This window comes from Salinicola sp. JS01 (genome assembly GCF_030284585.1).
Classification (GTDB): Bacteria; Pseudomonadota; Gammaproteobacteria; order Pseudomonadales; family Halomonadaceae; genus Salinicola.
This window is the reverse complement of record NZ_CP127244.1, coordinates 4,289,665-4,344,945: the sequence shown is the minus strand read 5'-3', so window position 1 is coordinate 4,344,945 and position 55,281 is coordinate 4,289,665. Positions and strand designations below refer to the sequence as shown.

The window sequence follows — 55,281 nt, the reverse complement described above, 5'->3', positions numbered from 1 at the left end:
GCGCTCAAGGCGCTAGACTCCTTCGGCGTCAAGAGCCAGATCCAGCAGGCGGTGGCCAAGATGCGCTCGTATCAGCTGATGGGCGTGCCCGACCTGATCGTCGATAACCACTATGTGGTGACCCCGGACTCCGCCGGCTCGCTCGAGAACATGCCGAAAATCGCCAGCGCGCTGATCGAGAAGGTGCGCGAGGAGCGCCAGGAGGCCAAGTGACACCATGTCCGTAGCCGCCTCGACGCCCGCCAGCGAGATCGCGCCGACACTGAAGCTGCTGACCTGCAATCTGCAGGTCGGCATTCACACCTCGGCCTACCACCACTATGTGACCCGCAGCTGGCAGCACCTGCTGCCGCACCCCAAGCGCAGTTCGCGCCTGGACCGGGTCGCCGGCGCGCTGGCCGGTTTCGATATCGTCGGCCTGCAAGAGGTCGACGGCGGCAGCTTCCGCTCCAGCCACGTCAATCAGGTCGAGTATCTGGCCCGGCGCTCGGCCTTCGAGTACCACTTCCAGCAGCTCAACCGCAATCTGGGGCGAGTGGCCCAGCACAGCAACGGCCTGCTCTCGCGCCTTTCGCCCACGCATATCGACGAACACCGCCTGCCCGGGATGCGCGGCCGTGGCGCCATCCACGCCCGCTACGGCAGCGGCCCCGATGCGCTGCACGTATTCGTCGCCCATCTCGCCCTGAGCCAGCGTGGGCGTGCGCGCCAGCTCGACTATCTCGGTGAGATCATTCGCCCGCTGCGCCACGTGGTGGTGATGGGCGATCTCAACTGCACGCCCGAGCAGCTGCAGAGCCATGCCCGTTTCTGCCACGCCCTCGAGCTCGAACCGCTCAAGCCGCTGCCGAGCTATCCCGCCTGGCAGCCGCGACGCGCGCTCGACCACATCCTGCTGTCGGCCTCGCTCAAGCCGGAAGGTTCGCGGGTGCTCGACGCCATGTTCTCGGATCACCTACCGGTCGCCGTAGATGTCCACCTGCCCGCCGCCTGCCGCGTCAGCATCGGCCTGTCACGTCACGAACGGCGCCACGACGACCCTGCCTGAGCGCTACCTTTGCCATCCCTGGCAAAGGACCCTCGCTTTGCCCTGCCCCCGGCGCCCCAAGTCAGCGGGTTTGGAAATGCTCGATTTATTCGTCTGAACCGCTGACCGCCCAAGAAAAAGCGCCTCCGAAGAGGCGCTTTGGCGTGGGTGCGAGAACAGCGCGTGGCGTCAGTAGGCGCTGTTGCCGGCGATCCAGTGAACCCAGTCGATCATCGGCGTGGGGTAGAGCCCCAGCAGGATCACCAGCGTGGCCACCCCGAGCACCACCATGCCGCCGGCGCGTTCGGCCCAGTCGTGGGTGGCATCGCGGCTCTGCATGCCCGGCTCGTGCAGGAACAGCGTCACCATCACCCGCAGGTAGTAGTAGAGCCCAATGGCACTGCCCAGCACCACGGCACCGACCAGCCACCAGCGATGCGCCTCCACCCCCACCGCAATGATGTAGAACTTGCCGATGAAGCCGGCGGTGAAGGGAATCCCCGCCAGCGACAGCATCGACACGGTCATCACCGCGGTCAGGTAGGGGCGGCGCCAGAACAGGCCACGGTAGTGGTGCAGCGGGCTGGCATCGGCGCTACCCCCGGTGGGCGTGTAGGGGCTGGAGACCAGCGTGACCACACCGAAGGCGCCCAGCGTAGTGATCACGTAGGTCACCAGATAGACCCCCACCGTCTCCACCGCCAGGCCCTGGTTGACCACCAGCGCCACCAGCAGATAGCCGAAATGGGCGATCGAGGAGTAGCCGAGCAGCCGCTTGAGGTCGTTCTGGGTCAGCGCCAGAAGGTTGCCCACCAGCATGGTCACCACGGCGATGAACCCGAGCAGGTCGTGCCACCAGTTCTCGTGCAGCGCCAGCGCCGACTGGAACAGCCGCAGCAGGACCAGGAACACCGCCACCTTGCTCGCGGTGGCGAGGAAGGTGGTCGCCGGCCCCGGCCCGCCCTGATAGACGTCCGGCGTCCACAGGTGGAACGGCACGATCGACAGCTTGAACGCCAGTCCCACCAGCAGCAGCCCGGCGCCGGCCAAGAGCCAGGGATCGCTGCCCTGGGTCGCCAGCGCCTGGCCCAGAGCGTCGAAGTCGAGGGTGCCGGTCATGGCATAGAGCAGCGCCATGCCGAAGAGCAGAAAGGCGGTGGCCGCCGCCGACAGCACCATATACTTGATGCCACTCTCCAGCGCACCGCGGTCGCGCAGGGTGTAGGCGAGCATCCCGAACAGCGGCATCGACAACAGCTCGATGCCGAAGAACAGCGTCGCCATGTGGCGCGCCGAGACCAGCACCAGGCCTCCGGCGGCTGCGCTCGTCAGCAGCAGGTAGAACTCGTCTCGTGGCCCCTCGTAGCCCTCCAGATAGTGGTGCGCCAGGGTCACGCAGGCGAGCGTCGACATCAGCACCAGCACGCCACCGAAACGTGCCAGGTCGTCCACCACCAGCAGATCGGTGACCGCCACCGTACCCTGGGACCAGCCGAACAGCAGCGCCAGCAGCGCCGCGTTGAGACCGACCGCGGTGAGTATCGCGCTCAGCGCATGGTGCCGCCGCCAGGCGATCGAGAGCATCACCACGATGACGGTGAGACAGACCAGAATCAGCGGAGAGATCGCCATCAGCGCCGCCATCATTGTGCACCTCCCATCATCGCACCGGCTTGCTGAAAGCTCTGCTGCACCACCTGCATCGCCCCGGCCGAGGTCTCCAGCATGGGCTGCGGATAGACCCCGAAGAAGATCACCAGCGCCACGATGCCGAACAGCAGCGCCAGCTCACGTCGATCCAGCCCGCCCAGCGAGCTCTCCTCCTGGGGTGGCCCGTAGTAGACCCGCTGCATGATGAACAGCGAGTAGATCGCGGCCAGAATCAGCCCGACGCTGGCGATCGCCACGGTCCAGGGGGCGACACCGAAGCTGCCGAACATGACCATGAACTCGCCGACGAAGTTGGCGGTACCCGGCAGCCCCAGCGAAGCGGCGACGAATACCAGGGCGAAGCCCGGCAATCCACGGATGCGCCCCCAGAGCCCACCCATCTGACGCATGTCGCGGGTGTGCAGGCGCTCGTAGAGCTGGCCGGAGAGAATGAACAGGCCGGCGGCGGAGAAGGCGTGGGCCACCATCAACGCGACCACGCCCTGCAGCGCCAGCTCGGTGCCGGCGTAGATACCGATCAGCACGAAGCCCATGTGGGAGATACTGGTGTAGGCGATCAGGCGCTTCAGATCCTGCTGGCCGCAGGCCAGGATGGCGCCGTAGAAGATGCCGATCAGCCCCAGCGTCATCGCCACCGGCGCGAACGCCTGCGACGCTTCGGGGAACAGCGGCAGAGCGAAGCGCAGCATGCCGTAGGCCGCCGTCTTGAGCAGGATACCGGCGAGGTCGACGCTACCCGCGGTGGGCGCCTGGGCGTGGGCATCGGGCAGCCAGCCGTGCAGCGGCACCACCGGCAGCTTGACCGCGAAGGCGACGAAGAAGCCGAGCATCAGCCACCACGCCACCTGCGGGTCCATCGGCGTGTTCAGCAGGTCACCGTAGGAGAAGGTGTAGACCCCGGTGGCCGCGTGGTGGACGAACACCAGCCCGAGGATCGCGATCAGCATCATCAGGCCGCTGGCCTGGGTGTAGATGAAGAACTTGGTCGCCGCCCCGATGCGCGAACTCCCCTTGGAGCCACTGTGGCCCCACAGCGCAATCAGGAAGTACATCGGCACCAGCATCATTTCCCAGAACAGGAAGAACAGGAACAGGTCGATGGAGAGGAATACCCCGACCACACCGCCCAGGATCCACAACAGGTTGAGGTGGAAGAAACCGACCCGGCGCACGATCTCGTTCCACGAGCAGACCACCGCCATCGCCCCGAGCAGCCCGGTCAGCGCGATCATCAGCAGCGACAGCCCGTCCAGCGCCAGATGCAGCTTGATCCCGAAGCGCGGGATCCAGTTAGCCTGCCACTCCAGCACCCAGGCGTGGGTAGCGCCCTGGGCGGGCAGCGGGAAGTCACTCCCGGCCCAGATCCCGAGCACCATCACCAGCTCCAGGAGCATGGTAGCCAGCGCGATCCAGCGCGGTGCCCGGTCGCCGAAGCGTTCGGCCTGCCAGCACAGCAGCCCGCCGATGAAAGGGATCAGAATCAGCCAGACCAGAATCATGAATCAGCCACCCGCGATGATGTGAAAAGCGTCGTTCGAGCGTTCACCGCCAAACGTCCCGTCTCTCTTGCTTGCTGCGCGCGCATCGCCTCACCCCACCAGCAGATAGACGAGCAGCAGCGTGGCGCCGAGCACCATCGACACCGCATAGTGGCGCAGTCGCCCGGTCTGGGTCAGGCGCAGCCCGTCATGCGAGAGCCGCGCCAGCCACGGCAGCAGATTGCACAGCGAGTTGATCCAGTCGCCGCGGTTGAGCCGCACCAGACCGCGATAGGGGCGTACGAACAGCCAGTCGTAGAGCGCATCGAAACCCCAGGCGTTGTGCCAGAAGTGCCACAGCCAGGCGCCGCGGGGGTCGGCCACGCCACGCCGGACTAGATCGCGCCGGCGCCGGAACAGCCACAGCGCCAGCAGTACACCGCCCACCGACACCGCCATGGCCACCAGTTCGAGCACATGCGCGCCGCCACCTTCGGTATTCGGACCGGCCGGCAATACGTTGCTCAGCGGCGGGGTCAACTGGGCGCCGAGCGCGGTCGACATCACGATCAACACCACCAGCGGGATGCCATGGACCAGCCCCTTGTCGGCGCGCGCCTCGCGGGCATGATCGCTCTTGGGCTGACCGTGGAAGGTACCCAGGATCAGACGCACGGTGTAGATCGAGGTAAGCAGCGCGCCGAACACCCCCGCCAGCATCAGCACCCAGTGTCCGGCGCCCAGCGCCGAGACCAGGATCGCGTCCTTGCTGTAGAAGCCGGCGGTCACCAGCGGCAGCGCCGCCAGCGCTGCCCCGCCGACCACGAAGCCGGCGTAGGTGAGCGGCAGCTTGCGCCACAGCCCGCCGAGCCGGCGCATGTCCTGCTCGTGATGGGTGCATATGATCACCGAACCGGCGGAGAGGAACAGCAGTGCCTTGAAGAAGGCGTGGATCATCAGGTGGAAGATCGCCGCGCTGTAGGCGCCCACGCCCAGCGCCAGGAACATGTAGCCGATCTGGCTCATGGTCGAGTAGGCCAGCACGCGCTTGATGTCGGTCTGGGCCAGCGCCGCGAAACCGGCGAGCGTCAGCGTCAGCGCGCCGACCACCCCGACCAGCAGCAGCACGTCCGGGGCCAGCTCGAACAGCCCGTGGGTACGCGCGATCAGATAGACCCCGGCGGTGACCATGGTCGCCGCGTGGATCAGCGCCGACACCGGGGTGGGGCCGGCCATGGCGTCGGCGAGCCAGGTTTGCAGCGGCAGCTGGGCCGACTTGCCCACCGCACCGCCGAGCAGCATCAGCGCGGTCAACTGAGCCATCGGGTCGCCCTGGACCCACAGCTCCGGCGCCCGAACCAGCAGCGTCTGCAGGTTGAGCGAGCCGAGCTGGACGAACAGCAGGAACATGCCGATAGCGAGGAAGACATCGCCGGTGCGGGTGATCACGAACGCCTTGAACGCCGCCCAACCGTTGGCCGGGGTGCGGTAGTAGTAGCCGATCAGCAGATAGCTGCAAAGCCCCACGCCCTCCCAGCCGAAGTAGAGCAGCAGCAGGTTGTCGCCCAGCACCAGCAGGATCATGCTGAACACGAACAGGTTCATGTGACAGAAGAAGCGCGTCACACCGTCCTCGCCGCGCATGTACCAGGCGGCGAAGAGGTGGATGAGGAAGCCGACCCCGGTGATCACCCCGAGCAGGGTCAGCGACAGGCCGTCGAGCATCAGCCCCACGGTGGGCTGGAAGTCACCCACCGAGATCCAGTGCCACAGGGTCAGCGTGTGCGCCGCCTGGCCATGGTCGTAGAAGTCGAGGCCCACACCCAGGGTGCAGAGCGCGGCCAGCCCGATCGAGACCACCCCCACCGTGGCGCTGGCGCGCTCGCTCAGGCGCCCGAAGGAGAGCGCCAGGATGACCCCGCCCAGCAGCGGGAAGAGAAAGGTGCCCGTCAGCAATACGTCTGTGAAGTGGTTCATCCGCGCAACCTGCTCGCCGCATCGATATCGAGAGTCTTGAAGCGCCGGTAGAGCTGCATCAGCAGCGCCAGCCCCACGCTCGCTTCCGCCGCCGCCAGGGTGATCACCATCAAGAACATCACCTGGCCATCGGCCTGGTGCCAGTGGGTGCCACCGACGATGAACGCCAGCCCCGCGGCGTTCATCATGATCTCCAGGCTCATCAGCACGAACAGCATGTTGCGCCGCGTCATCAGTCCGGCCAGCCCCAGCACGAACAGAATCGCCGCCAGTAGCAGGCCATGCTCCATGGGTATGCCGCTCATGCCCCTCTCCCCTGTCGATCTGCCGTCTCGTCGCCGGCCGCCGCGCCGGGCCGTGCGCCAGCCGCTGCGCTGCGGGGCGCGCTGTTGGCCGCGGCCATCTTGTCGGCCCGCTCGCGCTGGCGTTCGCGCGCCAGATCCGCTTCATCGTGGGCCTCGCTGCGCCCCAGGTGCGAGGCGGCCACCAGCGCCGCCAGCAGCAGCATCGCAGCCAGCTCGACCACCACCAGGTAGGGGCCGAACAGCGTGATGCCGACCATCTTGGCGGTCAGCGTCTCGCCGCTGATGGTGCCGTCATAGGCGCCACGGGCCAGGGTCACCACCATCACCACCAGCAGTACCCCGGCGAGTACCGCCGGCCCCACCCACAGCCTGGGCGCGAGCCAGGCGCGCTCCTGCTCTACCGCCGACTCGCCCAGGTTGAGCATCATCACCACGAACACGAACAGCACCATGATCGCGCCGGCATAGACGATGATCTCGAGCGCCCCGGCGAAGGGCGCGCCCAGGGCGAAGAACACCATCGCCACGCTGATTAGCGACACGATCAGATAGAGCAGCGCGTGGACCGGATGGGTTCCGGTGACCACACGCAAGGTCGCGAGTATCGCGACCAGACCGCTCAAGTAAAACGCGAGTTGCATGACTTTCTCCCCGACAAACTGGCTCCCCGACCCGCTGGCCGGTCGACTGGCTACCCGACGCTCGCCCGCCCCGCAGCGTTGTGCTCAGCGGCGCCGGCGCGACTCGCCACGCCCACCACCGGCCGACGCACGGCAGCGCGTGGACAACGCCTCACGGCAGCAGCGACTTGACGTCGATCGGCTCGGCCTCGTTCTGCGCCTGCCCCTTGTCCTTGCCTGCGATGGACAGCCCGGCGACACGGTAGAAGTTGGTGTTGTGATCCTTGCCCGGTCCGTCGATCAGCAGATCCTGCTTCTCGTAGACCAGCTCCTGACGTCTGAACTCGCTCATCTCGAAGTCCGGCGTCAGCTGGATCGCCGAGGTCGGACACGCCTCCTCGCACATGCCGCAGAAGATGCAGCGCGAGAAGTTGATGCGGAAGAACTCTGGGTACCAGCGGCCATCGTCACGTTCGCCCTTCTGCAACGAAATACACGCCACCGGGCAGGCCACCGCACACAGGTTGCAGGCGACACAGCGCTCCTCGCCATCGGGGTCGCGGGTGAGCACGATGCGCCCACGGTAGCGCGGCGGCAGATAGACCTGCTCCTCGGGGTACGACAGCGTCTCGCGCTTGCGCCAGGCGTGGCTGAACACCATCCACAGGGTGCGCAGCTGCGTGCCGGTACCGGTGACGATCTTCTTGATCTGACTCAGCATGAGCTCCCTCCCTTATGCGCTCGGGTCGATGAGCAGAATCATCGCCCCGGTAACCAGCAGATTGATCAGCGTCAGCGGCAGGCAGACCTTCCAGCCGAAGCTCATCACCTTGTCGTAGCGCGGCCGTGGCAGCGCCGCGCGCAGCAGCACGAACAGCACGACGAAGAACACCGTCTTGAGCAGGAACCAGACGATCGGCGGCAGCAGCGGGCCGTGCCAGCCGCCGAAGAACAGCGTCACCAGCAGCGCCGAGATCAGCACGATGCCGATGTACTCGCCGACGAAGAACATGCCCCACTTCATCCCCGAATACTCGATGTGGTAGCCGTCGGCCAGCTCCTGCTCCGCCTCCGGCTGATCGAACGGATGGCGGTGGGTGACCGCGATACCGGCGATGACGAAGGTACAGAAGCCGAAGAACTGCGGCACGATGAACCACAGGTTCTCCTGGGCGTTGACGATGTCGCGCATGTTGAACGAGCCGGTCATGGCGACGATGCCCATCAGCGCCAGGCCCATGAAGACCTCGTAGGAGAGCGTCTGCGCCGAGGCGCGCAACGCCCCCAGCAGGGCGTACTTGTTGCCGCTCGACCAGCCGGCGAAGAGCACCGCATAGACGTTGATGCCGGCCATGGCGAAGAAGAACAGGATGCCGATGTTGAGATCCGCCACGCCCCAGCTCGGGGTGATCGGGATCACCATGAACGACAGCAGCAGCGAGGCCATGGCGATCGCCGGCGCCAGCACGAAGAAGGTGCGATCGGCGAACGGCGGGATCCAGTCCTCCTTGAAGAAAATCTTGAGCATGTCGGCGGCGATCTGCAGAAGCCCGAAGGGGCCGACCCGGTTGGGGCCGTAGCGGTCCTGCCACAGCGCCAGCAGACGCCGCTCGATCATGCTCAGCAGCGCTCCGGAGACCACCACCACGAGCAGGATCACCACCGCCTGGATCATCGCGATCAGGCTCGCTTCGACCTGAGGTGTCCACCAGCTCATGCCTGCGCCCCCCCATCAGCGGCCGCGGTGTCGAGGGCGACACGCCCCCAGCCGAGCGTGGCCGGCAGCGCCCCCACCAGCGGCGCCAGCGTGCCCTGGGGCAGCGCCACCAGGCCCCGCGGCAGGTCACGCCCGAGACGCGCCGGCAACGTGATGCGGGTGTCGCCGAAGCTCACCGCCACCGGGTCGTCGGCGGCAATACCCAGCGCCTCGGCATCGGCGTCGTTGAGCGTCACCGCCGGCGGCGCCATGCGCGCCTGGATCGGTTCGGCCCGGCGCGAGGTCTCGTCGCCGCCGAACAGCTGCGGCAGCGCGATCATCTGCCACTCGCCGTCGCGCACGGCGAACGCCTCGGGGATCGCGTCACAGTAGCTCGCCTCGACGGTGGCATCAGCGTCACGGAACAGACGGATGCCCGGGTCGCCGGCGCGCAGATGGCCACCGATCTCGTCCTGGAACTTGTTCCACGCCTGCGGCGAGTTCCAACCCGGTGCCCAGGCGAACGGCACCTCGCGACGCGGTTCGCGGTAGCCGGCGTAACCCTCCATCGAGAACGCGAAGGGGGTATCCAGATCCACCGGCGCCCGCGGCTCGTTGACATCGAGGTTGGCACGCATGGCGGTGCGACCGCTGTAACGGTGCGGCTCGCGCGCCAGCTTGAGACCGTGGATGCGGAACTGGGCCTCGGGCATGGCGTGGTGCAGCGGGGCGAAGACCGCCGCCGCGCCGGCCACCGCCTCGGTGAGATCGTCGAACAGTACCGTGGTCATCGGCTGACGCTCGAGAGTCGCCTGCAGCGCGTGCAGCCAGCGCCAGCTCTCGCGGATGCGCGTGTCGGGGCGCAGGTAGCTAGGGTCGAAGACCTGATAGAAGCGCTGGGCACGGCCTTCCAGACTGACCAATGTGCCATCGCTCTCGGCGAAGGTGCCCGCCGGCAGGCCGATGTCGGCCTGCTCCCAGGTCGCGGTGCGCTGGTGGTCGATCACCACCAGCGCGCTGGCCCGGGACAGGGCGGCATCGATCCGCGCAGCCGGCAGCCGTGCGTAGAGATCATTCTCCAGGATCACCACGCCGTCGGCGTCGCCCTGCTCGAGCTGGGCCAGGGCCCAGTCGAGGGACTCGCCGCCGAGCAGGCCGAGGCCGACACTGTTGGCCTCGCGGCGCACCAGGGTCAGCCCGGCGCCGGCCTTCTGCCGCCGCGCCAGGGCCCGGGCCACGTTGCCCGCGGCCTCGATCACCGCCAGCGAGGCGAGCGCCTCGCCGGCGATCACCAGCGGCCGCTCGGCGGCCAGCAGCGCATCGGCGATCTCACCCACCAGCGCCTGGGTCGCGTCATCGAGCCCTTCGACCGCCGGTGCGGTGGGATCGAGGGCGTGGGCCACGGCGAAGCCCAGCCGCGCGATGTCGTCGGGTGCCGCACGCCGGGTACGGGTGGCGATGGCGTCGAGCTTGGTCGCTTCCGGCGTGGCCAGGAACAGCGGATGCGCCGCGTCCTGGGCGATGGTCTTGACCGCTTCGGCGTTCCACTCGGGGATACCGCGCTCGGCCCCCAGCTCGACGCCCTTGCCGCGCACCGCCTGGCGCACCGACAGCGCCAGCCGCGCAGCGCTCTGGAGCAGGTCCTCGCCGAGCACCAGCACCGCATCGCACGCCTCGATCTCGCGCAGGCTCGGGGTGGCCACGCCGCTGTCCCGATTGAGCGCCTGCATGCGCTGCAGGCGCTCGAGCTCGCCGGCCTCGATGCCAGTGGAGAAGCACTCCGCACCGACCAGCTCGCGCAGCCGGTGATTGCTCTCGAGACTGGCCCGCGGCGAGCCGATGCCGATCAGCCGCTTGGCACCGCGCAGCGCGTCGGCGGCGCGGTCGAGCGCCTCGTCGATCTCCATCAGCGTCACGCCCTGGGCGGCATCGCCGCGCTGGCTGCGCTGGAACAGCTCGGGCCGGGTCGGGCGATCCTTGCGGTTGACGTAGCCGTAGCCGAAGCGCCCGCGGTCGCACAGGAAGTAGCGATTGACGTCGCCGTTGTAGCGATTCTCGATGCGCCGAATATCGCCGTAGCGCTCACCAGGGCTGATGTTGCAGCCGCTGGCGCACTGGTGGCAGATGCTGGGGGCGAACTGCAGATCCCACTTGCGGGTGTAGTGATCGGAGTGGGTCTGGTCGGTGAACACCCCGGTCGGGCACACCTCGGTGAGGTTGCCGGAGAACTCGCTCTCCAGCGTGCCCTCTTCATAGCGCCCGAAATAGACGTTGTCGTGGGCCCCGAAGGCGCCGAGATCTTCGCCGCCGGCATAGTCCTGGTAGAAACGCACGCAGCGGTAGCAGGTGATGCAGCGGTTCATCTCGTGGGCGACGAAGGGCCCCAGGTACTGGTTGCGGTGGGTACGCTTCTTGAAGCGGTAGCGGCGCCGATCATGGCCGGTCATCACCGTCATGTCCTGCAGGTGGCAGTGGCCACCCTCCTCGCACACCGGGCAGTCGTGCGGGTGGTTGACCATCAGCCACTCGATCACCGTCTCGCGGAAGGCCTTGGCCTCGTCGTCGTCGATCGAGATGTAGGCGTCGTCCTTCACCGGCGCCATGCACGACATCACCAGCATGCCGCGGGTGTCATCGGCGTCCTTGTACTGCTTCACCGCACACTGGCGGCAGGCCCCCACGCTGCCCATCGCCGGATGCCAGCAGAAATAGGGGATGTCCAGGCCCAGCGAGAGGCAGGCGTGGAGCAGGTTGTCGCTGTCTTCGACCTCGTAGTCGTTGCCGTCGACATGAATGGTGGCCATAGCGTCACGCGCCTCCTAGATGCTGCCGACCGGAATCGGGTCCGCGTGCGCTTCGCCCCGGGGCCGGGTGATGCCGCGCTCGAACTCGTCACGGAAATAGTGGATCGCCGAGGAAAGCGGCATCGCCGCGCCTGGCGCATGAGCGCAGAAGGTCTTGCCGGGGCCCAGGTCCCGCGCCATCTGCTCGAGCAGCTCGATATCGCCGGGCTCGCCCGTGCCCGCCTCCAGCGCGCGCAGCAGCTTGACGCTCCACGGCAGGCCATCGCGGCACGGGGTGCACCAGCCGCAGGACTCGCGGGCGAAGAACTCCTCCAGATTGCGCGTCAGTGAGACCATGCTCTGGTCGTCGGCGACCACGGTGATCAAGCCGGTGCCGAGGCGGCTGCCGGTCTTGCCGATGGTGTCGAAATCGAGCGCCAGGTCGAGGTGCTCCGGCAGCAGAAAGCCGGTACTGCCGCCGCCGGGGAGCCAGCTCTTGAGCGTGAGACCATCGCGCATGCCGCCGGCGAGCTCGAACAGCTCACGCCCAGTGATGCCCATCGGCAGCTCCCACAGCCCCGGGCGCTGGACCTTGCCCGAGGCGCCGTAGAGCTTGGTGCCGCCGTCGCTGCTGCGCTCGCCGGAGAGCGCCTGGAACCAGTCGGCGCCGTGGTTGACGATGCCCGGCACGTTGCACAGGGTCTCGACGTTGTTGACCACGGTGGGCAGCCCCCAGGCGCCGGACTGCCCCGGGAAGGGCGGTTTGGCCCGCGGGTTGGCGCGCTTGCCTTCCAGCGAGTTGATCAGCGCGGTCTCTTCGCCGCAGATGTAGCGCCCGGCACCGGTGTGCAGGGCAATATCGAAGTCCCAGCCGCTGCCGCGCACATCGCTGCCCAGCCAGCCATCGGCGCGGGCGTCGTCGAGCGCCCGCAGGATCGAGGCGGCGGCGCGGTGGTACTCGCCGCGCAGGAAGATATAGCCTTGCTTCGAGCGGTTGGCATAGCCAGCCAGGATCATGCCTTCGATCAGCAGGTGCGGCTGCTGCTCCATCAGCAGGCGATCCTTGAAGGTGCCCGGCTCCATCTCGTCGGCGTTGCAGACGATATAGCCGCGCGGCACGTCATCGCCCTTGGCGGTCAGGCTCCACTTCATCCCGGCGGAGAAGCCGGCGCCACCGCGCCCGCGCAGGTTGGCGCCCTTGACTTCGGTGGTCAGGCTCTCGTAGGTGTGCTGCTCCAGCGCCTTGGTCACCGCGGCGTAGCCGCCGGTGTCGCGATACTCGGCGAACAGCACCGGGCTGGCGTCGTCGTGCAGGCGCCAGGTCAGCGGATGGGTCTCGGCACGGCGTTCGCTGGCCGGCTGCAGAATGCGGCTCATCTCGAATTCTCCCGCGTCTTGGGCATCGGGCTCATGCGTAGGCCTCCAGCAGCGCCGGCAGCGCCTCGGGGGTGACCGGGCCGTGCAGGTCCTCGCCGATCAAAAGCGTCGGCCCGCGGTCGCAGGCCCCGAGGCAGCACACCGGCAGCAGGGTGAAGCGCCCGTCCGCCGTGGTCTGGCCCATCTGGATGCCGAGGTGGTCGATCAGCGCGTCGCGCAGCTGCTCGTAGTCGGTGAGAAAGCACGAGCTGCTGTCGCAGATCAGGATCACGTGGCGCCCCACCGGCTGCCGGAAGATCAAGCTATAGAAGGTGGCCACGCCTTCGACGTCGGCGACCTTGATGCCCAGGGTCGCGGCGATCGCCGGGATCGCGCCGTCGGGTACGTAGCCGTGGCGCTTCTGCACGATCTTGAGCGCCTCGATGCTGGCCGCCTGCGGATAGGGGTAATGCGCACGCTCCTCGAGAATCGCCGCACGGTCGGCGGGGTCGAGAACGAAGGCGTCGCTGGCGATGGTGGCTGTGTTTTGCGTCATAACGGTCTCTCCAGCGGCCTCACCGATCCACGTCGGCCATGACGAAGTCGATACTGCCCAGGTGCGCGATCAGATCCGGCACGAAGCCGCCGCGCATCACCGCCGGGATCTGCTGCAGATGGGGGAAGCTCGGCGTGCGGATCCGCGTGCGGTAGCTCATGGTGCTGCCGTCACTGGTCAGGTAGTAGCTGTTGATGCCCTTGGTCGCCTCGATCATCTGCATCGACTCGTTGGCCGGCAGCACCGGGCCCCACGAGACCTGCAGGAAGTGGGTGATCAGGGTCTCGATGTGCTGCAGCATCTTCTCCCGCGGCGGCGGCGTGGTCAGCGGGTGGTCCGCCTTGTAGTCGCCGGCGGGCATGTGATCGATGCACTGCTGCAGGATGCGCACGCTCTGGCGCATCTCCTCGATACGCATCATCCCGCGGTCGAAGGCGTCGCCGTTGGCCGCCGTGGGCACCTCGAAGTCGAAGTTCTCGTAACCGGAGTAGGGGCGCTTCTTGCGCAGGTCGAAGTCGAGCCCGGTGGCGCGCAGGTTGGGGCCGGTAACGCCCCAGTCGAGTGCATCGCGGGTATTGAAGGCGGCGACGAAGCGGGTACGGTCGCGCACGATGGCGTTCTCCATCATCGCCTTCTCGTACTCCGCCAGACGCTTGGGCATCCAGTCGACGAAGCCCTGCACCAGTTTCTCCCAACCCTTCGGCAGGTCGTGGGCGGTGCCGCCGATGCGGTACCACGCCGGGTGCATGCGGAAACCGGTGATCGCCTCGATCACCTCGTAGGCCTTCTGGCGGTCGGTGAAGGTGAAGAACACCGGGGTCATCGCCCCCAGATCCTGCAGATAGGTACCCAGGAACAGCAGGTGGCTGTTGATGCGGAACATCTCCGCCATCATCACGCGGATGGTCTTGGCGCGATCGGTGACGGTGATGCCGGCCAGCTTCTCCACCGCCAGCACGTAGGGCAGGTTGTTCATCACCCCGCCGGTGTAGTCGATGCGGTCGGTGTAGGGGATGAAGCTGTGCCACGACTGGCGCTCGGCCATCTTCTCGGCACCGCGGTGGTGATAGCCGATGTCCGGCACGCAATCGACCACCTCTTCGCCGTCGAGCTGCAGCACGAGGCGGAAGGCGCCGTGGGCCGAGGGGTGGTTGGGCCCGAGGTTCAGGAACATGAACTCGGTCTCTTCGCCCTGACGCTTCATGCCCCACGCCTCGGGGTCGAAGCGCAGCGCCTCCTGCTCCACCTCCTGGCCCTTGACGGTCAGGGTGTAGGGGTCGAACTCGGTGGCGCGGGCGGAGTAGTCCTTGCGCAGCGGATGTCCGCTCCAGGTCGGCGGCATCATGATCCGGGTCAGATGCGGGTGGCCGCTGAAGTGGATACCGAAGAGGTCGAACACCTCACGCTCGTACCAGTTGGCGTTGAGGAAGATATCGCTGATCGAGGGCAGCGTCAGGTCGCGCTCGGAGAGCGCCACCTTGAGCATGATGTCGGCATTACGCTCCACCGACAGCAGCTGGTAGAAGACGGTGAAGTCCGCCGGCGGCAGGCCGCGGCGGTGGGTGCGCAGGCGCTCGTCGACCGCGCTCAGATCGAAGAGCATCGAGAACGGCCCCTCGAGCCGGCGCAGGCGCTCGAGCACTTCACGCAGGCGCTCGCGGGCGACCCACACCACCGGCATGCCGGTGAGCGTCTGCTGCGGTGTGAACACGGCATCGCCGAAGTGCCGGCAAAGCTCCGCCACCACGTCGGCAGCGGGCGTGGCGGCACGGGAATTCATGGTGTCATCGGCTGCGGTCATGGCAGGCGGTCCCGGTCAATAGATCAACGGTCATCTCAGCGATGGCCACGAAAAACAGCGTCAGTGCTGCACGCCAGGCGTCGCCTAGATACCGTCCGGGGTCCGCAGCTCCTTGACCGCGATCCGCCGGTCGCGATGCTTCTCGCGCTGGGAGGGCATCTCCGCGCGGTAGACGCCCTGGTCGCCGACCACCCAGGAGAGCGGCCGCCGCTCCTCCTGGATCGAGTCCTGGAGCAGCTGCAGCCCCTGCAGGAAGGCCTCCGGGCGTGGCGGGCAGCCGGGCACGTAGACATCGATGGGCAGGAACTTGTCGACGCCCTGAACCACCGAATAGATGTCGTACATGCCGCCGGAGTTGGCGCAGGAGCCCATCGAGATGACCCACTTGGGTTCGAGCATCTGGTCGTAGAGCTGCTGGATGACGGGGGCCATCTTGATGAAGCAGGTACCGGCGATGACCATGAAGTCGGCCTGGCGCGGGGAGGCACGAATGACCTCGGCGCCGAAGCGGGCGACGTCGTGGGGCGCGGTGAACGCCGTGGTCATCTCCACGTAGCAGCAGGAGAGGCCGAAGTTGTAGGGCCACAGCGAATTCTTGCGGCCCCAGTTCACCGCCGAGTTGAGCACGTCTTCGAGCTTGCCCATGAACACGTTGCGATGAACCTGTTCACGCATGGGGTCGTCGACGCGTTGGCGTTGATCGAGGGGATAGCGATCAGACGCGGTGTCGCCTCCCTCCGCTCGGGTCAGGGTGTATTGCATGGTCAGCCTCGACAAGCCAGATAAAGTAGCGGTCATGGGCATGTCGGCCGGTCAGGACGCCGGCATGCCGAATAATCGTTGATCGACGACCGTTCATGCGGTCGTTCTCGCCCAGGTCAGCGCGCATGGCGCTCGGCACCGGGTACGGCAGCCAGCTCACGCGCACGCGGCGCATCTTCGCGCCCGCGCTTGCGCGGCGCCCAGTCGAGCGCCCCGACGCGGGCGTCGTAGACCAGGCCTGCCAGTAGAATGAGGATGAATACCGCCGCCCCGGCGAATCCCGTCCAGCCCACCTCACGCACGGAGACGGCCCAGCCGAACAGGTAGACGGCCTCGATATCGAAGATCACGAAGAGCATGGCGACGAGGTAGAACTTGACCGAGAAGCGCTGGCGCGCGCTGCCGGCACCGACGATGCCGGATTCGAACGGGAGGGATTTGCTGCGCCCATGACTCTTGCCGCCGAGCAGGCTGGCGGCGCCGATCATGAAGCCACACAGTGCGAAGACCGCGACCACGAACAGCCCCGTGGCCCAATATTCGGCAATCCAGGCGGTGACTTGATCGGACATGTGCTCCCTCACACGAAGGCCATGCGGCACACGCCGGCAATGGCGGGGTGATACGAGTGACCCGGCGGCGCACTGACCAGCGCGCCCGTGTTCGTAATTTTACTACTTTACGCCCATTCCACGGTGCCGTCAGCTTGCTAATTCGTCCAATTGCAAAACTTTCAAAAGGTCGTGCAAACGACCTGGCAAACTTATTGATGGCGAACGCGCTTCTGGCGGCGAGCGCCGTACCTCGACCGAGACATTGACGGCGATCCCGCCGCGTCGACCCTCTCGCGAGGCACTATCTATAGACCAACCAGACCAACTATCTATAGACCAACCAAACCAACTATCTATCGGCCATGCGGCGATTTGCTTTACCTTAGGCTAGACCTTTTAGCCACTGTTGCAACGACCCGACATGCTTTTTTCCCGCCCGCCCAACGTCCTCACCATCGCCGGTTCCGACCCCTCCGGCGGCGCCGGCCTGCAGGCCGACATCAAGACCTTTTCCGCCCTCGGCGTCTATGCCACCAGCGTGATCACCGCGGTCATCGCCCAGAATACCTGCGGCGTCGCGCGGGTCGAGCCGGTCTCTGCGACGATGATCCGCACCCAGCTCGACAACCTGCTCGACGACGTCGCCATCGACGCGGTCAAGATCGGTATGGTCGCCAGCCGCGAAGTGGCCGAAACCCTGGCCGCCGGGCTCACCGCGCGGCGCCCGCGCTGGATCGTGCTCGACCCGGTGATGGTGGCCAAGAGCGGCGACCGCCTGGTCGACGACGCCGGGCTGGCGGCGGTGCGCGATATCCTGGTGCCGCTGGCCGACGTAATCACCCCCAACCTGCCGGAAGCTGCCGCCCTCCTCGGGCGCGATACGCCGCGCTCGGCCACGGACATGGAGGCGCTGCTCGGCGAGCTGGCCGCGCTCGGCGCCCCTTATGGCCTGCTCAAGGGCGGCCATCTGGATCAGGCGCGCTGCCCCGACCTGCTGTGGACACCCCAAGGCAGCCGCTGGCTCGACGCGCCCCGGCTGGCGACACGTAACCTGCATGGCGCGGGCTGTGCGCTCTCCTCGGCGATCGCCGCCGAGCTGGCGCGGGCAAGCGTGGCGGCCGAGGGCGCGGAGGCGCCGACGCAGCCCCAGGTCGAGCGCGCCATCGAGGCCGCCAAGCAGTGGCTGCACGCGGCCCTGGCAGCGGGCGAGCGTCTCGAGGTGGGTCAGGGCAAGGGGCCGCCGCATCATTTCCACGCCTGGTGGTGACACCGCATTCGGGCTGGATGCCCATACCGGGCACGACCGGCAGATAGCGGCTAACGTGATACAGTGAAACGGCGCGATCACGGGAAGCCATCATCGTGTCACGCGATTTGACACTCCGGGCTTCCTGTTATCTTCTGAAATGGGATTGAAAGAACGACTAAATACAACGACCTATTAGAGGTATCCGTATGCAGACGCGACATATCGCCACCGGCATTCTGGCCCTGAGCATGATGGGCAGCGCCTCGGTCGCCCTCGCCGACACTTGGCGATTCGGCCTCGAAGAGACGGAAGGTAGCGTGCAGTACGAATACGCACAGGCTTTCAAGCAGCTCATCGAGAAGAAGAGCGACGGTGACATCACCGTACAGATCCTGCCCTATGGTGTCTGGGGCTCGAGCTACTCGACGCTCTACGATGCCATTCAAAACGGCTCCATCCCACTCTCCTTCGGCTCGGGCTTCCTCGGCGGCACGGTGCCCGAAAGCCAGCTGATGAGTCTCAACTACGTCATGCCCAACGACCAGTTGGAGACGGCCGAGATTCTCAACTCCGACGCCTTCATGAAAAGCGATGCCTGGCAGCAGTCGTTCCGCACACGCGACCTGGTCCCGCTGGCGGCACTGCCCGAGGGCTACCAGGTGTGGACCGCCAACAAGGCCATCCATACCCCGGCGGACATGAAGGGGCTACAGATCCGGGTGATGGACAACAGCCTGCTGCGCGCGACCTATCAGGCCTACGGCGCCTCGCCCATCACCATCGCTTACGGCGAGCTCTACAGCGCCCTGCAGCAGGGTCAGGCCGAGGGCAATATCCAGCCGGTCTGGGCCCACGAGAACATGGGCTTCTACGAAGTTCAGGACTACATGATCTTCGCCGAGCAGTCGCAGTTCATCGCCAACCTGATCGCCAACGAAGATTGGTACGATGGCCTCTCCGACGATCAGCGCCAGCTGCTCGACACCACCATCCACGAGATGGTCAAGAAAGGTGACGAGATCCAGAAGCAGCTCAATCAGGATCGTCTGAAGACCATCGAAGAGAAGAGTGACATCAAGATCATTCGTCTCGATCAGGCGCAGCGCGACGAGTTCCGCAAGCTCGCCAAGCCGATCCGCGACGACTTCGTCAATATGGTCGGCGAGCGTGGCGGCAAGGCGTTGGACATCCTGCTTGAGCAGGAGAAGGCGCGCGGCGACAAGTCGGGCGACGACAGCCAGAGCAGCTGACCGCTCGCACCAACTACCCAAAACCTGAAGCGCCCCGCCAGCATCATGCTGGCGGGGCGTTTTTATTGCTGGCTCGTCTAGCTGGCTCCGTCTGGGGGATCGCCGGGCGCGCCCCCCTTGGCTCTCTGGGTGCCTAGTCGCCGCCCAGCGACGGCAGCAGCAGCGATATCTCGGGAAAGGCAATCAGGATCAGCGTCGCCAGCAGCAGGATGGCGATGAACGGCGGCGTGCCGCGGATCACGTCGATGTAGGGGCGCCGGAACACCGCGATGGCGGTGAAGATATCGCAGCCGAAGGGCGGCGTCGCCGAGCCAATCGCCGCCTGCAGGGTGACGATCACGCCGACATGGATCGGATCGAGCCCGGCGGACTGCACCAGCGGCTTGAAGATCGGCACCAGGATCAGGATCACCACGATCGGGTCGACGAACATGCAGCCGACGAAGAACGCCGCGGCGATCAGCGACAGCGCCAGGAACTGATTGTCGCCGATCGAGTCGATCAGCGGGCCGAGGATCTGGTTCGGCACCCCGGCGGTCGCCAGCGCCTGGGAGAAGGCGGCACCGATCGCCACCAGAATGAACACCACCGCGGTGATCAAACCGGTGGAGAGAGCGATGCTGCCGAGATCCCGGATCGACACCTGGCGATAGATCACCACCTCCAGCAGCAGCGCATAGGCCACCGCCACCGCCGACGCCTCGACCGCGCTGAAGAAGCCACCGTAGATGCCGCCCACCACCAGCAGCGGAAAGCCCATGGGCAGGATCACCCGCTTCAGCGCCCGGGCGCGCTCGCCCCAGCTCGCCTTGGGCTCGGGGTCGATCCCCTTGACCCGCGAGTCGATCCAGCAGTAGATCGCGAACAGCACCAGGATCAACAGCCCCGGCAGAATGCCGGCGAGGAACAGATCGCCGATCGAGGTCTGCATCGCCACGCCGTAGATGATGAAGCCGATACTCGGCGGGATCAGCAGCGCGATGTCGCTGGCATTGATGATCAAGGCCAGGGTGAAGTCGTCCGAGTAGCCCTTTTTCAACAAGCGCGGACGCATCGGCCCGCCCATCGCCACCACCGTCGCCTGGGTCGAGCCGGAGACCGCACCGAACAGCGCACAGGAGGCCGCGGTGGTGATCGGCAGCCCGCCGCGCAGATGCCGGGTAAAGGCATCGACCACGTCGAGCAGGCGGTTGGCGGTGTGCCCCTTGGTCAGGATATCCGCGGCGAAGATGAACATCGGCACCGCCGCCAGCACCCAGCTGCCGACCCCGCTGATCATCCAGCTGACCGCCTGGTCGGGGCCGAAGAACGTCATGCCGGTGAACATCATGTAAAGCGTACCGGCCGCCAGCGGCACCATCATGGGAAAGCCCAGCAGGAGCAGCACCAGCATGATCAAGCCCAATCCCATCAGCATGAGAGGCATCCTTCTTCGATTGTCGTTATTGGCGTGGTCTTCGTTAGTGCCGTCAGCCGTCGGATGATACGGCCCTGCCCCGCCACCCTCACGGCTGGGTGTCGGCGGCGCGTTCGGCGGCCGCGTCGTCCAGCACGCTGTCGTCGTAGCCCTCGCGCTCGGTGAGCGAGCGCCACACGCCGGGGCTGATCATGTTGCGCAGCGCGGTGAGCACGTACTGGATACCCGCCAGCACGAAGCCGATCGGCAGCGCGGTATAGACCATCCAGAAAGGAATGTGCAGCGCCGCGCTGGTGCGACCGCGATCGTGCAGCGCCACCACGTACTCGAAGGACTTGAAGCAGAAGTAGAACATCAACAGCGCAGTACCCAGCGAGATCACGATCAGCAACGCCTTGCGTGCGCGACCCTCGAGCTGATCATAGATCGCGGACATGCTGATATGGCGGGCGTGACGGGCGGCGTAGCTCACGCCGACGAAGGTGATCACCACGATCAGCATCTCGGTGATCTCGTAGGTGCCGGCGATGCCCTGGCTGAACAGCAGGTTGCCGACCACATGGGCGCTCATCAACAGCGCCATGGCTAGAATGCAGCCGCCGATCATCACGCGTTCGAGCAGCCCCAGCAGCCGATCCAGCGCCAGCAGGGCCCCGAGAAACCCACCACGAGAACGCTGCTCGTCACGCTTGGCAGAAGTCGAGTTCATGACGTTGTCCTTATTATCAAGGTGAGTCGTTGCCCGCGCTCCCGCCCTCGTGCCCACCGTCGGCGGCGTCCTCCGGAGACCTCGCCGGGGCGCGCAGCACGGCGCCACGAATGCGGGGCGCTTACCCAAGGTTAGCGCGTAAAGCCCGGTGTCTGCCACGTAACAGCGTGTCTTGCCCCGCCCGGAGGCCGTTCGAACTCGTCGACTCCCCGTCCAGCCGTGGGCGCCGAGCGGTGCTAAGCTTGGGGCTCGTTCAGCGACCTCTGATGGAGCCCCGCCCTACCATGCGAGCCCTGATTCAACGCGTCACCCACGCCAGCGTAGCGGTCGACGGCGAGCGCATCGGCGCGATCGACCACGGGCTGCTGGCCCTGATCGGCGTCGCCGCCGACGACGATCGTGCCCGCGCCGATCGCCTGCTGCACAAGCTGCTCCACTACCGGGTGTTCAGCGACGCCGAGGGACGCATGAACCGTAACCTGCAGCAGGCCGAGGGCGGGCTCCTGCTGGTGTCGCAGTTCACCCTGGTAGCGGCCACCGACAAGGGGCTGCGGCCGAGCTTCTCCAGCGCCGCGCCGCCGGCGCTGGGGCGCGAGCTGTTCGACTACCTGCTGGATCAGGCGCGTGCCGCCTGGCCGCAAACCGCCACCGGCGAGTTCGGCGCCGACATGCAGGTGTCGCTGACCAACGATGGACCGGTCACCTTTCTGCTGGAGACCTGAGAGGGTGTTTACCCCATGCCGGCACGCCCGGCCGCCGGTGCGCTGCCGCCGCGACTACAGTCAGGCAGACAGTCGCAGATGCAGATGCAGATGCAGATGCAGATGCAGACACGAATACAGAATCGCAGACAGACACGAATAACACGGCAGCATCTCGACGCTGCCACATAGCGCAATACCACAGGGAATGCGGCCACGGCCGCCACGCAGAGGAAGCCAACACATGACCACACCGCTCGCCATCATCACCGGCGGCGCCCAGGGTATCGGCCGCGCCACGGTCGAGCTGCTGCTGTCGGAGGGCTGGCGCGTCGCCGCCCTGGATCGCGACCCCGAAGCGGTCGCCGAACTCGACGAGGCCTACATCGACGCGCCGCTGCTGGCGATGGTGGTCGACGTCAGCGACGAGCTGCAGGTGCAGGAGGCGTTTGCGCATATCAACGGCTGGCAGCAGGAGCACGGCAAGGCCGATGGCTTCGACCTGCTGGTCAACAATGCCGGGATCGCCGACCCCGAATGCGGCCCGCTGGAGGCGCTGGCGTTGGCCGACTGGCGCCGCTGGCAGGAGAGCCACCTGACCGGTGCCTTCCTGTGTACCCGCGCCGCCATCTCCGGGCTACGCCAGCGCCACGGCGCCATCGTCAATATCGCCTCGACCCGCGCGCTGCAGTCCGAGCCCCACTGCGAATCCTATGCCGCGGCCAAGGGCGGGTTGCTGGCGATGACCCATGCGCTGGCGGTCAGCCTGGGGCCGGAGATTCGGGTCAATGCGATCTGCCCCGGCTGGATCGAGACCGGGCCGTGGCAGAAGGCGGCGCAGCGCAGCCAGCCCGAGCACCGTGAGATCGACCGCACGCAGCACCCGGTGGGACGTGTGGGCGAGCCGCAGGACGTGGCTGCCACCGTGGCCTTTCTGGCCAGCGACAAGGCAGGGTTCATCACCGGGCAGCACATCAGCGTCGATGGGGGGATGACCAAGAAGATGATCTACGCCGAGTAAGAGGGTTTTCACAAAATGCCTGCGCTCGACGATACGGCGTTGAAATCGACCTCACTGAACGAAGTTCAGAACGTCCGAAGGACGGCCCGAAGGGCGAGCGGAGCGAGTAAAGTACTCATTTACACCCCGTAAACTGGAACGCCAGCCCGGTCCTCTTTTCGGCCGATTTCGCCTTAGCTACGCGCCCCGGTCTGGCCTTCGCTCGTCGAATTTGTAAACACCCTCTAAGCCGGACGGCAAGCTATTGCGCTTGCCGAACCTCTCACCGCTCAAACATTACGGCAAAAGCCCCGCTCCCAAGGAGATGGCCGCGAGCAGATAGCCCCGGGGAGATAGCCTCAATCCTTGGGATGCCACTTGCCGTCGTCGCCCTTGGCGTACTTGGCTTCGACGGCCTTCCACGCCACGGCGTGGGCGACCTCCTCGCGGGAGCTGTCGCCGCGCCGATCCTCGGGGTTCTTGTACTGCTGCCAGGCGCTGTTGAACGCCTCCTGGTAAATGGTCCGGGCGTGGGGCGGCAGCACCTTGCGCGCGCTCTCGGGAATATCGTCACGGCTGTCGTAGGGCATGGGTCATTACCTGGCTGCGGAATCCACCCTCCAGTGTAGCCCCGTCATCGCGGTGTCAACGCCAGTCATCGACGGTCAGCTCGTGACGCGCCTCAGGAGGCGGTCTGCAGCTCGGCCTCGAGTGCCTCCAGCGCCTCCTCCGCCGCCAGCCACTCGCCCTCGAGCGTCTCGACCCGCCCCTGCAGCTCGCCCTGCTCGCGCACCAGCCGGGTCAGCTCCTCCTTGCGCGCGGCCTCGTAGAGCGTGGGGTCGGCGAGTTGGGTCTCCAGCGCGGAGAGTTCGCCCTGGGCGCGCTCGAGCGCTTTCTCCGCGGCGTCGCGGCGCTTGCGCAGCGGCTTGGTCTGCTCGCGCAGCTCGGCGGCGGCACGTCGAGCCGCCTTGCGGTCGCCGCTGTCGCTGGGGCGGCGCTCGTCGCGGGCGGCCTGGCGCTGCTCGCTCTCGCGCGCCTTGAGCCACTGGTGATAGTCGTCGAGATCGCCATCGAACGGCGTCACCCGGCCGTCGACCACGCGCCAGAACAGATCGACGCTGGCACGCAGCAGGTGGCGGTCGTGGGAGACGATCACCACCGCGCCCTCGTAGGCGGCTAGGGCCTCGGCCAGCGCCTCGCGCATGTCCAGATCGAGGTGGTTGGTGGGCTCGTCGAGCAGCAGCAGGTTGGGCTTCTCCCACGCCACCAGCGATAGCGCCAGGCGCGCCTTCTCGCCCCCGGAGAAGCGTGAGACATCGCCGAAGACGTCATCGCCGCGGAAGCCGAAGCCGCCCAGGAAGTCACGGATCGACTGGTCGCTGGCGGTGGGCGAGAGACGCTGCACGTGGGTGAAGGGCGTGGCGCCGAGGTCGAGATGCTCCAACTGATGCTGGGCGAAATAGCCCACCACCAGATTCTCCCCGGGTACCCGCGCGCCCGCCTGGGGCGAAAGCTCGCCGATCAGGGTCTTGATCAGGGTCGACTTGCCGGCGCCGTTGGGGCCGAGCAGCCCGATCCGTTCCCCCGGCAGGATCGAGACGTTGACGCCTTCGAGAATGCGCGCCTCGGGATAGCCGAGATCGGCGCGATCCAGCGACAGCAGCGGGCTGGAGATCTTGTCGGCGCAGGGCAGCTCGAAGCGGAACGGCGAGTCGGCCCGCGCCGCGGCAATGGTTTCCATGCGCTCGAGCATCTTGAGCCGGCTCTGGGCCTGGCGCGCCTTGGTCGCCTTGGCCCGGAAGCGCTCGACGAAGCGCTCGATCTCGGCGCGGCGCGCCTGCTGCTTCTCGAACTCGGCCTGCTGTTGGGCCTGGCGTTCGGCGCGGGCGCGCTCGAAGGCGCTGTAGTTGCCGCGATAGAGGGTCAGCCGCGCCTGATCGATATGCAGGATGTGATCGCACACCGCATCCAGGAAGTCACGGTCGTGGGAGATCAGCATCAGGGTGCCGGGATAGCGGGTGAGCCACTGCTCCAGCCACAGCAGCGCATCCAGATCGAGGTGGTTGGTGGGCTCGTCGAGCAGCAGGATCTCCGACGGCGTGAACAGGGTCCGCGCCAGCCCCACGCGCATGCGCCAGCCGCCGGAAAAATCCGCCAACGGGCGGTAGAGATCGCGCTGGGCGAAACCCAGCCCGGCCAGCAGCTGTTCGGCCCGGGCCCGCGCGGTGTAGCCGTCGAGCGCCTCAATCTGGCCGTGCAGCGCCGCCTCGCGGTCATGCTCGCCCGCGGCCTGGGCCGCCGCCAGCGCCTGCTCTGCCTGGCGCAGGGCGACATCGCCGTCGAGCACGAACTCGACCAGAGCGCGCTCGATCGCCGAGACCTCCTGCGCCATGTGGGCGATACGCTTGCCGCCGGCGATCTCGACGCTACCTGCGTCGGCGCCGAGCTCGCCGAGGATCAGCGCGAACAGGCTCGACTTGCCGGCACCGTTGGCGCCGACGATGCCCACCTTGTGACCCTCGTGCAGCATCAGGTCGGCACCTTCGATCAGCCGGCGCGTGCCGCGTTGCAGGGCGAGTTGGCGGAATGCAATCATGCCGGGCTCCAGAGCGCATCGAATGGGCGCTCATTCTATCAGCCAACGCCGCCGACACGGAGTGCCGATGACCACCGCCGACGCCGCGGACGACCTGTGGGATTTCGCCCTGGCGCGCTACGCCCGCCCCGGCGCCCAGGCGCGCTGTCTGAGCCTGCAGGACGACCACGGCTATGACGTGTGCGAGCTGCTGTGGCTCGCCTGGCTCGCCGAACACGGCCGTGAACCCGCCCCCGACGCCACCCAAGGGCTGGCCGAGATACGCCACTGGCAGGAGACGATGACCCGGCCGCTGCGCCAGCGGCGGCGTGAACTCAAGGCCGCGCTCGAGACCCGCCCGCGTCTAAGCGAGCTGCGCCAGCGCCTGCGGCAGGCGGAGCTGCTGGCGGAGCGCGAGACGCTTATCCGCCTGGCCGAGCTGCCGAGCCGCCGCGCCGCATCGAGCACACTGCCCGCGCCCTACGACCCGCTCGCCGCGGCCCTGGCGCTGTGCGCCGCCTGGGCCACGCCGACGCGGGCAGCAGCGCAACCGACCACGGGCCTCGGCACGACGTCACCGGCTTACGCCACGTTACAGCCACTGCTGACCCTGTGGCTGGCCGCCGCGCCGGATGCGGAACCAAATCCCAGCTGTTAGAGTCCCAACAGCAGCGCCACACCGATGCCTGAGGCGTTTTCACCCCGAGCCAGCATCGGCTTCAACCCCGACTCCCCAAGGAGACTGCATGAAACGTTTGGTAACCGCCGTCGCGATCGGCAGCATGATGACGCTGCCGCTGGCGGCTTTCGCCCAGGACAAGGTCGACCTCGACAGCGACCAGGCCAAGCTGAGCTACAGCATCGGTGCCACCCTGGGCCAGGGTCTGTCGCAGGACGTCAAGAATCTGGATGTCGACGCCTTCGCCGCGGCGATTCGTGACGTCTACGGCGATCACAAGCTGCAGATGAGCGACGATGAGATCAGCAAAGCACTGACCCAGTACCAGCAGCAGAAGATCGCTGAGCAGAAGGCCGAGCAGAAGAAGGTCGCCGACGCCAACCGCAAGGAGAGCGAAGCCTTTCTCGCCGCCAACGCCAAGAAGAAGGGTGTGAAGACCACCGACTCGGGCCTGCAGTACCAGGTGCTGAAGTCCGGTGACGGCGCCTCGCCCAGCGACGACGACACGGTCAAGGTCAACTACGAAGGCAAACTCCCCGACGGCACCGTGTTCGACAGCTCCTACAAGCGCGGCGAGCCGATCTCGTTCAAGGTCGGCCAGGTCATCCCGGGCTGGCAGGAAGCGCTCAAGATGATGCACGTCGGTGACACCTGGCTGATCACCGTGCCCTCCGACCTGGCCTACGGTGCAGCCGGCACCGGCGGCCCGATCGGCCCCAACCAGGCGCTGCAGTTCAAGGTCGAGCTGCTCGGCATCAACCCCGACCAGGGTGATGCCAAGGGCGACAAGGCGGCCAAAGGCAGCGACGCCAAGACGAGCAGCGACGGCAACTAAGCCGCTCTCCCCCCGCCCTACCCCTTTAGACGCCGGCCATCAGGCCGGCGTCTGCGTCCATAAGCAGTCCTTCTCACTGGCACTGCGCTTGGCCTCGCGCCGCGACAGCGCATCGGCCAGCCCGGCGCTGTCGAAATCGAACCAGCTGCCCTTGAGGCCGTGGTCGCTGACCACCACCACCTGGGCCCGCCACGCCTCCACGTAGCCGCTGCACAGCCCCAGATCGCCGTAGCCAACGAAACGCTCGCGCTCCCCCGGCATCCGCGTCAGATTGAAGCGCTGGGAGCGGATGTTCATGTGGCGCCCGATGAACTCCACGTAGACCTGCTTGGCCGCCAGCCCGTAGACATCGACCTCGAAGCGCAGGTCGCCGCGCTCGGGTGCTTCGTTGAGTGAGTAGGTCAGCCCGGAATCGAGACCCAGCCCCGCCTGGCAGCCACCGTCGAGCAGCACGCAGCCGTGCTCCGGCGGGTACCAGGTGATCTCGCTATCGGACTCGCGCAGATAGTAGTCGAGCAAATACCACAGGGCGACGACGATGGTCGCCAGGGTGACGCCGATCAGCAGCGTGAGCATGCGTGGCCGTGCGGTATCTTCGTCGTAGACAGCCATGGACGTGACGGGGCTCCCGGCAGAGACAAGGGATCGCTACCATGGGCGTTCGAGGCGGCGTGACGACAACCACACTCAGGACGCTAGATGAGCGATATCGCAGGGGCACTCGGCCCGCTTTTCCTTCTGATTCTACTCGGTGCCGGCCTGGGTTGGGCACGTTTTCCCGGCGCCGATTTCTGGCCCCAGCTAGAACGCCTGATCTACTACCTGCTGTTCCCCGCCATGCTGGTGGCGACCCTGGCCGATGCCGATGTCGCCCGGGTGCCGGTGCTGCGCCTGGGCGTGGCGCTGCTCGGCGGGATGCTGGCGCTGGCACTGGCGGTATGGCTGGCGCGCCGGCGCCTGGCGCTGGATGCTGCCGCCTTCACCTCCACCTTCCAGGGCGTGGTGCGCTTCAACACCTATGTCGGGGTGGCCGGCGCCGCCGCTCTGCATGGCAGTGCCGGCACCACCGTGGCGGCAGTCGCGGTGGCGCTGATGGTGCCCACCGCCAACCTGCTCTGCGTGCTGGCATTCATCGCCAGCGGCACCCTGGGCCGCGCCAGTCTGGGGCGCAGCGCCCTGGCGCTGGCGCGCAATCCGCTGATCCTGGCCTGCCTGCTGGGGATCGCGCTCAACCTGAGCGGCATCGGTCTGCCCGGCTGGAGCGCGCCCGCGGTGGAGCTGCTCGGGCGTGCGGCGCTGCCGCTGGGGCTGGTCGCGGTAGGCGTGGCGCTGCGCCCGCAGGCGCTGTGGCGCGGCGGACGGGCGTTCTGGACCTCGAGCGCGCTGAAGCTGATCGTCACACCGCTGACGGTGGCCGCCCTTGCCGCGCTGGCCGGTCTCTCCGGCATCGAGCGCGATGTGGTGCTGCTGTTCGCCGCGCTGCCGACGGCGACCTCCGCCTATATCCTGGCGCGCCAGCTGGGCGGCGACGCCGAACTGATGGCCGCGATCATCACCGGCCAGACGCTGCTGGCGATGCTCTCACTACCGCTGCTGCTGCCACTGCTCGGGGTCGGCTGAGCGCCTAAATAAAAAAGATTCTCGTTTCGCTTGCAATCCCAAATGAGAATGATTACCTTTGACTTGTGGCGTCGCCAAACGCCACTGACCAACGTCAGGAATGTCAGGTTCCTGCCATGGTTATCTCCTCATCAAGCTAGTCACGGTCCTTCGCGCCGCCCTGCCCAGGGCGGCTTTTTTTGTGCTCGCCATCTCTGCGCAGCGTCTACTGATACGCGCTCTACGATGTGACAGCGCCGGGCACGGTCCGACAAGTCAACGCGTCACGCAGTGCCTAGCTGGGGCTCCGCGCGCTCAGTGCATCCCACTGCCACGGCCCACGCCCGCTCAGGCGCTGACGCAGCAGCTCCGCCAGCGCTTCCACCGCGGGCTGGGAGGCGTCATCGATAGCGCGGGCGAAGTGCAGCCGCGCCTCGCAGCGCCGCAGTGGCGGCAGGCCGTCGCTCTCACCCAGCGCGCGCATGGCGCCGGTCACCCGTTCGCGGTCGAGCACTCCGATCGCCATGCCGGTCTCGATCGCTTTCTCCACCGCGTGGATGCTGGTGCTGGTGAAGATTGCCCGCCACGGCCGCTGCGCCGCATCGAGGGCATCGGCCGCCAGCTGGCGGTAGGGGCACTCCGCCGGGTGCACCGCCAGCGGCACGATCTCCTCCTGGTGCAGCGCGCCCTGGGCCGGCCCTGCCCACACCGGGGTGGGGTACCACAGGGGCTCGCCGCCCTCCAGCCCGGCGGCGTGGTCGAGCACCACCGCCAGGTCCAGACGTCGCGCCCGCAGCCCCCGCGCCAGCCGGCCGCTGGTGTCGGTGGTGACATCGAGCAGGATGCCCGGATGGCGCGCCATGAACTGCGGCAGGGTGTCGTCGAGCAGCTCGCGCGCATAGTCCTCGGGGATACCCAGACGCACGCGCCCGCTCAGACGCTCGCGACTGAAGCGGCTGACCAGGGTGTCGTGTGCCCGCAGCAGCGCCTGCGCCTCGCGCAGCAGCAGCTCGCCGCTGGCGGTCAGGGTCACGCCGCGCGGGCCGCGCTCCAGCAGGCGCACGTCGAGCTCGGTCTCCAGCCGCTTCATCTGCATGCTGATGGCGCTCAGCGTGCGGTGGCGCACCTCGGCGGTGGCCGCCAGCGAGCCGCTCTGGGCGACCACCTGAAAGGTGCGCAGCAGCTCCAGATCGAGGGTCGATCCGACTTCAAACATATTGAACCCTTATCGATTTTTATTCGATTCATTGAAGCCTGCATGGCGTCCAGACTCAAGCCGCAGCACCCCGACACGGGTGCCCCGAGACAGTCAGCCCGAGACAGTCAGCCCGAGGCAGTCAGCCCGAGACAGTCACCACGCGACGAGAGGAGGCGTCGGCATGCGCCACGCGACACTGAACGCAGTCCTGATGAGCGGCTTCGTGCTCTGCTGGAGTTCCGGCTTCATCGGTAGCGAACTGGCCAGCCGCGCCCCCTTGAACGCGCTGGACCTGTTCGCCTGGCGCTTCGTCATCGCCGCCGCGCTGGCCGCGCTGTGGTGGCGACTGCTCGATCGGCGGCCAGTGGCGCTGTCGGCCTGGCTGCGCGAGATGGCGGTCGGTGCCCTCACCATGGGCGGCTATCTGCTGTGCGTGGTGCTCGCCATCGGTGAGGGCGTCAGCGCCAGCGTCACCGCGCTGATCACCGCCCAGCAGCCGCTGCTGGCGGCGGCGATCGCCACGCTGTGGCTGCGCGAGCAGCTACCGGCGGCGGCCTGGCTCGGCCTCGGCGTGGCCGGCAGCGGCGTGGTGCTGTGCATCGCGGGGGACTGGCAGGGAGCAGGCGGCGCTGGCGGCTGGGCCTATGCGCTGCCACTGCTGGCGGTGATCAGCGTGACCCTTGGCAGCGTTCTCGCCGCCCGGCGCCCGTCGGGACTGGGGCTGGCGGCATCGCTCACCGCGCAGTTGAGCGCGGCAGCGCTGATCTTCGGTGTGGCCGCGGCGGGCGCCGGCGGCCTGGCGCTGCCCGGCAGCGCGCTGCTGACCTGGCAGACGCTGGGCTGGCTGGTGCTACTGTCGAGCTTCGGCGGCTACGGCTTCTTCACCGTCTGCCTGCGGCGTCTCGGCGTCAACGCGGTCTCCAGCGCCATCTATCTGACGCCGCCGGTGACCCTGGCGTGGAGTGCAGGGATGTTCGGCGAGCACGTGGCGCCGCTGCAACTCGGCGGCATGGCGCTGGCCCTGGCCGGGGTGGCCCTGGCTCTGCTCGCCCAGCGCCGCGGCCGCCACACCCGCGGCGCGGCGCACTATCCGCGGCGTCCCGGCGGCGGCGAGTGCGCCTGAGCCAGGGTCAATCGCGACGAAAGATCAGATCCCAGACCCCATGACCCAGACGCTCGCCGCGGCTCTCGAACTTGGTCAGCGGGCGGAAGGCGGGACGCGCCACATAAGGTGCGCTCTCCGCGGGGGCAGTGTTGGTATAGCCCGGCGCCGCCGCCATCACCTCGGCCATGTGCTCGGCGTAGGCTTCCCAGTCGGTGGCCATGTGCAGGGTGCCGCCGGGCTTGAGCCGGGTTCGCACCAGCTCGACGAACGGCAGTTGCACGATCCGCCGCTTGTGGTGCTTCTTCTTCGGCCAGGGATCGGGGAAGAACAGCTGCAGGGTGTCGATGCTCTCCGCCGGCAGGCACTGGGCCAGCACCGCCAGGGCATCCTCGCGATAGACGCGCAGGTTGGTCAGGCCACGCTTATCGGCTTCGTCGAGCAGCTTGCCGACACCCGGCGCATGCACTTCGATACCGATGAAGTCGGTCTCCGGGTGGGTCTCGGCCTGCTCGACCAGCGACTGCCCCATGCCGAAGCCGATCTCGACCACCCGCGGGGCGTCACGTCCGAACAGCGTCACCGGGTCCTGCAGCCCGTCTTCCAGGGTCAGCCCCCAGCGCGGCCAGACCTCCTTGAGGCCGCGCTCCTGGGCGGCGGTCATGCGCCCGGCGCGCAGCACATAGCTCTTGATGCCGCGCTGATGCGGGGTGTCGGTGGCGGTCTCGGTGGGGTCCGTCGGCTTGTCGGTCATGCGGCGTGGCTATCGTCTTGGTGGGTGAAAGAGACCCACCGCCGAGGCGGCGGGCACAGGCAGGTCAGGGGTTGATGCGCCCGGCGAACGGCGATGACGGGCTGGCGCTGTCGCGGCGCGGCATGCGCTCGGCGAGAAACGCCTCGCGCCCGGCTTCGATCGCCTTGCGCATGGCGCCAGCCATCATCACCGGGTGGCGAGCATGGGCGATGGCGGAGTTCATCAGCACCCCGGCGCAGCCCATTTCCATCGCCAGGGCGGCGTCGGAGGCGGTACCGATACCGGCATCCACCAGCACTGGCACCTCGGCCTGCTCGAGAATCAGGCGCAGCGTGGCCGGGTTGAGCAGACCGTTGCCGGAGCCGATCAGCGAGCCCAGCGGCATCACCGCACAGCAGCCGCGGCGCTCGAGCTCCTTGGCCACGATCGGGTCGTCGCTGGTGTAGACCATGACATCGAAGCCGTCGTTGACCAGCGTTTCGGCGGCGGCCAGGGTCTCGACCACGTTGGGATAGAGGGTGTGCTCGTCGCCTAGCACCTCGAGCTTGACCAGGTTGTGGCCATCGAGCAGCTCCCGCGCCAGACGGCAGGTGCGCACCGCATCCTTGGCGGTATAGCAGCCGGCGGTATTGGGCAGCAGGGTATAGCGCTCGGGCGAGATCACGTCGAGCAGGTTGGGCGCGGCCGCATCCTGGCCCAGATTGGTGCGCCGCACGGCGAAGGTGACCACGTCGGCCCCGCTGGCCGCGACCGCGGCCGCGGTCTCGTCGAAGTCGCGATACTTGCCCGTGCCCACCAGCAGGCGGGAGTGGAAGCGACGGCCGGCGACCGTCAGCGGGGTGTCCTCGATCAGCTGCGACATGCGTGACTCCTGATAGGCGTGACGGCGCTCAGCCGCCACCGATGGCATGCACGATCTCCACGCGGTCGCCCTCGGCAAGCGCGGTCTGCGCATGCTGGCTGCGTGGCACGATCTCTTCGTTGAGCTCGATGGCGACACGGCGCCCGCCCAGGCCCAGCGCCTCGACCAGGCGCGCGAGCGTGGGGTCGTGATCGAGCTGGTGGGGTTCACCGTTGAGCTGGATCTGCATGACGACGCTCCAGAGGTCTCCAGTCGTGGGGGCGTATTGTAGCGTCTTGCGCCGAACACGGCACGTCTGCACCCGCACTTCGCCCGCCGCGCCGCGGCCGTCAGGCGCACAAAAAAAGCCGGCCCCTGGGGGCCGGCTTGCCAACTTACGTAGCGCACCTCAGTCGTCGCGGCGCGGCCAGACGTCGGCCTCGACCTGCTCGGGACGCTTGAGCACGCCCTTGGGATCGAAGGTCGGCTCGCGCACGCCCTGGCGCCGCTGGGTCTCGTAGTCGCGCAGCACACGCAGGGCGATCGGGCACAGCAGCAGGATGGCGATCAGGTTGGTGGTCGCCATCAGCCCCATGGCGAGGTCGGCGAAGTCCCACACGAATTGCAGCTTGGCGATCGAGCCGATCATCACCATCGCCAGCACGGCGATACGCAGCACCGATACGGCCGCCTTGGCGTGACGCTTGAACAGATACTCGATGTTGATCTGCGAGTAGGAGAAGTTGGCGATGATCGAGGTGAAGGCGAACAGCAGGATGGCGATGGCGATGAAGATCTCGCCGAAGCTGCCGAGGTGATCGACCATGGCATCCTGGGTCAGCTGGATACCCACGATATCCTTGCCCGGCGAGGTGGTCATCAGCTGCTCGTAGACCCCGGAGAGCAGAATCACCACCGCGGTGCAGCTGCAGATCACCAGGGTATCGATGAACACCCCGAACGACTGTACCAGCCCCTGCGCCGCAGGGTGCTTGACGTCGGCCTGGGCGGCGGCGTTGGGCGCCGAGCCCATGCCCGCCTCGTTGGAGAACAGCCCGCGCTTGATGCCGTTCTCCATCGCGATCTTGATGGTGTAGCCCACCGCACCGCCCACCGCCGGGCCGTAGCCGAACGCGCTCTTGACGATCAGCGCCAGCATCGCCGGCACTTCGGAGAGGTTGGAGAGCAGCACCCACAGCGCCACCAGGAAGTAACCGATGGCCATGATCGGCACGATCTTCTCGGCGGTACGCGCCACCGACTTGAGCCCGCCGTAGATGACCAGCGCGGTGAACGCGACCAGCACCACGCCGGTGATCCAGTTGGGGATCGAGAACGCCTGCGCCATGCCCTGGGCGATGGTATTGGACTGGGCGCCGTTGAACGCCAGGCCATAGGCGATGAGCAGGAAGATCGCGAACAGCACGCTCATCCAGCGCTGGCCCAGCGCGCGCTCGATATAGTAGGCCGGCCCGCCGCGGTAGACGCCATCGGCGTTACGCTGCTTGTAGACCTGAGCCAGGGTCGACTCGATGAACGAGGTGGCGAAGCCCACCAGCGCGGTCATCCACATCCAGAAGATCGCCCCGGGGCCACCGACCCAGAGCGCGATCGCCACGCCGGCCAGGTTGCCGGTACCGACCCGGGCGGCCAGCGATGTGGCGAAAGCCTGGAAGCCGCTGACGCCGGAGCCGGAGCCGCGGCTGGTGAAGGTGACCCTCGCCATGTGCGCGAACAGGCGGAACTGCATGCCCCGGGTCAACACGGTAAACAGGATACCCGCCCCCAACAGCAGGTAGAGCAGGATATAGGTCCAGACGAAATTGCTGATCGGGTTCATGATCGCGTAAATCGCGTCACGGAGCGTGTCGATGAATTCCATTTCGGAGATCCTTGGTGGAAAGCGGTGACCCGAGCCGTCCCAGACGGCTGCCGAAGCGGCTTTTTACGCGCTAGACTGACGAGCGTCAAATCGCGGCACGCGTCGCGCGGTGTGCAGGACCGCTCCTCGAAGCTGTGCGCAACACGCACGAACTCCGCAGAAAACGCCCCGACACCCGAACGCGTGCTCTGGATACGCGTCACCGGTCCAGGTTGCCAGGCGGCCCGACAGTGCGGGCGCGCCTTACAGCATAGTCAGCGCAAGGAAAACGCAACATGCCCCAAAAGTGTAGCGCCGCACGTCCCGCCTGGGTCGGCGTGGCCATCAGCGGCCTGCTGGTGGTGGTCGCCGGCGCCTTCGGCGCCCACGCCCTGGCCGACCGCCTCACGCCGCGCTATCTCGAGGTGTTCCATACCGCGGTGCGCTATCAGGCCTGGCACACCCTGGCGATCATGGCGCTGCTGGCGTGGCGCGCGCAGCAACCGCTGCGCGGGCAGCTGGCAGCCATCGCGCTGTGGTTCGCGGGCATGGTGCTGTTCAGCGGCTCGCTCTATCTGCTCACCCTGAGCGGTATCACCGCCCTGGGTATCGTCACGCCCTTCGGCGGGCTGTTGCTGATGGCGGGCTGGGTGATGCTGGCGATCGCTGCCTGGCGTCAACGCCCATCGGCGTGATGGCAGCCGGTGGCGTCAATCGTCGCGGTCGGGCAGCACATAGGTCGCGGTGACCAGCGCCACCGGGTCGTTGTCGCCGGTGGAGAAGAGCTGCACCTCCCCCACCGCCAGACGCCGGCCCAGCTTGAGGATGCGCGCGTTGGCGATCAGGTCGCGGTCACCGCGGGCGCGGCGCAGAAAGTGGCAGTTGAGGCTGCTGGTCACGGCCATCGCCTCGGGGCCGATCTCGGCCAGGATCGCCACGTAGAGGCAGACATCGGCCAGCCCCATCATCGATGGTCCCGAGACGCTGGCGCCGGGGCGCAGGTGTTCGTCCTCGATCGCCAGGCTCATGGTGGCGCGCATGTGGTCGACCGCTTCGATGGTCCCCTGGCGATGTGGAAAGACGTCGTCGAGGTAGTCCTCGATCTCGGCGGCGGTCATCACGGTCATCGAACTCTCCCCGGCAGCGGTTCTCGGCACGCCGGACCTCATGCCCAGGCACAGGACGCTCGAGAACGTTGCGCCCAAGATAGCGCAAGCCGCGCATCAGGCACAGCGGGGCGCTCTGCACGTCCCTAAGATCATTCCGACGAACATCGTGAGCGTAGCGCCGCCTCACACTCGCTGCCCCACACTCGCCCCCCAAACACGCCAACGCCAGCGACCGGAGGTCGCTGGCGTCGAGATCGGGCGGTTACCGCCTTTACCTAGTGTTTCTTTCACACCGGTGGCCGGGATGGGCTTACTCGGTGGCAAGGCGTTGCGAGGGCGCTGTGAACCCATCCCTGGGCGCTACCTTTGCCATCTCTGGCAAAGGACCCTCGCTTCGCCGTGCCCCCGACGCCCATACAGGCGTTTGGCAATGCGCTATCAGCCCTTGGCCTTGTCCACCGCGCGCCAGTGATGCAGCAGCGGCTCGGTGTAGCCGGAGGGCTGCTCGCGCCCCTTGAAGATCAGCTCGGAGGCCGCCTGGAAGGCACTGGAGTCGGCCAGGTGCGAGGACATCGGCGTGTAATCCGGGTCATGCGCGTTCTGCTCGTCGACCACCTTGGCCATGCGCTCCAGCGTCGCGCGTACCTGGGCCTCGTCGACGATACCGTGGTGCAGCCAGTTGGCGATGTGCTGGCTGGAGATACGCAGGGTGGCGCGATCCTCCATCAGGCCCACGTCGTGAATGTCCGGCACCTTGGAGCAGCCCACGCCGTGCTCGACCCAGCGCACCACGTAGCCGAGGATGCCCTGGCAGTTGTTGTCGAGCTCCTGCTGGATCTCCTCGGCGCTCCACGCCGCCTTGGGGTCCACCGGGACCGTCAGCAGGTCGTCGAGCAGATCGCTCTCGCCCTGCTCCTCGAGCTCGCGCTGGATCGCGGCGACATCGATCTGGTGGTAGTGCAGCGCGTGCAGCACCGCGGCGGTGGGCGACGGCACCCAGGCGGTATTGGCACCGGCCTTGGGGTGCCCGCTCTTCTGCTCCAGCATCGCCGCCATCAGGTCCGGCATCGCCCACATGCCCTTGCCGATCTGGGCACGCCCGCGCAGGCCACAGGCCAGCCCGACCTGGACGTTGCTGCGCTCGTAGGCGGCGATCCAGCGGCTGCCCTTCATGTCGCCCTTGCGCAGCATCGGCCCGGCGTTCATCGCCGTGTGCATCTCGTCGCCGGTGCGGTCGAGGAAGCCGGTGTTGATGAAGGCGACTCGCGCCTTGGCGGCCTCGATACACGCCTTGAGGTTGACCGAGGTGCGCCGCTCCTCGTCCATGATGCCCATCTTGAGGGTGTGCTCGGACAGCCCCAGCAGCGTCTCGACGCGGGCGAACAGCTCGTCGGCGAAGGCGACCTCCTTAGGACCGTGCATCTTCGGCTTGACGATATAGACCGAGCCGGCGCGCGAGTTGCCGCCGTCACGCGCCAGATCGTGCATGGCGATCAGCGCGGTGACCACCGCATCGAGCATGCCCTCGGGGATCTCGTTGCCGTCGCCGTCGAGAATCGCCGGCGTGGTCATCAGATGGCCGACATTACGCACGAACATCAGCGAACGCCCCGGCAGGGTCAAGCTGCCGCCGTCGGGCTGGATGTACTCGCGATCCTCGGCGAGGCGGCGGGTGACCGTCTTGCCACCCTTGTCGAAGCGCTCTTCGAGATCGCCTTTCATCAGGCCCAGCCAGTTGCGATAGACCAGCGTCTTGTCCTCGGCATCGACCGCAGCGACCGAGTCCTCGCAATCCATGATCGTGGTCACCGCGGCCTCGACCAGCAGGTCCTTGACCCCGGCCGGGTCGGTCTTGCCGATGGCGTGGCTCGAGTCGATCTGGATCTCCAGATGCAGGCCGTGGTTCGAGAGCAGCACCGCTTCGGGCGCGCTGGCCTCGCCGCGATAGCCGACGAACTGGCTGGGGTGCTGGAGCCCGGTCTCGCGCCCGCCTTCCAGGGCGACCGTCAGCCTGCCGTCGCGGATCAGGTAGCGCGTGGCATCACGGTGCGAGCCGGTGGCCAGCGGCGCCGCCATGTCGAGCACGTTGCGCGCGTAGGCGATCACCTTCTCACCGCGCTTGGGGTTGTAGCCCTTGCCCTTCTCAGCGCCATCGCTCTCGGCGATGACGTCGGTGCCGTAGAGCGCGTCATACAGGCTACCCCAGCGCGCATTGGCCGCGTTGAGCGCATAACGCGCGTTGCTCACCGGGACCACCAGCTGCGGGCCGGCCTGACGCGCAATCTCGGCATCGACGTTGGTGGTGCTCGCGGTCACACTGGCCGGCGCCTCGACCAGATAGCCGATATCGGAGAGGAACTGGCGGTAGGCGGCCATGTCACGGATTTCACCCGGATGCTCGGCGTGCCAGCGGTCGAGCTCCGCCTGCAGCCGGTCGCGCTCGGCGAGCAGTTCGCGGTTGCGCGGCGCCAGCTCGTGAATTAGCGCATCGAAACCGCGCCAGAAGGTGTCGGGGTCGATCCCGGTGCCGGGCAGCGCTTCCTGTTCGAGAAAGCGCTCGAGCTCGGTCGCCACCTGCAGACGGTGGTGAGAAACACGCTGCGTCATACTAGCCTCCAGTGCGGGCCGCGGCCCGGCGTCAGAAGAGACGGACGCCGCACGGGCGGCGCCCCGGAAAACAATCCATGCAAATCATTTATGGAAATCATTTCCACATAAATCGTTTCCCCATGATAGAGCGCGCTGCCGGCGATGTCTCGTTCGACCTTGGTCCACCTCATCGCCTCCGGCACCATACCGCCGGCGTCAGGCAACCTCCGTCATGGTTTCACAGGCCACTGGCGGTTAGCATGAGAGGTCTCAGGAGACTCGCGCATGCTCGACTTTTCGCCATTGAAGGCCCTCGGTCCCATCCACCGTATCGCGTCGCCCGGCACCTCGCCACTCGCCGCCTACCTGGACCACTACCATCTGACACCACTGCTCGACGCCCATCCCGGCACCCAGCTCCACGCCGGCTTCCTGAGCGCGGCGGGCGACGCCGGCAAGACCTTCGACCTGTGGTGCCAGGTATGGGCGCCCCCGGCCCCGCGCGGCACCCTGTTCGTGGTGCACGGCTACTTCGACCATCTGGGCCTCTACGGCCATCTGCTCGCGCGACTGCTGGCGCAGCAGTGGCAGGTGGTACTGTGGGATCTGCCCGGCCATGGCCTCTCCAGCGGCGCACGCTCGACCATCGACGACTTCACCGACTACGTGCTCTGCTTCAATGCCGTCGAGGCCGCGATGCAGGCGCACGAGCTGGCGCCGGGGCCCTGGCTGGCGGCCGGCCAGAGCACCGGCGCCTCGATCGTCGCCACCGACACCCTGAGCCGTGGCAGCGAGGCGCCATGGCAGGCGCTGGTGCTGCTGGCGCCGCTGGTGCGCCCGTGGGGCTGGAATCAGTCGCGCTGGCTGCACAGCCTGGCCAGCCCGTTCGTCGACACCATTCCGCGCAAGTACCGCCCCAACACCAACAATATCGCCTTCGCCGATTTTCTGCGCCTGCACGACCCGCTGCAGGACGATCGCCTGGCCCTGACCTGGGTCAGTGCCATGCGCCGCTGGATGCCGACCCTGCTCAAGCGCCCACCGGCCGAGCTGCCGGTGCTGATTCTGCAGGGCGAGCAGGACATGACGGTCGACTGGCGCTGGAATCTCAAGGCGCTCAAGCGCAAGTTTCCGCGTGCCGAGATCGTGCGCCACCCGGAAGCGCGCCACCATCTGGTCAACGAGTCGGCCACCATCCGCGACACCCTGTTCGACCAGCTCGACCGCTTTCTCGCTGCCCCCGGCACGCCGGCAGCGACTCAAGCGCCGCCGCCGCAACAGCCCCCGGAAACGACGCCGTGAGCCGCCGGGCGCTCAGAGCCCTCGTCGGGCTCGGCCTGATGACGCTGCTGAGCGCCTGCAGCGGGCTCTCGAGCGCCCCCGAGACGCCGCGCCAGGCGCTGCGGGGCCTGGCAGCGAGCGCCGCCACGGGGCTGCTGAAGCAACCGCCGTGGCCCGTCGCGCAGACACCGAAGATCACCGTGCTGCTGGGTCCGGCGGAGGTCGCCGCGCGCCTGCCGATCTCGGCCGCGGCGCTCAACGAGGCCCTGGGGCGCGCCCTGCTGAGCCAGCCGGACTCTCCTCACGTGCTCGATTGGGTTCCGGCGCAGCTCGACGGCGCCACTCCAGACCAGTGGCTGCTGCAGGCCAGCCTGAGCGCCGATGCGCCGCCGCTGGTCCTGAGCGACCGCACCCTGCAGCCCTACCGGCTACGCTTCGACCTGACCCACGTCGCCACGCCATCCGAGCACTGGCAGTGGCAGGCCAGCGGTGCACTCGATCTCGATGCCCTGCCCGGGTCCCGCGGCGCGCCCTGAACCGTCTTCCCCCTTTCATTTGCAGCCGGATCGAGAGCCCATGTCACGCTTTGCCCGCCACCTCGACACCCAGGATGGACCGCACAACCCCTTTCCCGGGCTGCCCGCGCTGGAGCGCCGGCTCGGCCATGCGCTACCGCACCGTATCGGCTCCAATGAGGGGCTCGACATGCCGCACCGGGCGCTCGGCGCGCGTTTCGGCCCTGAGCTCGCGGCCCTGGCGCGCACCTACGGCGACGCCGAGGCGTGGTCACTGCGCGCGCACCTGAGCCAGGCCCTCGACCTGCCCCACGACGCCCTGCTGGTGGACGCCGGTGCCGACAGCCTGATGGCGCTGGCACTGCGCGCGCTATGTGATCCAGGAACATGCGACACCGGTAGCCCGGTGATCACCAGCGCCGGCACCTATCCGACCTGGAGCTACTTCGTGCGCGGCCACGGCGGCCGCGAGATCGAGGTCGACTACGCCAGCGCCAACGGCCACCTGGCGCCGGATCTCGACGCCCTGGCGGCAGCGGCGGTGCGCGAAGGCGCGCGGGTGGTCTATCTGGCTAACCCTGACAATCCCAGCGGCCATCTCCACCGCGATGCCGACGTGCTGGCCCTGCGCGACGCTCTGCCCGACGACTGCACGCTGGTGCTCGACGAGGCCTACCACGACTTCCGCGACGACGCCTGGGCGCCGGCGGCGAGCGCGGTGTGGCCGGGGGTGATTCGCCTGCGCACCTTCTCCAAGGCCCACGGGCTGGCCGGGCTGCGCGTCGGCTACGCCATCGCCCCGCCCGAGACCCTGGCCGTCATGATGAAAGTGAGGATTCACTACGCGGTTTCGTCGCTGGCGCTGGCCGCGGCCGAAACCCTGCTGGCAAACCCGGAGGAGACCCGCGCCCATGTCGCCGCGGTCATCCAGCGGCGCGAGGCCCTTTCAAGCTGGCTCGCAGCGCAGGACGCCGAGGTGCTGCCCAGCGCCACCAACTTCGTGGCCGTGCGCCTCGACAGCGCCGAACGCGCCGCGGCCGTGCACCGCCGTCTGCTCGACGAGGGCACGCTGATCCACCGCCCGGCGCATCCGGCCCTGGGGAATATACTGCGGATCAGCGCGCTGGATGACGCCCTGGTGCCGGGGCGGCTCGATGCCGTCGCCGAGGCGCTCAACGCTTGAGCTCTGTCTGAAAAACCGGCAAGCGAAAGCGAGACCGGGGCGCGCAGCCAAGACAAAAACCGGCGGAAGCGGGCCAAGCGGCGCTCTCGCCGGTTTTTAATGCCGTATTGCCGGGCGCGGATAGTTTTCATATAACGTCTGGCCAGGAGCCCGGCGAAAAAACTCAAGAATAATTGGAGTTGAGCAGCAGCCCCATGGAGGCCAATATAAAAATCGCCCCACTCGCCCGATAGATCCATGACACGCTATTTTGGGAAAGAAACCTTCCATGAACCTTGTGAGCCAGATAAGCATACATCGACAAGAACAGGAAAGAGAAAGCAATCAACGTTACCGTTAATATCAAAAAATCCATCACACTTGCCGAGTTCACATCAATGAACTGTGGAAACAAGGCGAAAACAAAAATCAACGCTTTCGGGTTGCTCGCCGCGACCATCAATGCCTCAGCATATAAATGTCGCTTTGACACCAAACCGTTGTATGAAGCTTCTGTGGCGCCATCTTGTCCGGACAAACCGGGCAAGGCGCTTTTATACAACAGATTCTTGAATCCAATATAGAGCAAGAACAAGGCACCCAGAATCTCGATGCCTTTAAAGAGGATTGGAAATTGAATGAGAAAGCGACCAATCCCAAACGCCGAAATCAGACACAGAGCCAGCAGGCAAGACACATTCCCCAAAACGCCAACGAGTGCGGAACCGAGTCCGAACCTGATGCTATTGGTCATGATGAGCAGTACCGCCGGGCCGGGTGTAGCGGTTGCGGCCAGACACACCATGACATAAAGCCAATAAGATTCAATGCTCATGCTTCGACACCCTGACTTTCGCCTTGATACGTTTTTACAAGCTCCGCTCAGGCCTGCCTTGCGCATACTGTGAGCAAACATGCTCCACTTGGGAGCAACTCATTGGTTCATAGTCATCATAGCAATAAAGACTAACAGGGCCTCAGGCACGACGATAGAGCGCCAGCACCCCAGCCGCCAGGATAAAGAACGAGCCAAAGACACGGTTGACGATGCGCATGCGCGAGGCCGAGGTGATGAAGGCCTTGAACTGGCTGGCCAGCACCGCATAGCCGCCCATGACGAGGACATCGACGCCCAGCAGGGTGACACCCATCACCAGCAACTGGCCGACATGGGACGCCGCCGGCTCGCCCATGGCGATGAATTGCGGAAACAGGGCGACCAGAAATACCGTCGCCTTGGGGTTGGTCAGGTTGACCAGCGCGGCCTGCCAGAACTGCCGGTGCGGGGCGCTCTCTGCGCGACCCTGGATGGCGACCGCCCCGCTCGTGCGCCACTTCTGGATGCCCAGCCACACCAGATAGGCGACCCCGATCCACTTGATCACCAGGAAAGCGGTGGTCGAGGAGGCCAGCAGCGCCCCCAGACCGACCGCCACCACCAGGATCTGGATCGCATAGCCCAGCTGCAGCCCTAGAATGGTGGGCAGAGTGGCGCGAACCCCGTGGGTCATGCCGCTGTTCATGGTATTGATGGCACCGGCGCCGGGAGACAGGCTCACCAGACAAGCCGCCAGCAGAAAGGTGAGCCAGATACCGAAAGTCATCGTCTTGCTCTCTCAAGCGTAGGGAGGAGGCAGTTTACCACCGAGGCGATGAACGCTTGGCGACAAGGGGACTTCGGCTCACGCCCCACCCTCAGCCCCGCAGCGGATCGCCGGCATTGAGCAGCCGGTCGAGCTGGCGATAGCCGATCGCTTCCATCAGTTGGGCTCGCCCGACCCGTGGCTCCTCGCCCAGATCGGTCAGGGTCAGGGCGACCCGCAGCACCCGGTGGTAGGCGCGGGCCGAGAGCTTGAGCCGATCCAGCACGCCGGCGAACCACTCGCGCTCGGCCACGCTGAGGGCACAGGCGGCTTCCAGCTCCGGGCCGGGCAGCTGGGCGTTGAGCCAGCCGCGGGCGCGCTGACGCTCGCGCGCCGCCAGCACCCGCTGACGCACGCTGGCCGAGGACTCGCCCGGGGTCTGATCGGACAACTGGGTAGCCGGCAGCGCCGGGACTTCCACCTGCAGATCGATACGATCGAGCAGCGGCCCGGAGAGGCGCGACTGATAGCGCTGGATCTGCGCCGGACTGCAGTGGCAGCGCTGGCGCGGATCGCCAAGGTGGCCACAGGGGCACGGGTTCATCGCCGCCACCAGTTGGAAGCGGGCCGGAAAACGGCGCTGGTGATTGGCCCGCGAGATCAGGATCTGGGCCGATTCCAGCGGTTCGCGCAGCACCTCCAGCACATGGCGGTCGAACTCGGGCAGCTCGTCCAGGAACAGCACGCCGTGGTGCGCCAGCGAGATTTCCCCAGGGCGGGGCTTGGAGCCACCGCCCACCAGCGCCACGCTGCTCGAGGTATGGTGCGGGTTGCGAAACGGGCGCTGGCCCCAGCGGTCCATGATCGAGAGCCCGCACACCGAGCGCACCGCCGCCACCTCCAGCGCCTCGTCACTGCTCAGCGGCGGCAGGATGCTGGCCAGGCGGCTCGCCAGCATGGTCTTGCCGGTACCCGGCGGACCCGCCAGCAGCAGGTTGTGCCCGCCGGCTGCGGCCACTTCCAGCGCCCGGCGCGCCTGGTGCTGACCTTTGACGTCGGCCATGTCGGGCTGAACCATCTCGGCGCGCGGCGGTGTCCCAAGTTGGTGCGCCGCGAGCCGCTCACGGCCCAGCAGATGCCCCACCACCGCCAGCAAATGCCCCGCCGCGAACACCTCGCCCCCCTCGGCCAGGGCCGCCTCATCGGCATTGGCCGCGGGCACGATCAGCCCCCGCCCGGCGGCCCGTGCGGCCAGCGCCGTCGGCAGTACACCCGTGACCGGGCGCAGCGTGCCATCCAGCGCCAGTTCGCCGACCACTTCGAGCTGCTGGGCCGCCTCCACCGGTATCTGACCGGAGGCCATCAGGATGCCCAGGGCGATCGGCAGGTCGAAGCGGCCGCCATCCTTGGGCAGGTCGGCGGGCGCCAGATTGAGGGTGATACGCCGGGTGGGGAACTCGAAACCGGCGGTGAGCAGCGCGCTGCGCACCCGCTCCCGGCTCTCGCGCACGGCGGTCTCCGGCAGCCCCACCAGGGTCACCCCCGGCAGGCCGTTGCTGAGGTGCACTTCGATCAGCACTTGCGGCGCCTCCAGCCCGAGGCTGGCGCGCGTGCGCACGATGGCTAGGGTCATGTCGCCTCCGTGACGGCGCGTCCCGGCCGATGCCCGGGACACAGGCGGGCCGGCGGCTCGTCACCGCCGGCCCAAACAGGATAAGGGGCCGATTATCCTGTTATCGCCTTTACCGCCTGACCCTTTAGCGCAGGTGCGTCAAGACTCCAATCAGAGGGCTATTCATCACCCCGCTCAGGGCTGTCCATCCCCCCCGCTCAGGGCTGTCCATCCCCCCGCTCAGGGCTGTACGCCATCGCGGCTGCCGTCGGTGTCGTCCTCGGCCAGCGTCGCGTCGGGCTGGGAGGCGCGTTCGCTGTGCAGGGCGTTCTCGAGCGCCGCCACCTGGGCTTCCAGCGCCTCGACCCGCTCCCGGGTACGGGTGAGCACGTCCATCATGATGTCGAAGTCTTCGCGCGAGACGATATCCATGCGCTCCATGGCGCCGCGCAGCACCCCCTGAACATTGCGCTGGATGTCGCCCGGGGCCTGGGAGGCGCCCTGCAGCTTGTCGCCGATCTGCTTGGCCAGACGCTCGAAACGGTCGTGTGTCGACATGGTGTGATCTCCTGATTCGTGACTGCCCTTCAGCATACGCAAACTGCGCCACTGGCGCCCGCGCCAGATGCCTGCCGGCGACACGATCCGCCGGCGCGCCTTCTCAGTGCAACGGCATGTCACACACGCATCAATTTGGTGCGGCTAGCCGCGCGCATGTTCGACATGCCCCGCGCTCCCGGCCGGAAGGCACGAATTAAGTGAATGATTGTAAAGACGTTATTAGCGGGTGGCATGGCTTCTGCGTGGTCGCTTCAGGCGCAAGCCGACTACGGGAGACAAGGGATGAAGCTCATCACCGCCATCATCAAACCCTTCAAGCTCGATGACGTGCGCGAGGCGCTGGCCGACAACGGCGTCCAGGGCATCACCGTCACCGAAGTGAAGGGCTTCGGCCGTCAGAAAGGCCACACCGAACTCTATCGCGGCGCGGAATATGTCGTCGACTTCCTGCCCAAGGTGAAGATCGAGGTCGCCGTCGAGGACGACCGCGTCGACGGGGTCCTGGACGCCATCCGCGAAGCCGCCAACAGCGGCAAGATCGGTGACGGCAAGCTGTTCGTCACGCCACTCGAAGACGTCATCCGGATTCGCACCGGGGAACGCGGGGCCGACGCCGTCTAAAACGGCGCGGAAAGAGGAGACACACAGAATGAACGATCAAGTCGTACAACTATCCTATGCGCTCGACACCTTCTATTTCCTGGTGACCGGCGCCCTGGTGATGTGGATGGCGGCCGGTTTCGCCATGCTCGAGGCGGGCCTGGTGCGCGCCAAGAACACCACCGAGATCCTGACCAAGAACGTCGTCCTCTACGCCATCGCCTGTACCATGTACCTGCTGGTCGGCTACCACATCATGTACTCCAGCGAGAGCGGCGGCGTCATCCCCAGCCTGGGCTTCCTGATCGGCGCCGAGCACAGCGTCAGTGACGTCATGAGCAGCGGCGGCGACGTCTACTACTCGGCCCGCTCCGACTTCTTCTTCCAGGTGGTGTTCGTCGCTACCGCCATGTCGATCGTCTCCGGCGCCGTGGCCGAGCGCATGAAGCTGTGGGCGTTCATGGCCTTCGCGGTGGTGATGACCGGCTTCATCTACCCGGTTCAGGGCTACTGGAAATGGGGCGGTGGCTTCCTCGACGCCGCCGGTTTCCAGGATTTCGCCGGCTCCGGTGTGGTCCACCTGTGCGGCGCCACCGCCGCGCTGGCCGGCGTGCTGCTGCTGGGTGCGCGCAAGGGCAAGTACGGCAAGAACGGCGCCATCTACGCCATTCCGGGCGCCAACCTGCCGCTGGCCACGCTGGGTACCTTCATTCTGTGGCTGGGCTGGTTCGGCTTCAACGGCGGCTCCGAGCTGATGGTCTCCAACGTCGATGAAGCCAACGCGGTCGCCCAGGTGTTCGTCAACACCAATGCCGCCGCTGCCGGTGGCGTGATCGCCGCGATCATCCTGGCCAAGCTGTGGTTCCGCAAGGCCGACCTGACGATGGCCCTCAACGGTGCCCTGGCCGGCCTGGTCGCGATCACTGCCGAGCCGCTGGCTCCCACCGCGCTAGGTGCGACGCTGATCGGTGCGGTCGGTGGCCTGCTGGTAGTGTTCGCCATCGTGAGCCTCGACAAGCTCAAGATCGATGATCCGGTCGGCGCTATCTCGGTGCACGGCGTGGTCGGCATCTGGGGCCTGATCGCGGTGCCGTTCTCCAACACCGATGCCTCTTTCGGCGCGCAGCTGCTGGGTATCGCCTCGATCTTCGCCTGGGTGTTCATCGCCAGTCTGGTGGTCTGGGGCATCCTCAAGGCGGTCATGGGCCTGCGCGTCTCCGAAGAAGAAGAGTACGAAGGTGTCGATATCGCCGAGTGCGGTATGGAGGCCTATCCTGAATTCAACGTCGGCAAGAAGTGAGCCGATTCACCGAGTGAGCTGGCGTGCTCCCCTGGCCCCCTTCGGGGGGCCTTTTTTCATTCCCGCCCATCGCGGTGTATGTTTAAGATAGAGCCCACCGGTTACGGTGTTCGTTCGAGCTAGAGAGTCGCCGGGCAGTCGTCAGAGGCGCTAGGCCAGGGCCGCGGGCCAAGGCTGGGCCAAGACCTGGAGCTACACCCATTTCGCACAGGCCTCGTCCGCACACCGCGACGAGACGATCCGTTCAGAAGAGCGCCACGCACGCGAGGAGAATTTCCCCATGAAACTGGTCACCGCCATCATCAAACCCTTCAAGCTGGACGACGTGCGAGAGTCCCTGTCAGAGATCGGCGTGCAGGGCGTCACCGTCACCGAGGTCAAGGGCTTCGGGCGTCAGAAGGGCCACACCGAGCTCTACCGTGGTGCCGAATACGTGGTCGACTTCCTGCCCAAGATCAAGCTGGAAGTGGCCGTGGACGACAGCATGAGCGACCAGGTGATCGACGCCATCACCAAGGTCGCCAATACCGGCAAGATCGGCGACGGCAAGATCTTCGTCTCGCCGCTGGAGCAGGTGATCCGTATCCGTACCGGTGAGACCGGCAAGGACGCGGTGTAAGGCGCAAGCGCTCACCCCGCCTGCGCGAAAAAGCCCTCGTCGACACCGCGTCGACGAGGGCTTTTTTGCGTTTCTTCACACAAGTCCGGGCTCCCCGGGCGGTCACGCCCGGGGAGAGATCACTTCTCGACGAAGGCGCGCTCGATCACGTAATCCCCCGGCTCGCCCATACGCGGCGAGATGGAGAAGCCCAGCTCATCGAGCAGGTCGCTGGTCTCGTCGAGCATGGCCGGGCTGCCGCAGATCATGGCGCGATCCTGCTTGGGGTCCAGCGGCGGCAGGCCGGTATCCTCGAACAGCTTGCCGCTGCGGATATGGTCGGTCAGACGCCCGGTGGTGTGGAAATCCTCACGGGTCACGGTGGGGTAGTAGACCAGCTTCTCGCTGATCTCCTCGCCCAGATACTCGTGCGCCGGCAGCTCCTTGCCGATGAAGTCGGCGTAGGCGAGCTCGCTCACCTGACGCACGCCGTGGATCAGCACCACCTTCTCGAAGCGCTCGTAGACCTCCGGGTCTTGGATCAGGCTCATGAACGGTGCCAGGCCGGTGCCGGTCGAGAGCATGTAGAGGTTGCGCCCCGGCAGCAGATCATCGCACACCAGCGTGCCGGTGGGCTTGCGGCTGACCATGATCTGGTCGCCGACCTGCAGGTGCTGCAGGCGCGAGGTGAGCGGGCCGTCGGGCACCTTAATGCTGAAGAACTCGAGGTGGTCCTCGTAGTTGGGGCTGGCGATGGAGTAGGCGCGCACCAGCGGCTTGCCTTCCACTTCCAGACCGATCATCACGAACTGGCCGTTCTTGAACCGCAGCCCGCGATCGCGGGTGGTGCGGAAGCTGAACAGGGTGTCGTTCCAGTGATGGACGCTGAGGACTTCTTCCAGCGCGAACTTGCTCATGCCAGGCTCCTTTGAACGGATCGGAAAAAGATCAGATCGAAAAAGAATAAATGACTGATCCGAGTAGATGCCGAAACTATAAGAAGCGAATGCTATTCTGTTAAGTGGATTATCTGGATAAGGTTTATCGATCCTGTCGATATAGGAGTCGGCCATGCGCTACACCCTGCGTCAGCTCGAGGTGTTCGTCGCCATCGCCCAGCATCAGAGCGTCTCGCGCGCGGCCGAGACCCTGGCGCTGTCGCAGTCGGCAACCAGCGCGGCACTGGCCGAGCTGGAGCGCCAGTTCGACTGCCAGCTGCTCGATCGTATCGGCAAGCGGCTCAAGCTCAACGCCCTGGGCTTCCAGCTGCTGCCCAAGGCAGTGGCGCTGCTCGACCGCGGCGAGGAGATCGAAGAGCTGCTCAAGGGCCAGCGCGGCATCGGCTCGCTGGAGGTCGGCGCCACGCTGACCATCGGCAACTATCTGGCCACCCTGCTGATCAGCGACTTCATGCAGCGCTATCCCGAGAGCCGGGTGCGGCTGCAGGTACGCAACACCGCCTCGATCGTCGAACGGATCGCGCTGCACGAACTCGATCTGGGGCTGATCGAGGGCGACTGCCAGCACGACGACATCGTCATTCAGCCATGGATCGACGACGATCTGACCGTGTTCTGCTCGCCTCGCCACCCGCTGGCCGCCGAGGGCAGCGCCGATATCGAGCGCCTGCTGCGCGAGTCGTGGATCATGCGTGAGGTGGGTTCGGGCACCCGGCGCACCCTGGAGCACGCCATGCGCCACCGGCGTGGCCGCTTCGACATTCTGCTGGAGCTGGAGCACACCGAAGGGATCAAGCGCGCGGTGGAGTCGGGGCTGGGGATTGGCTGCGTCTCCCGGCTGGCGCTGCGCGACGCCTTCCGGCGCGGCAGTCTGGTGCCCATCGCGACCCCGGAGCTCGACCTGACGCGCAGCTTCGCCTTCATCTGGCATCGCCACAAGTACCTCACCACGGCGATGCGCGAGTTTCTCAGGCTATGTCGCGAGATGACCGCCGACGCCCGGCGCAGCGACGAGATCGATCTGCCGCCGGTGCCGTGATCTCGGCAGACGGGTAGCGGGCTTGCGTGACGTGACCGCCACCAGGAGGCAGACAACAAAAACGCGGATGGCAGAGTGCCATCCGCGTATCGTCACGATCCGGGATGTTCAAGGCCGAAGACGTTGGCGGGTCTCAATGCCAGCCGAGCTGTGCGGCGATATCCGCCTCGCTGGCCTTGGAGAGATCCTTGTCGATGGACTGGGTGACCATCTCGAGGGTGGGCTTGTCGAGCTTGTCGCGCAGTTGGCCCAGGAACTGCGGCGCGGCGATCAGAATCAGCTCGTCGGCCTTGCCCTGGGTACGCGCGTCGCGCAGGTAGCCGGCCACTTCCTTGGCGAAGAACATCGCCTGCTTCTCGGAAGTGGCGTCCTCGTTGCCGGTCTGACGCCGGCTCGGCCCCGAGGTCGACTCGCCCCTGCCGCCGGTGCGCAGATCACCGGTATGCAGTTGCGATTCCGGATGCGTCAGCGTCTCGATCTCACGCATGACCCGCGCCTCGCGGGCGAAGATACGCGCACGCGCGGCATCGGCGACCACCACGTAGACCTTGTCCATGAGCCATTCTCCTTTTCCGTGGATGGGCCATGCCCGTAGCGTGGGCATGGCCGTGGATAGCACGCTCTAAGCGTGGTCGAGAATGGCGCTACGCTCAAGCGTGGCTGAGCGCCGGCCGCGCGTCGTCGGCGTCGAGCTTGAAGCCGCCGACGATCGCCGCCAGCTGGGTCGCCTGGTCGTGGAGCTGTTCGGCGGCAGCCGTGGACTGGGCCACCATGGCCGCATTCTGCTGGGTCATCTGGTCGAGCTCGCCCACCGCCTGATTGACCTGCCCCACCCCCTGGCTCTGCTCCTGGGCGGCGACGTTGATCTCCGAGAGCGTCGCCGCCACCCGCGAGATGGCATCGACGATCGCACTCATGCTGTCACCGGCGGAGCGCATCAGCTCGGTGCCCTCACGGGTCTGCGCCACCGAGGTGCCGATCAGCGCCTTGATCTCGTCGGCGGCGTTGGCCGAGCGGCTCGCCAGCTGGCGCACCTCGCCGGCAACCACCGCAAAGCCGCGCCCCTGCTCGCCGGCGCGCGCCGCTTCCACCGAAGCGTTGAGCGCAAGCAGATTGGTCTGAAAGGCGATCTCCTCGATCAGGCGGACGATATCGGCGATCTGCTCGGTGCGCCCGTTGAGCGCCTCGATGGTCTCCACCGCACGCCCCACCACCTCACCGCCGCGCGCTGCGCGCTCGCTGGCATCGCGGGCCAGCTGGTCGGTCTCGCTGGCGGCAGTGGCGGTGTTCTCCACCGTGCCGGAAATCTGCTCCATGGCGCTGGAGGTCTCCTGCAGATGGCTGGCCGCAGTCTCGGTCTGACGCGACAGATCCTGGCTGGCACGGGCGATCTCCTCGGAGGCCTGGCGCACCGCCTGGCTGGTGACATTGACCTGGCCCAGCACCTCGGAAATCTTGCCGGCGAAGGCGTTGAACGCCATGGCGATCTGGGCGATCTCGTCGCGCCCGTCGATCGCCAGGCGGCGGCTCAGGTCACCGTCGCCGTCGGCGATATCGGCCATGGCGTCGCGTGCCGCCTCGAGCCGGCGAAAGCCCGGCGACACCAGCAGCCACAGCAGCAGTGAAACGATCAGCGCCGCCACCAGCAGCGACACCAGGGTGGTCTTGAACAGGCTGCTGGTGCCGGCATTGGCCTCGGCGCAATCCAACGCGATCACCAGACGCCAGTCGGTACCCGGCACCGCCACCGCGTAGAGCAGCACCCCGCGGCCGTCGATCACGCTCGGCGTCGGCAGCGGGCTCTGGGCCACCGCCGCGAGCTTGGCGGCATCGAGATCGGCGGCGATCGCACTCGCCGGCTTCAGGCTCAGATCGGCATCGCGGTAGGCGACGATGGTGCCGTCGGTGTCGGCGAGGAAGGCGAAGCTCTTGGGCGTGGGCTGGATCGAGAGCACGTTCTCCTGCACCTCGTCGAGGGGCACGTCGGCACCGGCCACGCCCAGCAGCTTGCCATCACGCTGGATCGGCGTGGCGAAGGCCACCACCAGCTTGTTCGTCACCAGATCGAGATAGGGGTCGCTGGCGGTGGTCTGCCCTGCCGCCACCGCGCCGCGATACCAGGGGCGCTGGGTCGGATCGTAGTCCACCGGCGGCTCCCAGCCGTCGTTGGTGATCAGGCGCTTGTCCGGCGTGCCCAGATAGACCTGACTGAAACCGCCGGCGCTGGCGGTCTGCTGCAGCGCGGGGATCAGCGTGTCGCTACCGACTGCCGGTGCCACCGCCTCGATCATCTTGCGCTTCGATGCGGCCCAGGCGGCAATCGCATCGCGGTGCCCCTTGGCCACCGATTCGAGCAGATCCTGATTGACCGACTGCTGATGGCGGCTGACCAGCCAGTAGCTGATGCCGCCGGTGGCCGCGAGCGCGACCAGGATCATCGCCAGGCAGCCGGCCATGATACGAATCTTGAAGGATTTCAGCATGCTAAGTCCGTTGAGAGGGTCCGTTGAGAAGGTTGACTCGACTATCATCGGCCTTCCGATAACGAACTTTACGCCGGCTGAAAACGCCGCCTCCGGCGCCGCCGAAACGCGCGCGCGAGCCCGCGCCGGAGGCCTCGCTGACCTCCGCCGGGGCTCGTCTGCCGCTCGCGTCAGCCGGTGGCCGGCGGGACCCAGGCGATCATGTCGACCTCGACGTCGGCGCCCCCGGCCAGCCCGGTGACCCCGATGCAGGTGCGCGTCGGCAGCGGTGCCTCGAAGTAGCTGGCGTAGACGCCGTTGACCTCGTCGAAGTGGCCCATGTTGGTGATGAAGACCCGGCTCTGGACCACGTGTTCGAAGCCGCTGCCCACCGCCTCCAGCACGATCGCCAGGTTCTGCATCACGCGGTGGGTCTGTTCGGTGAAGGTGCCCAGGAGCATCTCGTTGGTCTCCGGCACCGTCGGCATCTGCCCGGTGATGAACACCAGATCCCCCACCCGGCAGGCGTGGGAGAAGGGCGCGATCGGCTGCGGCGCACCGGCGACCATGCGCTTGTCGATACCCATGTCAGTGCCCCAGGATCTGGCTCAGGAACAGCTGCGTACGCTCCGAGCGCGGATTGTTGAAGAAGGTCTCCGGTGGCGCCTCCTCGATGATCTGGCCCTGGTCCATGAAGATCACCCGGTCGGCCACGGTCTTGGCGAAGCCCATCTCATGGGTCACGCAGAGCATGGTCATGCCCTCGTGGGCGAGCTCGATCATGACATCGAGCACCTCCTTGATCATCTCCGGGTCGAGCGCCGAGGTGGGCTCGTCGAACAGCATCACCTCCGGGCGCATGCACAGTGCACGGGCGATCGCCACGCGCTGCTGCTGGCCGCCGGAGAGCTGGCCCGGGTACTTCTTCGCCTGGTTGGCGATCTGCACCCGTTCCAGGTACTCCATAGCGGTCTTCTCGGCTTCCGCGCGGGGTTTCTTCTGCACCCAGATCTGCGCCAGGCAGCAGTTCTCCAGCACCGTCAGGTGCGGGAACAGGTTGAAGTGCTGGAACACCATGCCGACATTGCGTCGGATCTGCTCGATCCGCTTGATGTCATGGTTCATGGGGATGCCGTTGACCACGATCGAGCCCTGCTGGTGCTCCTCGAGATGGTTGATACAGCGGATCATGGTCGACTTGCCCGACCCCGATGGGCCACAGATGACGATGCGCTCGCCCCGGGCCACGGTCAGGTCGATGTCGCGCAGCACGTGGAAGCTGCCATACCACTTGTTGAGATGCTCGATCTGGATCATCGGCTCATCGCTGGAGGCCGAGCCCGCGACCGCTTGCGCTTCACTCATGGCTTGATTCCTGCCTTCATTGTCATTGTCTCGCCCATACCCCGAGCGGCACTCGCCAGCCCGGGGGCGTCATGTTTCAGGCGCTGGCCACTGGCGGGTTCAACGCCGATAGCTGGTATTGAGGCGCCGCTCGATGTACTGGCTGTAGCGCGACATGCTGAAACAGAAGATCCAGAACACCAGCGCCGCGAACACATAGCCCTCGGTGGAGAAGCCCAGCCAGTTGGAGTCGGTGAGCCCGGCACGGATGATCGCCAGCAAATCGAACAGCCCGATGATCAGCACCAGCGAAGTGTCCTTGAACAGCGCAATGAAGGTGTTGACGATCCCCGGGATCACCAGTTTCAGCGCCTGCGGCAGGATGATCAGCCCCATGCGCTGCCAGTAGCCCAGGCCGAGCGCCTGCCCGGCCTCGTTCTGCCCCTTGCCGATCGCCTGCAGCCCGCCGCGCACCACCTCGGCCATGTAGGCGCTCCAGAAGAACATGATGCCGATCAGCGCCCGCAGCAGCTTGTCGAACTCGACGTTGCCGGGCACGAACAGCGGCAGCATCACCGAGGCCATGAACAGCACCGTGATCAGCGGCACGCCGCGCCAGAACTCGATGAAGATGACGCACACGCTCTTGACGAACGGCATCTTGGAGCGCCGCCCCAGGGCCAGGATCACCCCCAGCGGCAGCGACCCGACGATACCCACCGTGGCCACGGTCAGGGTCAGCATCAGGCCGCCCCAGGCACGGGTGGGCACCTCGGGCAGGCCGAAGTGACCGCCCAGCAGCAAAAACCAGGCGATGATCGGGAAGCCGACCAGCGTGAACAGCCCGACCAGACGCTTCTTGGGCAGCCGCGGGATCGCCAGCCACGCCACCAGCACCGCCATCAGCGCGAACACGATGTCTACCCGCCAGCGCTCGGCGGCCGGATAGAAGCCGTAGATGATCGACTCGAAGCGGGCCGAGATGAACACCCAGCAGGCGCCGCTGCCGGTACAGTCCTCACGGGTCGAGCCGAGGAAGTTGGCATCGACCACCGCCCACTTCAGAAACGGCCACAGAATCCACGCCAGCAGGCCGATCACCGCCACCGAGACCACGCTGTTGAGCGGCCCATTGAACAGATTGGCGCGCAGCCAGCCGCTGATCCCGCGGCGCTGATCCGGGGCCTCGCGCGCCTCGATCATCTGAGTGCGAAATGTCGATTCACGCATCTCATCGCTCCTTCAGCAGGGTGCGGGCGTTGTAGAGGTTCATCAGAAACGACACCGTCAGACTGATGACCAGATAGACCGCCATGGTCATGGCGATGATCTCGATCGCCTGCCCGGTCTGGTTGAGCGTGGTGCCGGCAAACACCGCCACCAGATCGGGATAGCCGATCGCCGTGGCCAGCGACGAGTTCTTGATCAGGTTGAGATACTGGCTGGTCATCTGCGGCACGATCACCCGCATCGCCTGCGGAATCACGATCTTGCGCAGGGTGATGGCGCCGGGCAGGCTCAGCGAGCGCGCCGCTTCGGTCTGGCCGTGGGAGACCGAGAGGATGCCGGAGCGCACGATCTCGGCGATGAACGCCGCGGTGTAGATCGACAGCGCCAGCCACAGCGCCACCAGTTCGGGCAGGATATTGATCCCACCGCGGAAGTTGAAACCGCGGAGTTCGGGGAGCGTCCACGCCAGCGGTGAGCCGCTGGCCACGAACACGATCAGCGGCACGCCGATGACGATCGCCGCCCCGATCCAGTAGACCGGCAGCGCCTGGCCGGTGGCCGCCTGACGCCGCTTGGCGAAGCGCGCGAAGAGCAGCGTGGCGACCACCGCGATCAGCAGCGCCCAGAGCGTGGCGGAAAACCCCGCCAGCGGCTGCGGGTCGGGCATCACCACCCCACGCACGTTGAAGAAGAACAGATCGAACAGCGACAGGCTCTCCCGCGGCGAGGGCAGTGCCCGCAGCACGGCGTAGTACCAGAACAGGATCTGCACCAGCAGCGGGATATTGCGGAAGATCTCGACGTAGATGGTGGCCAGACGCGCCAGCAGCCAGTTGGACGACAGCCGGGCGATGCCCACCGCGAAACCGATCAGGGTCGCCGCGACGATGCCCAGGGCGGAGACCAGCAGGGTGTTGAGCAGGCCGACGACGAAGGTGGTGCCATAACTGGAGTCGCTGGTGTAGTCGATCAGTGACTGCG

The 55,281-nt window shown here is 66.7% G+C and carries 54 protein-coding genes (2 of these 54 cut by a window edge); 18 read left to right on the top strand and 36 right to left on the bottom strand.

What is annotated here, in order from left to right; all coding sequences use genetic code 11:
• Both QO259_RS19830 and QO259_RS19825 read left to right on the top strand, forming a co-directional pair.
• Positions 1–213 carry the 3' portion of a thiol:disulfide interchange protein DsbA/DsbL gene (locus QO259_RS19830; RefSeq protein WP_035476132.1) on the top strand. It extends 426 nt beyond the left edge of the window, so only the last 213 of its 639 coding nucleotides appear in the window; its start codon lies off the left edge, out of view; the stop codon is at positions 211–213.
• 4 nt (positions 214–217) lie between these two features.
• Positions 218–1,048 carry an endonuclease/exonuclease/phosphatase family protein gene (locus QO259_RS19825; protein ID WP_285951303.1) on the top strand — a complete coding sequence of 277 codons (831 nt, stop codon included), beginning with the start codon at positions 218–220 and terminating at the stop codon, positions 1,046–1,048.
• A gap of 168 nt (positions 1,049–1,216) precedes the next feature.
• On the opposite strand, the gene nuoN is transcribed toward QO259_RS19825, so the two are convergent.
• The 13 genes from nuoN to ndhC all read right to left on the bottom strand — a co-directional run bounded on the left by nuoN (position 1,217) and on the right by ndhC (position 16,604).
• A complete protein-coding gene (gene nuoN, locus QO259_RS19820; RefSeq protein ID WP_285951302.1) occupies positions 1,217–2,671 on the bottom strand; it encodes an NADH-quinone oxidoreductase subunit NuoN in 1,455 nt (484 codons plus the stop codon).
• The gene (nuoM, locus tag QO259_RS19815) at positions 2,671–4,197 is read right to left on the bottom strand and encodes an NADH-quinone oxidoreductase subunit M (RefSeq protein WP_285951301.1); all 1,527 of its coding nucleotides are present in this window, start codon (positions 4,195–4,197) and stop codon (positions 2,671–2,673) included. Before nuoM ends, nuoN begins: the two co-directional genes overlap by 1 nt.
• 90 nt (positions 4,198–4,287) lie before the next feature.
• Positions 4,288–6,153: an NADH-quinone oxidoreductase subunit L gene (nuoL, locus tag QO259_RS19810; RefSeq protein WP_285951300.1), complete on the bottom strand. Its 1,866-nt coding sequence runs from the start codon at positions 6,151–6,153 to the stop codon at positions 4,288–4,290.
• Positions 6,150–6,458, bottom strand: a complete 309-nt coding sequence (gene nuoK, locus QO259_RS19805) for an NADH-quinone oxidoreductase subunit NuoK (RefSeq protein WP_035476129.1) — start codon at positions 6,456–6,458, stop codon at positions 6,150–6,152. Before nuoK ends, nuoL begins: the two co-directional genes overlap by 4 nt.
• The gene (gene nuoJ, locus QO259_RS19800) at positions 6,455–7,099 is read right to left on the bottom strand and encodes an NADH-quinone oxidoreductase subunit J (RefSeq protein WP_035476128.1); all 645 of its coding nucleotides are present in this window, start codon (positions 7,097–7,099) and stop codon (positions 6,455–6,457) included. The genes nuoK and nuoJ overlap by 4 nt, the downstream gene beginning before the upstream one ends.
• A gap of 151 nt (positions 7,100–7,250) precedes the next feature.
• Entirely contained in the window at positions 7,251–7,799 is a 549-nt protein-coding gene (gene nuoI, locus QO259_RS19795; protein WP_035476127.1) for an NADH-quinone oxidoreductase subunit NuoI, read from the bottom strand.
• 12 nt (positions 7,800–7,811) lie between these two features.
• Positions 7,812–8,795, bottom strand: coding sequence for an NADH-quinone oxidoreductase subunit NuoH (nuoH, locus tag QO259_RS19790; RefSeq protein ID WP_285951299.1), 984 nt, complete (start codon positions 8,793–8,795; stop codon positions 7,812–7,814).
• On the bottom strand, positions 8,792–11,578 hold the full coding sequence (gene nuoG / locus QO259_RS19785) for an NADH-quinone oxidoreductase subunit NuoG (RefSeq protein WP_285951298.1): 2,787 nt from the start codon (positions 11,576–11,578) through the stop codon (positions 8,792–8,794). The genes nuoH and nuoG overlap by 4 nt, the downstream gene beginning before the upstream one ends.
• 15 nt (positions 11,579–11,593) lie before the next feature.
• Positions 11,594–12,934 carry an NADH-quinone oxidoreductase subunit NuoF gene (gene nuoF / locus QO259_RS19780; protein ID WP_285951297.1) on the bottom strand — a complete coding sequence of 447 codons (1,341 nt, stop codon included), beginning with the start codon at positions 12,932–12,934 and terminating at the stop codon, positions 11,594–11,596.
• A 31-nt stretch (positions 12,935–12,965) separates the two neighbouring features.
• On the bottom strand, positions 12,966–13,469 hold the full coding sequence (nuoE, locus tag QO259_RS19775; RefSeq protein WP_285951296.1) for an NADH-quinone oxidoreductase subunit NuoE: 504 nt from the start codon (positions 13,467–13,469) through the stop codon (positions 12,966–12,968).
• Between the two features lie 19 nt (positions 13,470–13,488).
• A complete protein-coding gene (nuoC, locus tag QO259_RS19770) occupies positions 13,489–15,249 on the bottom strand; it encodes an NADH-quinone oxidoreductase subunit C/D (protein WP_285952804.1) in 1,761 nt (586 codons plus the stop codon).
• A gap of 105 nt (positions 15,250–15,354) precedes the next feature.
• Positions 15,355–16,032: a NuoB/complex I 20 kDa subunit family protein gene (locus QO259_RS19765; protein WP_035476123.1), complete on the bottom strand. Its 678-nt coding sequence runs from the start codon at positions 16,030–16,032 to the stop codon at positions 15,355–15,357.
• Positions 16,033–16,148: 116 nt separating this feature from the next.
• Positions 16,149–16,604 (bottom strand): NADH-quinone oxidoreductase subunit A, encoded by a 456-nt coding sequence (ndhC, locus tag QO259_RS19760; RefSeq protein ID WP_285951295.1) that lies wholly within the window; start codon positions 16,602–16,604, stop codon positions 16,149–16,151.
• 403 nt (positions 16,605–17,007) lie between these two features.
• On the opposite strand from ndhC, the gene thiD reads away from it, so the two are divergent.
• Both thiD and dctP read left to right on the top strand, forming a co-directional pair.
• On the top strand, positions 17,008–17,853 hold the full coding sequence (gene thiD / locus QO259_RS19755; protein ID WP_285951294.1) for a bifunctional hydroxymethylpyrimidine kinase/phosphomethylpyrimidine kinase: 846 nt from the start codon (positions 17,008–17,010) through the stop codon (positions 17,851–17,853).
• A 188-nt stretch (positions 17,854–18,041) separates the two neighbouring features.
• Positions 18,042–19,085 (top strand): TRAP transporter substrate-binding protein DctP, encoded by a 1,044-nt coding sequence (gene dctP, locus QO259_RS19750; protein WP_285951293.1) that lies wholly within the window; start codon positions 18,042–18,044, stop codon positions 19,083–19,085.
• A 133-nt stretch (positions 19,086–19,218) separates the two neighbouring features.
• On the opposite strand, the gene QO259_RS19745 is transcribed toward dctP, so the two are convergent.
• Together QO259_RS19745 and QO259_RS19740 are read right to left on the bottom strand one after the other, a co-directional pair.
• The gene (locus tag QO259_RS19745) at positions 19,219–20,502 is read right to left on the bottom strand and encodes a TRAP transporter large permease (protein ID WP_285951292.1); all 1,284 of its coding nucleotides are present in this window, start codon (positions 20,500–20,502) and stop codon (positions 19,219–19,221) included.
• 88 nt (positions 20,503–20,590) lie between these two features.
• On the bottom strand, positions 20,591–21,211 hold the full coding sequence (locus tag QO259_RS19740; protein WP_035476118.1) for a TRAP transporter small permease: 621 nt from the start codon (positions 21,209–21,211) through the stop codon (positions 20,591–20,593).
• Between the two features lie 284 nt (positions 21,212–21,495).
• Here QO259_RS19740 and dtd point away from each other — a divergent pair, with 284 nt between their 5' ends.
• A complete protein-coding gene (gene dtd, locus QO259_RS19735) occupies positions 21,496–21,933 on the top strand; it encodes a D-aminoacyl-tRNA deacylase (RefSeq protein WP_285951291.1) in 438 nt (145 codons plus the stop codon).
• A 223-nt stretch (positions 21,934–22,156) separates the two neighbouring features.
• The gene (locus QO259_RS19730) at positions 22,157–22,933 is read left to right on the top strand and encodes an SDR family NAD(P)-dependent oxidoreductase (RefSeq protein ID WP_285951290.1); all 777 of its coding nucleotides are present in this window, start codon (positions 22,157–22,159) and stop codon (positions 22,931–22,933) included.
• Between the two features lie 338 nt (positions 22,934–23,271).
• Here QO259_RS19730 and chaB read toward each other — a convergent pair whose 3' ends face one another.
• Complete coding sequence (gene chaB, locus QO259_RS19725) at positions 23,272–23,502, bottom strand: putative cation transport regulator ChaB (protein ID WP_285951289.1); 231 nt, start codon at positions 23,500–23,502, stop codon at positions 23,272–23,274.
• 92 nt (positions 23,503–23,594) lie between these two features.
• Entirely contained in the window at positions 23,595–25,508 is a 1,914-nt protein-coding gene (locus QO259_RS19720; RefSeq protein WP_285951288.1) for an ATP-binding cassette domain-containing protein, read from the bottom strand.
• A 67-nt stretch (positions 25,509–25,575) separates the two neighbouring features.
• On the opposite strand from QO259_RS19720, the gene QO259_RS19715 reads away from it, so the two are divergent.
• Both QO259_RS19715 and bamJ read left to right on the top strand, forming a co-directional pair.
• Entirely contained in the window at positions 25,576–26,145 is a 570-nt protein-coding gene (locus QO259_RS19715; RefSeq protein WP_285951287.1) for a TIGR02444 family protein, read from the top strand.
• A gap of 88 nt (positions 26,146–26,233) precedes the next feature.
• On the top strand, positions 26,234–27,001 hold the full coding sequence (bamJ, locus tag QO259_RS19710) for a BamJ family beta-barrel-assembly machinery protein (RefSeq protein ID WP_285951286.1): 768 nt from the start codon (positions 26,234–26,236) through the stop codon (positions 26,999–27,001).
• Positions 27,002–27,040: 39 nt separating this feature from the next.
• On the opposite strand, the gene QO259_RS19705 is transcribed toward bamJ, so the two are convergent.
• Positions 27,041–27,613, bottom strand: coding sequence for a hypothetical protein (locus QO259_RS19705; protein WP_207036300.1), 573 nt, complete (start codon positions 27,611–27,613; stop codon positions 27,041–27,043).
• 87 nt (positions 27,614–27,700) lie between these two features.
• Here QO259_RS19705 and QO259_RS19700 point away from each other — a divergent pair, with 87 nt between their 5' ends.
• The gene (locus QO259_RS19700) at positions 27,701–28,621 is read left to right on the top strand and encodes an AEC family transporter (protein ID WP_207036302.1); all 921 of its coding nucleotides are present in this window, start codon (positions 27,701–27,703) and stop codon (positions 28,619–28,621) included.
• A 274-nt stretch (positions 28,622–28,895) separates the two neighbouring features.
• Here QO259_RS19700 and QO259_RS19695 read toward each other — a convergent pair whose 3' ends face one another.
• A complete protein-coding gene (locus tag QO259_RS19695; RefSeq protein WP_285951285.1) occupies positions 28,896–29,816 on the bottom strand; it encodes a LysR family transcriptional regulator in 921 nt (306 codons plus the stop codon).
• A 163-nt stretch (positions 29,817–29,979) separates the two neighbouring features.
• Between QO259_RS19695 and QO259_RS19690 the strand changes: the two genes are divergently transcribed.
• Complete coding sequence (locus QO259_RS19690; RefSeq protein WP_285951284.1) at positions 29,980–30,921, top strand: DMT family transporter; 942 nt, start codon at positions 29,980–29,982, stop codon at positions 30,919–30,921.
• 7 nt (positions 30,922–30,928) lie between these two features.
• On the opposite strand, the gene trmB is transcribed toward QO259_RS19690, so the two are convergent.
• From trmB to QO259_RS19670, 4 genes are all read right to left on the bottom strand, one after another.
• A complete protein-coding gene (gene trmB / locus QO259_RS19685) occupies positions 30,929–31,654 on the bottom strand; it encodes a tRNA (guanosine(46)-N7)-methyltransferase TrmB (RefSeq protein WP_207036307.1) in 726 nt (241 codons plus the stop codon).
• A gap of 64 nt (positions 31,655–31,718) precedes the next feature.
• A complete protein-coding gene (locus QO259_RS19680) occupies positions 31,719–32,516 on the bottom strand; it encodes a thiazole synthase (protein WP_207036309.1) in 798 nt (265 codons plus the stop codon).
• A 28-nt stretch (positions 32,517–32,544) separates the two neighbouring features.
• Entirely contained in the window at positions 32,545–32,745 is a 201-nt protein-coding gene (gene thiS, locus QO259_RS19675) for a sulfur carrier protein ThiS (RefSeq protein ID WP_035476393.1), read from the bottom strand.
• A gap of 159 nt (positions 32,746–32,904) precedes the next feature.
• Positions 32,905–34,377, bottom strand: a complete 1,473-nt coding sequence (locus tag QO259_RS19670) for an alanine/glycine:cation symporter family protein (protein WP_035476390.1) — start codon at positions 34,375–34,377, stop codon at positions 32,905–32,907.
• Positions 34,378–34,652: 275 nt separating this feature from the next.
• On the opposite strand from QO259_RS19670, the gene QO259_RS19665 reads away from it, so the two are divergent.
• Positions 34,653–35,051, top strand: a complete 399-nt coding sequence (locus QO259_RS19665; protein ID WP_035476387.1) for a DUF423 domain-containing protein — start codon at positions 34,653–34,655, stop codon at positions 35,049–35,051.
• A 15-nt stretch (positions 35,052–35,066) separates the two neighbouring features.
• Here QO259_RS19665 and QO259_RS19660 read toward each other — a convergent pair whose 3' ends face one another.
• Positions 35,067–35,483, bottom strand: a complete 417-nt coding sequence (locus QO259_RS19660) for a PaaI family thioesterase (protein ID WP_035476385.1) — start codon at positions 35,481–35,483, stop codon at positions 35,067–35,069.
• A gap of 420 nt (positions 35,484–35,903) precedes the next feature.
• Positions 35,904–38,072, bottom strand: coding sequence for a malate synthase G (locus QO259_RS19655; protein WP_285951283.1), 2,169 nt, complete (start codon positions 38,070–38,072; stop codon positions 35,904–35,906).
• A gap of 267 nt (positions 38,073–38,339) precedes the next feature.
• Here QO259_RS19655 and QO259_RS19650 point away from each other — a divergent pair, with 267 nt between their 5' ends.
• From QO259_RS19650 to QO259_RS19640, 3 genes are read left to right on the top strand one after another with little or no spacing between them, the layout of a single operon-like run.
• Positions 38,340–39,356, top strand: coding sequence for an alpha/beta hydrolase (locus QO259_RS19650; RefSeq protein ID WP_207036315.1), 1,017 nt, complete (start codon positions 38,340–38,342; stop codon positions 39,354–39,356).
• Positions 39,353–39,871, top strand: coding sequence for a hypothetical protein (locus tag QO259_RS19645; RefSeq protein WP_285951282.1), 519 nt, complete (start codon positions 39,353–39,355; stop codon positions 39,869–39,871). The genes QO259_RS19650 and QO259_RS19645 overlap by 4 nt, the downstream gene beginning before the upstream one ends.
• A gap of 40 nt (positions 39,872–39,911) precedes the next feature.
• On the top strand, positions 39,912–41,033 hold the full coding sequence (locus tag QO259_RS19640; RefSeq protein WP_285951281.1) for an aminotransferase class I/II-fold pyridoxal phosphate-dependent enzyme: 1,122 nt from the start codon (positions 39,912–39,914) through the stop codon (positions 41,031–41,033).
• A 163-nt stretch (positions 41,034–41,196) separates the two neighbouring features.
• Here the strand turns inward: QO259_RS19640 and QO259_RS19635 are convergent, their stop codons facing one another.
• From QO259_RS19635 to QO259_RS19620, 4 genes are all read right to left on the bottom strand, one after another.
• Positions 41,197–41,847 carry a LysE family translocator gene (locus QO259_RS19635; protein WP_285951280.1) on the bottom strand — a complete coding sequence of 217 codons (651 nt, stop codon included), beginning with the start codon at positions 41,845–41,847 and terminating at the stop codon, positions 41,197–41,199.
• Positions 41,848–41,989: 142 nt separating this feature from the next.
• A complete protein-coding gene (gene rhtB / locus QO259_RS19630) occupies positions 41,990–42,616 on the bottom strand; it encodes a homoserine/homoserine lactone efflux protein (protein WP_285951279.1) in 627 nt (208 codons plus the stop codon).
• 91 nt (positions 42,617–42,707) lie between these two features.
• The gene (locus tag QO259_RS19625) at positions 42,708–44,228 is read right to left on the bottom strand and encodes a YifB family Mg chelatase-like AAA ATPase (RefSeq protein ID WP_285951278.1); all 1,521 of its coding nucleotides are present in this window, start codon (positions 44,226–44,228) and stop codon (positions 42,708–42,710) included.
• Positions 44,229–44,447: 219 nt separating this feature from the next.
• Positions 44,448–44,765 (bottom strand): accessory factor UbiK family protein, encoded by a 318-nt coding sequence (locus QO259_RS19620; protein WP_035476369.1) that lies wholly within the window; start codon positions 44,763–44,765, stop codon positions 44,448–44,450.
• Positions 44,766–45,050: 285 nt separating this feature from the next.
• Here QO259_RS19620 and QO259_RS19615 point away from each other — a divergent pair, with 285 nt between their 5' ends.
• The 3 genes from QO259_RS19615 to glnK all read left to right on the top strand — a co-directional run bounded on the left by QO259_RS19615 (position 45,051) and on the right by glnK (position 47,287).
• On the top strand, positions 45,051–45,389 hold the full coding sequence (locus QO259_RS19615) for a P-II family nitrogen regulator (RefSeq protein ID WP_035476366.1): 339 nt from the start codon (positions 45,051–45,053) through the stop codon (positions 45,387–45,389).
• 28 nt (positions 45,390–45,417) lie between these two features.
• Complete coding sequence (locus QO259_RS19610; protein WP_207036327.1) at positions 45,418–46,668, top strand: ammonium transporter AmtB; 1,251 nt, start codon at positions 45,418–45,420, stop codon at positions 46,666–46,668.
• A 280-nt stretch (positions 46,669–46,948) separates the two neighbouring features.
• Complete coding sequence (glnK, locus tag QO259_RS19605; RefSeq protein ID WP_035476361.1) at positions 46,949–47,287, top strand: P-II family nitrogen regulator; 339 nt, start codon at positions 46,949–46,951, stop codon at positions 47,285–47,287.
• Between the two features lie 119 nt (positions 47,288–47,406).
• Here glnK and QO259_RS19600 read toward each other — a convergent pair whose 3' ends face one another.
• Complete coding sequence (locus tag QO259_RS19600) at positions 47,407–48,183, bottom strand: ferredoxin--NADP reductase (RefSeq protein ID WP_035476359.1); 777 nt, start codon at positions 48,181–48,183, stop codon at positions 47,407–47,409.
• Positions 48,184–48,337: 154 nt separating this feature from the next.
• Here QO259_RS19600 and QO259_RS19595 point away from each other — a divergent pair, with 154 nt between their 5' ends.
• The gene (locus tag QO259_RS19595; RefSeq protein ID WP_035476357.1) at positions 48,338–49,264 is read left to right on the top strand and encodes a LysR family transcriptional regulator; all 927 of its coding nucleotides are present in this window, start codon (positions 48,338–48,340) and stop codon (positions 49,262–49,264) included.
• A 133-nt stretch (positions 49,265–49,397) separates the two neighbouring features.
• On the opposite strand, the gene QO259_RS19590 is transcribed toward QO259_RS19595, so the two are convergent.
• From QO259_RS19590 to QO259_RS19565, 6 genes are all read right to left on the bottom strand, one after another.
• Complete coding sequence (locus QO259_RS19590; RefSeq protein WP_285951277.1) at positions 49,398–49,820, bottom strand: baeRF12 domain-containing protein; 423 nt, start codon at positions 49,818–49,820, stop codon at positions 49,398–49,400.
• A 94-nt stretch (positions 49,821–49,914) separates the two neighbouring features.
• Positions 49,915–51,747, bottom strand: coding sequence for a methyl-accepting chemotaxis protein (locus QO259_RS19585; RefSeq protein ID WP_285951276.1), 1,833 nt, complete (start codon positions 51,745–51,747; stop codon positions 49,915–49,917).
• A gap of 170 nt (positions 51,748–51,917) precedes the next feature.
• A complete protein-coding gene (locus QO259_RS19580) occupies positions 51,918–52,313 on the bottom strand; it encodes a RidA family protein (protein ID WP_285951275.1) in 396 nt (131 codons plus the stop codon).
• Position 52,314: 1 nt separating this feature from the next.
• Positions 52,315–53,043: an amino acid ABC transporter ATP-binding protein gene (locus QO259_RS19575; protein WP_502949157.1), complete on the bottom strand. Its 729-nt coding sequence runs from the start codon at positions 53,041–53,043 to the stop codon at positions 52,315–52,317.
• Between the two features lie 147 nt (positions 53,044–53,190).
• Positions 53,191–54,300: an amino acid ABC transporter permease gene (locus QO259_RS19570; RefSeq protein ID WP_051896484.1), complete on the bottom strand. Its 1,110-nt coding sequence runs from the start codon at positions 54,298–54,300 to the stop codon at positions 53,191–53,193.
• 1 nt (position 54,301) lies between these two features.
• Positions 54,302–55,281, bottom strand: partial view of an amino acid ABC transporter permease gene (locus QO259_RS19565; RefSeq protein ID WP_285951273.1) — the 3' portion only. Its footprint extends 211 nt past the window's final position; the window shows 980 of its 1,191 coding nt (coding positions 212–1,191); its start codon lies off the right edge, out of view; its stop codon occupies positions 54,302–54,304.

Bases quoted from the DNA above. Each gene is read 5' to 3' on its own strand.
- QO259_RS19825 (WP_285951303.1), top strand. From the start codon at position 218: ATGTCCGTAGCCGCCTCGACGCCCGCCAGCGAGATCGCGCCGACACTG.
- nuoN (WP_285951302.1), bottom strand. From the start codon at position 2,671: ATGGCGGCGCTGATGGCGATCTCTCCGCTGATTCTGGTCTGTCTCACC.
- nuoM (WP_285951301.1), bottom strand. From the start codon at position 4,197: ATGATTCTGGTCTGGCTGATTCTGATCCCTTTCATCGGCGGGCTGCTG.
- nuoL (WP_285951300.1), bottom strand. From the start codon at position 6,153: ATGAACCACTTCACAGACGTATTGCTGACGGGCACCTTTCTCTTCCCG.
- nuoK (WP_035476129.1), bottom strand. From the start codon at position 6,458: ATGAGCGGCATACCCATGGAGCATGGCCTGCTACTGGCGGCGATTCTG.
- nuoJ (WP_035476128.1), bottom strand. From the start codon at position 7,099: ATGCAACTCGCGTTTTACTTGAGCGGTCTGGTCGCGATACTCGCGACC.
- nuoI (WP_035476127.1), bottom strand. From the start codon at position 7,799: ATGCTGAGTCAGATCAAGAAGATCGTCACCGGTACCGGCACGCAGCTG.
- nuoH (WP_285951299.1), bottom strand. From the start codon at position 8,795: ATGAGCTGGTGGACACCTCAGGTCGAAGCGAGCCTGATCGCGATGATC.
- nuoG (WP_285951298.1), bottom strand. From the start codon at position 11,578: ATGGCCACCATTCATGTCGACGGCAACGACTACGAGGTCGAAGACAGC.
- nuoF (WP_285951297.1), bottom strand. From the start codon at position 12,934: ATGAGCCGCATTCTGCAGCCGGCCAGCGAACGCCGTGCCGAGACCCAT.
- nuoE (WP_285951296.1), bottom strand. From the start codon at position 13,469: ATGACGCAAAACACAGCCACCATCGCCAGCGACGCCTTCGTTCTCGAC.
- nuoC (WP_285952804.1), bottom strand. From the start codon at position 15,249: ATGAATTCCCGTGCCGCCACGCCCGCTGCCGACGTGGTGGCGGAGCTT.
- QO259_RS19765 (WP_035476123.1), bottom strand. From the start codon at position 16,032: ATGCAATACACCCTGACCCGAGCGGAGGGAGGCGACACCGCGTCTGAT.
- ndhC (WP_285951295.1), bottom strand. From the start codon at position 16,604: ATGTCCGATCAAGTCACCGCCTGGATTGCCGAATATTGGGCCACGGGG.
- thiD (WP_285951294.1), top strand. From the start codon at position 17,008: ATGCTTTTTTCCCGCCCGCCCAACGTCCTCACCATCGCCGGTTCCGAC.
- dctP (WP_285951293.1), top strand. From the start codon at position 18,042: ATGCAGACGCGACATATCGCCACCGGCATTCTGGCCCTGAGCATGATG.
- QO259_RS19745 (WP_285951292.1), bottom strand. From the start codon at position 20,502: ATGCTGATGGGATTGGGCTTGATCATGCTGGTGCTGCTCCTGCTGGGC.
- QO259_RS19740 (WP_035476118.1), bottom strand. From the start codon at position 21,211: ATGAACTCGACTTCTGCCAAGCGTGACGAGCAGCGTTCTCGTGGTGGG.
- dtd (WP_285951291.1), top strand. From the start codon at position 21,496: ATGCGAGCCCTGATTCAACGCGTCACCCACGCCAGCGTAGCGGTCGAC.
- QO259_RS19730 (WP_285951290.1), top strand. From the start codon at position 22,157: ATGACCACACCGCTCGCCATCATCACCGGCGGCGCCCAGGGTATCGGC.
- chaB (WP_285951289.1), bottom strand. From the start codon at position 23,502: ATGCCCTACGACAGCCGTGACGATATTCCCGAGAGCGCGCGCAAGGTG.
- QO259_RS19720 (WP_285951288.1), bottom strand. From the start codon at position 25,508: ATGATTGCATTCCGCCAACTCGCCCTGCAACGCGGCACGCGCCGGCTG.
- QO259_RS19715 (WP_285951287.1), top strand. From the start codon at position 25,576: ATGACCACCGCCGACGCCGCGGACGACCTGTGGGATTTCGCCCTGGCG.
- bamJ (WP_285951286.1), top strand. From the start codon at position 26,234: ATGAAACGTTTGGTAACCGCCGTCGCGATCGGCAGCATGATGACGCTG.
- QO259_RS19705 (WP_207036300.1), bottom strand. From the start codon at position 27,613: ATGGCTGTCTACGACGAAGATACCGCACGGCCACGCATGCTCACGCTG.
- QO259_RS19700 (WP_207036302.1), top strand. From the start codon at position 27,701: ATGAGCGATATCGCAGGGGCACTCGGCCCGCTTTTCCTTCTGATTCTA.
- QO259_RS19695 (WP_285951285.1), bottom strand. From the start codon at position 29,816: ATGTTTGAAGTCGGATCGACCCTCGATCTGGAGCTGCTGCGCACCTTT.
- QO259_RS19690 (WP_285951284.1), top strand. From the start codon at position 29,980: ATGCGCCACGCGACACTGAACGCAGTCCTGATGAGCGGCTTCGTGCTC.
- trmB (WP_207036307.1), bottom strand. From the start codon at position 31,654: ATGACCGACAAGCCGACGGACCCCACCGAGACCGCCACCGACACCCCG.
- QO259_RS19680 (WP_207036309.1), bottom strand. From the start codon at position 32,516: ATGTCGCAGCTGATCGAGGACACCCCGCTGACGGTCGCCGGCCGTCGC.
- thiS (WP_035476393.1), bottom strand. From the start codon at position 32,745: ATGCAGATCCAGCTCAACGGTGAACCCCACCAGCTCGATCACGACCCC.
- QO259_RS19670 (WP_035476390.1), bottom strand. From the start codon at position 34,377: ATGGAATTCATCGACACGCTCCGTGACGCGATTTACGCGATCATGAAC.
- QO259_RS19665 (WP_035476387.1), top strand. From the start codon at position 34,653: ATGCCCCAAAAGTGTAGCGCCGCACGTCCCGCCTGGGTCGGCGTGGCC.
- QO259_RS19660 (WP_035476385.1), bottom strand. From the start codon at position 35,483: ATGACCGTGATGACCGCCGCCGAGATCGAGGACTACCTCGACGACGTC.
- QO259_RS19655 (WP_285951283.1), bottom strand. From the start codon at position 38,072: ATGACGCAGCGTGTTTCTCACCACCGTCTGCAGGTGGCGACCGAGCTC.
- QO259_RS19650 (WP_207036315.1), top strand. From the start codon at position 38,340: ATGCTCGACTTTTCGCCATTGAAGGCCCTCGGTCCCATCCACCGTATC.
- QO259_RS19640 (WP_285951281.1), top strand. From the start codon at position 39,912: ATGTCACGCTTTGCCCGCCACCTCGACACCCAGGATGGACCGCACAAC.
- QO259_RS19635 (WP_285951280.1), bottom strand. From the start codon at position 41,847: ATGAGCATTGAATCTTATTGGCTTTATGTCATGGTGTGTCTGGCCGCA.
- rhtB (WP_285951279.1), bottom strand. From the start codon at position 42,616: ATGACTTTCGGTATCTGGCTCACCTTTCTGCTGGCGGCTTGTCTGGTG.
- QO259_RS19625 (WP_285951278.1), bottom strand. From the start codon at position 44,228: ATGACCCTAGCCATCGTGCGCACGCGCGCCAGCCTCGGGCTGGAGGCG.
- QO259_RS19620 (WP_035476369.1), bottom strand. From the start codon at position 44,765: ATGTCGACACACGACCGTTTCGAGCGTCTGGCCAAGCAGATCGGCGAC.
- QO259_RS19615 (WP_035476366.1), top strand. From the start codon at position 45,051: ATGAAGCTCATCACCGCCATCATCAAACCCTTCAAGCTCGATGACGTG.
- QO259_RS19610 (WP_207036327.1), top strand. From the start codon at position 45,418: ATGAACGATCAAGTCGTACAACTATCCTATGCGCTCGACACCTTCTAT.
- glnK (WP_035476361.1), top strand. From the start codon at position 46,949: ATGAAACTGGTCACCGCCATCATCAAACCCTTCAAGCTGGACGACGTG.
- QO259_RS19600 (WP_035476359.1), bottom strand. From the start codon at position 48,183: ATGAGCAAGTTCGCGCTGGAAGAAGTCCTCAGCGTCCATCACTGGAAC.
- QO259_RS19595 (WP_035476357.1), top strand. From the start codon at position 48,338: ATGCGCTACACCCTGCGTCAGCTCGAGGTGTTCGTCGCCATCGCCCAG.
- QO259_RS19590 (WP_285951277.1), bottom strand. From the start codon at position 49,820: ATGGACAAGGTCTACGTGGTGGTCGCCGATGCCGCGCGTGCGCGTATC.
- QO259_RS19585 (WP_285951276.1), bottom strand. From the start codon at position 51,747: ATGCTGAAATCCTTCAAGATTCGTATCATGGCCGGCTGCCTGGCGATG.
- QO259_RS19580 (WP_285951275.1), bottom strand. From the start codon at position 52,313: ATGGGTATCGACAAGCGCATGGTCGCCGGTGCGCCGCAGCCGATCGCG.
- QO259_RS19575 (WP_502949157.1), bottom strand. From the start codon at position 53,043: ATGATCCAGATCGAGCATCTCAACAAGTGGTATGGCAGCTTCCACGTG.
- QO259_RS19570 (WP_051896484.1), bottom strand. From the start codon at position 54,300: ATGCGTGAATCGACATTTCGCACTCAGATGATCGAGGCGCGCGAGGCC.